The organism is Kribbella pratensis (assembly GCF_004365355.1).
Lineage (GTDB): Bacteria > Actinomycetota > Actinomycetes > Propionibacteriales > Kribbellaceae > Kribbella.
This window is the reverse complement of sequence record NZ_SODP01000001.1, coordinates 928440-985121: the sequence shown is the minus strand read 5'-3', so window position 1 is coordinate 985121 and position 56682 is coordinate 928440. Positions and strand designations below refer to the sequence as shown.

56 protein-coding genes and 1 pseudogene (2 of these 57 running past the window's edge) are annotated in these 56682 nt (G+C 68.0%); 28 read left to right on the top strand and 29 right to left on the bottom strand.

All coding sequences use genetic code 11. The annotated features are described in order from the left end of the window. The 3 genes in view from pknB to EV653_RS04565 are tightly spaced (at most 34 nt apart) and all read left to right on the top strand, a layout consistent with a single transcriptional unit that may run on beyond the window. Positions 1-1707: the 3' portion of a Stk1 family PASTA domain-containing Ser/Thr kinase gene (gene pknB, locus EV653_RS04575; protein ID WP_134098231.1), read on the top strand. Its footprint begins 252 nt before the window's first position; the window shows 1707 of its 1959 coding nt (coding positions 253-1959); its start codon lies beyond the left edge, outside the window; its stop codon occupies positions 1705-1707. Between the two features lie 34 nt (positions 1708-1741). Further along, positions 1742-2632 (top strand): DMT family transporter, encoded by an 891-nt coding sequence (locus tag EV653_RS04570; RefSeq protein ID WP_134098229.1) that lies wholly within the window; start codon positions 1742-1744, stop codon positions 2630-2632. 9 nt (positions 2633-2641) lie between these two features. Then, positions 2642-3844, top strand: coding sequence for a glucoamylase (locus EV653_RS04565; RefSeq protein WP_134098227.1), 1203 nt, complete (start codon positions 2642-2644; stop codon positions 3842-3844). A 19-nt stretch (positions 3845-3863) separates the two neighbouring features. Here the strand turns inward: EV653_RS04565 and EV653_RS04560 are convergent, their stop codons facing one another. Next, positions 3864-4934, bottom strand: a complete 1071-nt coding sequence (locus EV653_RS04560; protein ID WP_134098225.1) for a glycoside hydrolase family 172 protein — start codon at positions 4932-4934, stop codon at positions 3864-3866. A gap of 92 nt (positions 4935-5026) precedes the next feature. Between EV653_RS04560 and EV653_RS04555 the strand changes: the two genes are divergently transcribed. Continuing rightward, positions 5027-5515 (top strand): SRPBCC domain-containing protein, encoded by a 489-nt coding sequence (locus EV653_RS04555; protein WP_134098223.1) that lies wholly within the window; start codon positions 5027-5029, stop codon positions 5513-5515. 96 nt (positions 5516-5611) lie between these two features. On the opposite strand, the gene EV653_RS04550 is transcribed toward EV653_RS04555, so the two are convergent. Further along, the gene (locus EV653_RS04550; RefSeq protein ID WP_134098221.1) at positions 5612-6136 is read right to left on the bottom strand and encodes a hypothetical protein; all 525 of its coding nucleotides are present in this window, start codon (positions 6134-6136) and stop codon (positions 5612-5614) included. Positions 6137-6276: 140 nt separating this feature from the next. Between EV653_RS04550 and EV653_RS04545 the strand changes: the two genes are divergently transcribed. Further along, the gene (locus EV653_RS04545; RefSeq protein ID WP_134098219.1) at positions 6277-9357 is read left to right on the top strand and encodes a DPP IV N-terminal domain-containing protein; all 3081 of its coding nucleotides are present in this window, start codon (positions 6277-6279) and stop codon (positions 9355-9357) included. Here the strand turns inward: EV653_RS04545 and EV653_RS04540 are convergent. Next, positions 9354-10475 (bottom strand): Gfo/Idh/MocA family protein, encoded by a 1122-nt coding sequence (locus EV653_RS04540; RefSeq protein WP_134098218.1) that lies wholly within the window; start codon positions 10473-10475, stop codon positions 9354-9356. The genes EV653_RS04545 and EV653_RS04540 overlap by 4 nt on opposite strands. A gap of 121 nt (positions 10476-10596) precedes the next feature. Here EV653_RS04540 and EV653_RS04535 point away from each other — a divergent pair, with 121 nt between their 5' ends. Then, complete coding sequence (locus EV653_RS04535) at positions 10597-11385, top strand: alpha/beta hydrolase (RefSeq protein ID WP_134098216.1); 789 nt, start codon at positions 10597-10599, stop codon at positions 11383-11385. On the opposite strand, the gene EV653_RS04530 is transcribed toward EV653_RS04535, so the two are convergent. The 5 genes from EV653_RS04530 to EV653_RS04510 form a co-directional block, all read right to left on the bottom strand. Next, complete coding sequence (locus EV653_RS04530; RefSeq protein ID WP_134098214.1) at positions 11382-11624, bottom strand: hypothetical protein; 243 nt, start codon at positions 11622-11624, stop codon at positions 11382-11384. The two genes, EV653_RS04535 and EV653_RS04530, sit on opposite strands and share 4 nt — an antisense overlap. Before the next feature lie 135 nt (positions 11625-11759). Then, the gene (locus tag EV653_RS04525; RefSeq protein WP_202871479.1) at positions 11760-12656 is read right to left on the bottom strand and encodes a phosphotransferase family protein; all 897 of its coding nucleotides are present in this window, start codon (positions 12654-12656) and stop codon (positions 11760-11762) included. A gap of 158 nt (positions 12657-12814) precedes the next feature. After that, positions 12815-13462, bottom strand: coding sequence for a VOC family protein (locus EV653_RS04520; protein WP_134098212.1), 648 nt, complete (start codon positions 13460-13462; stop codon positions 12815-12817). A gap of 18 nt (positions 13463-13480) precedes the next feature. Beyond that, the gene (locus tag EV653_RS04515) at positions 13481-14125 is read right to left on the bottom strand and encodes a hypothetical protein (protein WP_134098210.1); all 645 of its coding nucleotides are present in this window, start codon (positions 14123-14125) and stop codon (positions 13481-13483) included. 69 nt (positions 14126-14194) lie between these two features. After that, positions 14195-15082 carry an aminoglycoside phosphotransferase family protein gene (locus tag EV653_RS04510; RefSeq protein WP_134098208.1) on the bottom strand — a complete coding sequence of 296 codons (888 nt, stop codon included), beginning with the start codon at positions 15080-15082 and terminating at the stop codon, positions 14195-14197. Positions 15083-15287: 205 nt separating this feature from the next. On the opposite strand from EV653_RS04510, the gene EV653_RS04505 reads away from it, so the two are divergent. The 6 genes from EV653_RS04505 to EV653_RS42665 all read left to right on the top strand — a co-directional run bounded on the left by EV653_RS04505 (position 15288) and on the right by EV653_RS42665 (position 19872). Continuing rightward, on the top strand, positions 15288-15680 hold the full coding sequence (locus tag EV653_RS04505) for a hypothetical protein (RefSeq protein WP_134098206.1): 393 nt from the start codon (positions 15288-15290) through the stop codon (positions 15678-15680). A 23-nt stretch (positions 15681-15703) separates the two neighbouring features. Further along, a complete protein-coding gene (locus EV653_RS04500) occupies positions 15704-16315 on the top strand; it encodes an ankyrin repeat domain-containing protein (RefSeq protein WP_134098205.1) in 612 nt (203 codons plus the stop codon). Between the two features lie 88 nt (positions 16316-16403). Beyond that, a complete protein-coding gene (locus EV653_RS40980) occupies positions 16404-16577 on the top strand; it encodes a hypothetical protein (protein ID WP_166679290.1) in 174 nt (57 codons plus the stop codon). A gap of 784 nt (positions 16578-17361) precedes the next feature. After that, entirely contained in the window at positions 17362-17892 is a 531-nt protein-coding gene (locus tag EV653_RS04495) for a hypothetical protein (protein ID WP_134098204.1), read from the top strand. A 151-nt stretch (positions 17893-18043) separates the two neighbouring features. Then, positions 18044-19720 (top strand): hypothetical protein, encoded by a 1677-nt coding sequence (locus EV653_RS04490; RefSeq protein ID WP_134098203.1) that lies wholly within the window; start codon positions 18044-18046, stop codon positions 19718-19720. Continuing rightward, positions 19612-19872 carry a DUF2613 family protein gene (locus EV653_RS42665; protein WP_370357225.1) on the top strand — a complete coding sequence of 87 codons (261 nt, stop codon included), beginning with the start codon at positions 19612-19614 and terminating at the stop codon, positions 19870-19872. The genes EV653_RS04490 and EV653_RS42665 overlap by 109 nt, the downstream gene beginning before the upstream one ends. Here EV653_RS42665 and EV653_RS04485 read toward each other — a convergent pair. After that, positions 19760-20944: a glycosyltransferase family 4 protein gene (locus tag EV653_RS04485; RefSeq protein WP_238159562.1), complete on the bottom strand. Its 1185-nt coding sequence runs from the start codon at positions 20942-20944 to the stop codon at positions 19760-19762. The two genes, EV653_RS42665 and EV653_RS04485, sit on opposite strands and share 113 nt — an antisense overlap. Before the next feature lie 114 nt (positions 20945-21058). Between EV653_RS04485 and EV653_RS04480 the strand changes: the two genes are divergently transcribed. After that, the gene (locus EV653_RS04480) at positions 21059-21805 is read left to right on the top strand and encodes a class I SAM-dependent methyltransferase (protein WP_202871478.1); all 747 of its coding nucleotides are present in this window, start codon (positions 21059-21061) and stop codon (positions 21803-21805) included. After that, a pseudogene (locus EV653_RS42840) lies at positions 21802-24912 on the top strand (alpha-(1->3)-arabinofuranosyltransferase); the annotation flags it as partial. The gene EV653_RS04480 and the pseudogene EV653_RS42840, both read left to right, overlap by 4 nt. Positions 24913-25712: 800 nt before the next feature. On the opposite strand, the gene EV653_RS04470 reads toward EV653_RS42840, so the two are convergent. Continuing rightward, positions 25713-26924, bottom strand: a complete 1212-nt coding sequence (locus EV653_RS04470; protein ID WP_134098202.1) for an acyltransferase family protein — start codon at positions 26922-26924, stop codon at positions 25713-25715. Further along, entirely contained in the window at positions 26921-28681 is a 1761-nt protein-coding gene (locus tag EV653_RS04465) for a hypothetical protein (RefSeq protein ID WP_134098201.1), read from the bottom strand. Before EV653_RS04465 ends, EV653_RS04470 begins: the two co-directional genes overlap by 4 nt. Before the next feature lie 110 nt (positions 28682-28791). Here EV653_RS04465 and EV653_RS04460 point away from each other — a divergent pair, with 110 nt between their 5' ends. Both EV653_RS04460 and EV653_RS04455 read left to right on the top strand, forming a co-directional pair. After that, positions 28792-29865, top strand: coding sequence for a DUF3068 domain-containing protein (locus EV653_RS04460; protein WP_134098200.1), 1074 nt, complete (start codon positions 28792-28794; stop codon positions 29863-29865). A gap of 71 nt (positions 29866-29936) precedes the next feature. Continuing rightward, a complete protein-coding gene (locus tag EV653_RS04455; RefSeq protein ID WP_134098199.1) occupies positions 29937-30539 on the top strand; it encodes a hypothetical protein in 603 nt (200 codons plus the stop codon). Positions 30540-30791: 252 nt separating this feature from the next. Here EV653_RS04455 and EV653_RS04450 read toward each other — a convergent pair whose 3' ends face one another. Then, complete coding sequence (locus EV653_RS04450) at positions 30792-31148, bottom strand: nuclear transport factor 2 family protein (protein WP_134098197.1); 357 nt, start codon at positions 31146-31148, stop codon at positions 30792-30794. Between the two features lie 470 nt (positions 31149-31618). On the opposite strand from EV653_RS04450, the gene EV653_RS04445 reads away from it, so the two are divergent. Further along, positions 31619-31996, top strand: coding sequence for a hypothetical protein (locus EV653_RS04445; protein WP_134098195.1), 378 nt, complete (start codon positions 31619-31621; stop codon positions 31994-31996). 254 nt (positions 31997-32250) lie between these two features. After that, entirely contained in the window at positions 32251-32598 is a 348-nt protein-coding gene (locus EV653_RS42660) for a S1 RNA-binding domain-containing protein (protein ID WP_134103898.1), read from the top strand. Between the two features lie 45 nt (positions 32599-32643). Here the strand turns inward: EV653_RS42660 and EV653_RS04435 are convergent, their stop codons facing one another. From EV653_RS04435 to EV653_RS04425, 3 genes are all read right to left on the bottom strand, one after another. After that, positions 32644-33162: a DUF4265 domain-containing protein gene (locus EV653_RS04435; protein ID WP_134098193.1), complete on the bottom strand. Its 519-nt coding sequence runs from the start codon at positions 33160-33162 to the stop codon at positions 32644-32646. 89 nt (positions 33163-33251) lie between these two features. Next, complete coding sequence (locus EV653_RS04430; RefSeq protein WP_134098191.1) at positions 33252-33443, bottom strand: hypothetical protein; 192 nt, start codon at positions 33441-33443, stop codon at positions 33252-33254. 283 nt (positions 33444-33726) lie between these two features. Beyond that, positions 33727-33990, bottom strand: a complete 264-nt coding sequence (locus EV653_RS04425) for a toxin-antitoxin system YwqK family antitoxin (protein ID WP_134098190.1) — start codon at positions 33988-33990, stop codon at positions 33727-33729. A gap of 399 nt (positions 33991-34389) precedes the next feature. Between EV653_RS04425 and EV653_RS04420 the strand changes: the two genes are divergently transcribed. Together EV653_RS04420 and EV653_RS04415 are read left to right on the top strand one after the other, a co-directional pair. Continuing rightward, on the top strand, positions 34390-34752 hold the full coding sequence (locus EV653_RS04420) for a hypothetical protein (protein WP_134098189.1): 363 nt from the start codon (positions 34390-34392) through the stop codon (positions 34750-34752). A 272-nt stretch (positions 34753-35024) separates the two neighbouring features. Beyond that, positions 35025-35804, top strand: a complete 780-nt coding sequence (locus EV653_RS04415) for a hypothetical protein (RefSeq protein WP_134098187.1) — start codon at positions 35025-35027, stop codon at positions 35802-35804. Positions 35805-36389: 585 nt separating this feature from the next. Here the strand turns inward: EV653_RS04415 and EV653_RS04410 are convergent. The 4 genes from EV653_RS04410 to EV653_RS04395 all read right to left on the bottom strand — a co-directional run bounded on the left by EV653_RS04410 (position 36390) and on the right by EV653_RS04395 (position 39436). Next, positions 36390-37031 (bottom strand): hypothetical protein, encoded by a 642-nt coding sequence (locus tag EV653_RS04410; RefSeq protein ID WP_202871477.1) that lies wholly within the window; start codon positions 37029-37031, stop codon positions 36390-36392. 347 nt (positions 37032-37378) lie between these two features. After that, on the bottom strand, positions 37379-37618 hold the full coding sequence (locus EV653_RS04405) for an OsmC family protein (RefSeq protein ID WP_166679288.1): 240 nt from the start codon (positions 37616-37618) through the stop codon (positions 37379-37381). Positions 37619-37640: 22 nt separating this feature from the next. Beyond that, on the bottom strand, positions 37641-38297 hold the full coding sequence (locus tag EV653_RS04400; RefSeq protein ID WP_134098182.1) for a response regulator: 657 nt from the start codon (positions 38295-38297) through the stop codon (positions 37641-37643). Further along, positions 38294-39436: a sensor histidine kinase gene (locus tag EV653_RS04395; protein WP_134098180.1), complete on the bottom strand. Its 1143-nt coding sequence runs from the start codon at positions 39434-39436 to the stop codon at positions 38294-38296. Before EV653_RS04395 ends, EV653_RS04400 begins: the two co-directional genes overlap by 4 nt. A gap of 129 nt (positions 39437-39565) precedes the next feature. On the opposite strand from EV653_RS04395, the gene EV653_RS04390 reads away from it, so the two are divergent. From EV653_RS04390 to EV653_RS41980, 3 genes are all read left to right on the top strand, one after another. Then, positions 39566-40465 (top strand): ABC transporter ATP-binding protein, encoded by a 900-nt coding sequence (locus EV653_RS04390; protein WP_134098177.1) that lies wholly within the window; start codon positions 39566-39568, stop codon positions 40463-40465. Continuing rightward, positions 40462-41274, top strand: coding sequence for an ABC transporter permease subunit (locus EV653_RS04385; protein ID WP_134098175.1), 813 nt, complete (start codon positions 40462-40464; stop codon positions 41272-41274). Before EV653_RS04390 ends, EV653_RS04385 begins: the two co-directional genes overlap by 4 nt. 122 nt (positions 41275-41396) lie before the next feature. Continuing rightward, on the top strand, positions 41397-42896 hold the full coding sequence (locus EV653_RS41980; protein WP_238159561.1) for a DUF4389 domain-containing protein: 1500 nt from the start codon (positions 41397-41399) through the stop codon (positions 42894-42896). Positions 42897-43113: 217 nt separating this feature from the next. Here the strand turns inward: EV653_RS41980 and EV653_RS04375 are convergent, their stop codons facing one another. The 5 genes from EV653_RS04375 to EV653_RS04355 form a co-directional block, all read right to left on the bottom strand. Beyond that, the gene (locus EV653_RS04375) at positions 43114-44091 is read right to left on the bottom strand and encodes a ribose-phosphate diphosphokinase (RefSeq protein ID WP_134098173.1); all 978 of its coding nucleotides are present in this window, start codon (positions 44089-44091) and stop codon (positions 43114-43116) included. 122 nt (positions 44092-44213) lie between these two features. Beyond that, positions 44214-45236, bottom strand: a complete 1023-nt coding sequence (locus tag EV653_RS04370; protein ID WP_134098170.1) for a threonine aldolase family protein — start codon at positions 45234-45236, stop codon at positions 44214-44216. Then, positions 45233-46606, bottom strand: coding sequence for a class II 3-deoxy-7-phosphoheptulonate synthase (locus EV653_RS04365; RefSeq protein WP_238159560.1), 1374 nt, complete (start codon positions 46604-46606; stop codon positions 45233-45235). The genes EV653_RS04370 and EV653_RS04365 overlap by 4 nt, the downstream gene beginning before the upstream one ends. 43 nt (positions 46607-46649) lie before the next feature. Continuing rightward, the gene (locus EV653_RS04360) at positions 46650-47042 is read right to left on the bottom strand and encodes a DUF2237 family protein (RefSeq protein ID WP_134098168.1); all 393 of its coding nucleotides are present in this window, start codon (positions 47040-47042) and stop codon (positions 46650-46652) included. Between the two features lie 35 nt (positions 47043-47077). Further along, positions 47078-47842, bottom strand: coding sequence for a lysophospholipid acyltransferase family protein (locus tag EV653_RS04355; RefSeq protein WP_134098166.1), 765 nt, complete (start codon positions 47840-47842; stop codon positions 47078-47080). 325 nt (positions 47843-48167) lie between these two features. Between EV653_RS04355 and EV653_RS04350 the strand changes: the two genes are divergently transcribed. From EV653_RS04350 to EV653_RS04330, 5 genes are read left to right on the top strand one after another with little or no spacing between them, the layout of a single operon-like run. After that, positions 48168-48938, top strand: a complete 771-nt coding sequence (locus EV653_RS04350) for an alpha/beta hydrolase (protein ID WP_166679287.1) — start codon at positions 48168-48170, stop codon at positions 48936-48938. Next, on the top strand, positions 48931-49644 hold the full coding sequence (locus tag EV653_RS04345; RefSeq protein ID WP_134098164.1) for a hypothetical protein: 714 nt from the start codon (positions 48931-48933) through the stop codon (positions 49642-49644). Before EV653_RS04350 ends, EV653_RS04345 begins: the two co-directional genes overlap by 8 nt. 50 nt (positions 49645-49694) lie before the next feature. After that, positions 49695-50924, top strand: coding sequence for an ornithine cyclodeaminase (locus tag EV653_RS04340; protein ID WP_134098162.1), 1230 nt, complete (start codon positions 49695-49697; stop codon positions 50922-50924). A gap of 26 nt (positions 50925-50950) precedes the next feature. After that, positions 50951-51373, top strand: a complete 423-nt coding sequence (locus tag EV653_RS04335) for a YybH family protein (RefSeq protein ID WP_134098159.1) — start codon at positions 50951-50953, stop codon at positions 51371-51373. Positions 51374-51390: 17 nt separating this feature from the next. After that, the gene (locus EV653_RS04330; RefSeq protein WP_134098157.1) at positions 51391-52140 is read left to right on the top strand and encodes an enoyl-CoA hydratase-related protein; all 750 of its coding nucleotides are present in this window, start codon (positions 51391-51393) and stop codon (positions 52138-52140) included. Here the strand turns inward: EV653_RS04330 and EV653_RS04325 are convergent. The 5 genes in view from EV653_RS04325 to EV653_RS04305 are tightly spaced (at most 58 nt apart) and all read right to left on the bottom strand, a layout consistent with a single transcriptional unit that may run on beyond the window. Beyond that, a complete protein-coding gene (locus EV653_RS04325; protein ID WP_134098155.1) occupies positions 52137-52841 on the bottom strand; it encodes an endonuclease/exonuclease/phosphatase family protein in 705 nt (234 codons plus the stop codon). The two genes, EV653_RS04330 and EV653_RS04325, sit on opposite strands and share 4 nt — an antisense overlap. Next, positions 52838-53980 (bottom strand): ROK family glucokinase, encoded by a 1143-nt coding sequence (locus EV653_RS04320; protein WP_134098153.1) that lies wholly within the window; start codon positions 53978-53980, stop codon positions 52838-52840. The genes EV653_RS04325 and EV653_RS04320 overlap by 4 nt, the downstream gene beginning before the upstream one ends. 58 nt (positions 53981-54038) lie before the next feature. Beyond that, positions 54039-55010 (bottom strand): ROK family glucokinase, encoded by a 972-nt coding sequence (locus EV653_RS04315; protein WP_134098151.1) that lies wholly within the window; start codon positions 55008-55010, stop codon positions 54039-54041. Next, positions 55001-55381, bottom strand: coding sequence for a hypothetical protein (locus EV653_RS04310; protein ID WP_134098149.1), 381 nt, complete (start codon positions 55379-55381; stop codon positions 55001-55003). The genes EV653_RS04315 and EV653_RS04310 overlap by 10 nt, the downstream gene beginning before the upstream one ends. Next, positions 55378-56682, bottom strand: the 3' portion of a protein-coding gene (locus tag EV653_RS04305) for an ArsA family ATPase (protein WP_134098147.1). It continues 15 nt past the right edge of the window; the window shows 1305 of its 1320 coding nt (coding positions 16-1320); its start codon lies off the right edge, out of view; its stop codon occupies positions 55378-55380. The genes EV653_RS04310 and EV653_RS04305 overlap by 4 nt, the downstream gene beginning before the upstream one ends.

Sequence of the window (56682 nt, the reverse complement as noted above, 5' to 3'; positions counted from 1 at the left end):
GTCTTCGACCAGGGTGACGACAACGGCACGCTGTTCCTGGCGATGGAGTACGTGCCGGGCCGCACGCTACGTGACGTCATCCGCGAGCAGGCGCCGCTGTCCCCAGCCCGCGCGCTCGACCTGCTCACCCCGGTCCTGTCCGCACTGTCGGCCGCTCACGACGCCGGCATCGTGCACCGCGACATCAAGCCCGAGAACGTGCTGATCTCCGACAAGGGCGTTGTGAAGGTCGCCGACTTCGGTCTGGCCCGTGCGGTCAGCGCCAGCGGCAACACCGCCACGCAGGGCCTCCTGATGGGCACAGTGTCGTATCTGGCGCCTGAGCTGGTCACCGACGGCAGTGCGGACGCCCGCTCGGACGTGTACTCCGCCGGCATCCTCCTGTACGAGTTGCTCACCGGCAACAAGCCGCACTCCGGCGACACCCCGATCCAGGTCGCGTACGCCCACGTCCACGCCGACGTACCCGCGCCGTCGCTTGAGGTGCCCACCATTCCGCCGTACGTCGATGCGCTCGTGCAGCGGGCGACTGCGAGGGACCGGGACCTGCGGCCGACAGACGCGCGGGTGTTCAGCCGGCAGGTGCACCGCGTACGCAGTGCGCTCGAGGAAGGGCTGCCGGACGACCCGGAGCTGACCGGTGACCTGACAGTGCCGATCCAGCAGATCCGGCAGGACAGCGGGTACGACGACGGCTACACGCGCGGAGAGGCACTGCTGGAGGTCGAACCGCTCCGCCACGACACCATCGTCGTACCCGTGGACCGTGGTCGTCCGACCGGCGCTCCGGCCAAGCCACCAGCCGCACCCGCTCAGCAGCGGCGCCGGAGTCGCGGCCCGATCGCACTGATCGTCATCCTGGCCGCGGCGATCGCCATCGGCACCGCAGCCTGGTACTACGGCATCCACCGGTACACCACGACGCCCAACCTGGTGAGCATGGTGCCCGCTGTCGCCGAAGCGGAAGCGGCGAAGTCGGGGCTGCATACGAGTCTGGACAATCAGGACTACTCCGAAGACGTGCCCAACGGAGCAGTCATGCGGACCGACCCCGCGGCGGGCGATCGGATCCGCAAGAACGGTGATATCGGTCTCACCGTGTCGAAGGGTCCGGAACGCTATCGGGTGCCACAACTGGTCGGTCTGCAACTGGACGCCGCCCAGCAAGCCCTGTCCCCGATCAAACTGATCACCGGGCAGATCAGCGAGCAGTACAGCGAGACCGTGCCGCAAGGCCGGGTGATGGCGATCAGCCCGCGGTTCAACACGGTCGTGAAGCCGGGCACCGCGGTCAACTTCGCGGTCAGCAAGGGCAAACGGCCGATCACCGTGCCCGACTGGACCGGCAAGTCCTACCACGACGCGAGCAAGGCGCTCCGCAAGCTCGGCTTCACCGTCGGCCGGACCACGCAGTACGACGAGAAGGTCGCCGAGGGCAACGTGATCAGCCAGACGCCCAACAGCGGGACGCTGTTCGCCAAGGACAAGATCACGATGGTGGTCTCGCTCGGCCCGCCGCTGGTCGATGTACCGGACGTCAAGCGGAAGAGCACCGCGGACGCGCAGAAGATCCTCACCGATGCCGGCTTCAAGGTGACGGTGCAGAAGGCTCCGTTCAACCTCGGGTTGAACATCGTCGCCGCGCAGAGTCCGGGCGCCGGCAAGAAGGCGCAACCGGGCAGCACGGTCACCATCACAGTGCTCTAGCGCGTTTTGCCTTCTGCTGAAGGCTTCTGATCTGATGAGCGGCGTGAACCACCCGCGGATCGCCGTCCTCGCCCTGCTCGCGGTCGCAGCGGCGTGGGGGTCGACGTTCTTCCTGACCAAAGATCTGCTCACCAGGATGGACGTCGCCGACTACCTGGCGTTGCGATTCCTGATCGCCTCGGTCGCGCTGGTGCTGATCCATCCCCCGGCGATCTCGAAACTGAGCCGCCTGGACCGCGGCCGGGCCGTTGCCCTCGGCATCACGTACGGCATCGCACAGCTCGTCCAGACCGAGGGCCTGCGGCACACCTCGGCGAGCGTCTCCGGCTTCGTCACCGGCATGTACGTCGTCTTCACCCCGCTGCTGGGCGCGGTCATCCTCCGGCACAAGATCGGTCGCTGGGCCTGGTTCGCCGTGATCCTCGCCACGGTCGGCCTCGGCGTCCTGTCCTTGCGCGGCTTCACGCTGGGCACTGGTGAGCTGCTGACGCTGGCCTCTGCCGGGCTCTATGCGCTGCACATCATCGGGCTGGGTGCGTGGTCGACACCGAAGAACGCGTTCGGCCTGTCGACGCTGCAGATGATCGTCATCACGTGCGTATGCGGGATCGGCGCACTGCCCGGCGGGTTCTCTGTGCCGAGCTCCGGCCGGGACTGGGCCGCGGTGGTCTACATGGCGCTGGTTGCCGGAGCGCTCGCGCTGATTGTGCAGACGTGGGCACAGGCACACCTGACTCCCACGCGGGCCGCGATTGCGATGACAATGGAGCCAGTGTTCGCCTCGACGTTCGCAGTACTGTTCGGGTCCGACAGCCTCACGTGGCGGATGCTGGTCGGTGGAGCGTTGGTGGTGTCCGCGATGTACCTGGTCGAGCTGGCGCCGCGGCGTAAGTTCGAGGCGGAAGTGCAGCACCTGGCTCAATAGGAGGGCACCATGCGCGACGGCGGCCGGCACAGCTGGTTCCCGTACGCCGTCATTGCCCTTCTGCTCGCGATCCTGGCCGCCGGGGCCACCAGCAACCTGATCCGCAACCCGCAACCTCGCCTGGTCGCCGACGGCATCCCCGGCCGTACGGCAACCCACGCCGACTCGGCCCTCGGCAGCGGGCAGTACGGCGACCTGGTCCGGCACGCACTGGCCGATCTGGACGGTCTCACGCTCCCCAACGGCGCGACCTTGGCCGGCTGGAACGGCCCATGGCGGTACGTCTGGCCGCGCGACGCGTCGTTCGTCGCCGTCGCCCGGTGCGCGATCGGTCAGTACGACCAGGCACTCGACGTACTGGCGTTTCTGGATCGCGTGCGACCGTCGACGGGACGGTGGGAAGCGCGGTACACCGAGACCGGCGGGCGGGTCGACGACGGCCGTGCGTCACAGCTCGACGGGTCCGGGTGGGTGCTGTGGGCGACGTGGTTCTGCCGTGCGGGTGACAGGTACTGGGAGATGGTCCGGGAGTCGGCCGACCAGATCGTCACCGAGCTCGCGCCGGACGGATTGCCCGGACCGTCGTCGGACTACTGGGAGCGGCGCGAGAAGAAGTTGACTCTCGGCACGGTCGCCCCGCTGCTGACCGGGCTCCGCTCCGCGGTCCGGATCGCCACCGATCAGCACCACCCGGCTGAGGCGACCCGCTGGCAGGCCGCGCTCGAAACGTTGTCGGCGGCAACCGATCGCGTCTTCGGACCGGACTACCCCCGCACTCCGGCTGCGTCGACCAGCTTCCTGGAACCAGGTGTCGAACCGGTCGGCATCGGCGGCGGGGCGGACGCGATCGTGACGGTGCTCGGTCCCCCGTTCGCACCCGCGCGCGCCGTCGTGTCGACCGCGATCGACCGAGCCCACGCCGTACTCACGCAGCCCAACGGCGGCGTGACGCCGGGTGAGGATTGGCGTACGGACGGGGTGTCGTGGACGCCGCAGACCGCATTGTTCGCGCTGAGCGCGGCGGCACGCGGGGATCGGGCCACGGCGAACACCCTGCTGTCCTGGCTCGATCAGCACCGGACCAGCACCGGCGCGTTGCCGGAAAAGGTGAACCGGGATCTGGAGCCGGCCGGCGAGGCGCCACTCGCGTGGACCGCAGCCCTCGTCGTCCTCGCCGACACAGCTCTCCAGAACCCTTTGCCTACGCCTTGAGCGGTTTCGGGGGCGCCGGCTAGCAGATCTCCATCACGTCGTGAGTCGGGGTGTCCGGTCGCGTCGTACTCGTCTTGCCCGAGTAGAAGAACGCGGTCGAGGAGATGTCGTCCTGGAGCGGCAGATAGCGGCCGCCGGAGCGCCAGCCGAGGGCCTGGACGTCGACGCGCAGCTTCTCCTTGAACCGGATCGGGTCCGGCAGGTGGAAGCGATACATGCCGAAGCGTTGCTGGCTCTGGTACTGCCCGTCCGGGCGGATCACCTGCGGCATACCGAGGTACGGCGTACTGAATTCGGTGTAGCCGCCCAGGTGAGGTACGTCGAAGTTCCACGCGCCGCCGAAGTAGTCCTCGGTACCTGTGCCGCAGATAGTCGGGAACTCGTCGTCACCGTCCAGGTAGAACTTCACCTCGCCCTCACCCCACCACCCGGTGCTGTTGACACCCCAGGCCAGGTAGGTGCCGACGTAGTGCCCTGGCCCCTCCACGCCGTCCAGCAGAGTGTGGACCGTCTTCGACTCGAGCGGATTGCTCCGCCGCCACTGCGCGTGCAGGTATGCCGATTTGTCGGGCACTGCGCCGAGCCAGTAGTCCACCTGGAAGTACACGACCACCTTCTCGTCGTGCGTGTTCTCCAGCGTGAACGTGGCGTGCTCCTTGAACGGCATCTCCCAGTAGCAGTTGAAACCGCCGTTCGGGTTCACCGCGACGGGCAGCGAGCTGACCTGCGCGAACTTGCCCCAGCCGGAGCAGAAGAAGTCGCCGACCGGAGTCTCGATCGCCGGCGCGGTGTCGCCGTCCCAGAACCCGCGCAGCACCAGCCGGCGCCAGTGGTCGACGTGCGTGGTCAGCCAGATGTGGGTGACACAGCCGGAGCCGGCGATATCCGCCAGCGTCGCGGTCTCCCCCGGCCCGATCTCGATCGACGGCGAGACCTTCCACCCCTGACCGAGATCCCGGGCCGCATACGCCCCGGTCCCCTCGGTCCGCCGCCCGCCCTGACCGGGCTCACCGGTCGGGTTCTCCGCACTGATGGACCGCGACTCGACATCGGCGAGCGCACTGATACCGGTGAGATTCCCAAGAGTCATGCCCGCGACCCTAGCGGTCATCAGGCCGAGGAGAAATCGATTGCCCACGCCATGGACGCACAGATATATGCCTGATGGGTTATATTCAGGGTATGGACAGTCGGCGTGGGACGGTGTTCGGGACCGAGGACGGGCGGGTGGCGATCAGGTTCGTGCGGTTGTTGCCGCATCCGCCCGAGAAGGTGTGGCGGGCGATCACGGATCCTGGTCAGTTGTCCGCCTGGTTCCCGGCTGTCGTGGAGCTGGACGTGCCGGCCGGCGCTGCGCTGTTGTTCGGCGTGACCGATGAGCAGCGTCGGCGGTACGGGATGAGCGAAGGCTCGAGCGGCCGGATGCTGCGGAACGAGCCGCCGTCGGTGCTCGAGTACGAGTGGGCCGGTGAGATCCTCACCTGGGAGATCACCGGTACGACGGACGGCAGCCGCTTGGTCTTCACGAATGTGCTGTCCGATCCCACCGCCGCCGGTCCGGCCGCGGCCGGCTGGGAAGCCGGCTTGGAGGTAGTCGAGGCTCAGCTCGGCGGCCGGCCGATTACCTGGAACCCTCTGGATCGCGCTGAGGAACTGGCCTCGCGCACTTAACGACAGGACGTATACGTGTACTACACCGTCGACTCCCGCCTGGGAGTCGTCGATGGTAGGCAGCATGGGCCACTACCTCCTGTCGTTCGGTACACCTCAGCAGGGGCGGACCTTGGCGGTGAGGCCGGTGAATGAGACGCAGGCCCAGGGGCGGCCTTGGTCGCGCTTGGCGCGGACGATGACCGGGAAGGCGTCCGCACCGTGGACCTGGGGGCTCTTCGCGGTGGCGAAGGAGCCGATGGCGCCGCCGCGCGCCTCGGCCGCGGTCTTCACGTTCGCGACCGTGACGCTGCTGCTGGATGCCTTCTCGGCCGCGTTCTTGGCGTCGGTCGCGACCTGCAACGCGAACTTGATCTCCGGCGGTTTCGACCAGGTCGTCTGCGACACCGGGATGATCAGCCCGAACATCGCCAGCCCGATCGCCGTGATGATCTGCCGCAGCCGCCGGGTCTGATCGGTCAGCAGCAGTGCCGCGCAGCAGATCGCGAGGAAGACCGTGAGCCCGCGCAGGATCCAGTGCCGGTCGAGCCGGCTGTCCACCGCGAGCCCGGCCCCGACAGCGATCACCAGGCAGAGCACGGCCGCACCGAGCGCCTGGGCCCGTGGAGACAGAGATGGCATGGCGCAGACGATAGACGTTCACCGTTCGTCGCACGCTAGCGGCCGTTGGGCGCGAGGCGCGCCGGTCAGGATCGTGCCGCGCTGACGGTCCTGGCAGATTCGGTGAGGTCCCACCGCCCCCTAGGGATTGGATCCGGATCATGACCGAGAACCCTGGATCGTGGAGCATCTCGCGGCGTCGCGCGCTGCAGCTCAGCGGAGGAGTCGCCGCAGTCGGCGCCGTGCAACTGCCGAACCTGCCCGCTCGAGCCGCCGGGAATCAGGCAGTACTCCGGGAAGGCACCAACATCATGGTGTCGGTGTCGCCGGACGGGAAGTGGCTGGCGTTCGACCTCGTGACGGCGATCTGGGTGACGCCGGCCGCGGGCGGAGCCTCGCGCCGGCTCACCGATGACCTGCAGGACGCGACCCGGCCGCGCTGGTCGCCGGACGGGAAGTCCATCGTGTTCCAGTCCTATCGGGACGGGAACTTCCACCTGTGGACGATCCGGCCGGACGGCAGCGGACTCCGGCAGTTGACGAGCGGACGGTACGATGACCGCGAGCCGCACGTCACGCCTGACGGCCGGTCGATCGTGTTCTCGTCGGACCGCGGTGGCAGCTACGGGATTCATCGCCTGGATCTCGCGACCGGCGCGATCACCCCACTCACCGACGAGGCCAGCGAGGAAGCCGAGCCGGCGGTGTCCCCGGATGGTACGAAGGTTGCCTTCACCGTCGATGCCAGCTCGATCGTGCAGCTCGACCTCGGGACAGGCGCCCGTACGACGCTTGTCGCCGCACAGACGGGAATCAGTGTGTTCGGGCCGTCGTACTCACCGGACGGGAAGCTCGCCTACGTGCGGCTGACTGGTCCGACGTGCGATCTTGTTGTGGATGGCAAGCAAGTGACGACCGGCAAAGATGTGTTCGCGCTGCCGCCGTCCTGGACGTCCGCGGGCCTCTTCTACACCGCGGACGGCACGGTCCATCGCTACCAGGGTGGCGTCGTACCGTTCGAGGCGACTGTTCCGGTGACGTCGAAGCGGCCACGGCCGAAGGCGCCCGATCTCGAGTCTTCCGGACAGCACGCGGTCCGTGGGATTGCGAGTCCGACCGTGTCGCCGGACGGCAACTGGATCGCGTTCCGCGCGTTGAACGCGCTCTGGTTGATGGAGTCTGGTGAGGCGCCGCGCAAACTGGTTGCTGACGGCTACTTCAACTCGGATCCGGACTTCTCACCCGATGGCAAGAAGTTGCTGTACGCAAGCGATCGCGACGGTACTGCGGATCTCTGGCTGCACGACATCGCTTCTGGCGTGGACACCAAACTGTCGGGCCTGCCGGGCGCCCAGACCGCCCCACGCTTCTCTCCCGACGGACAACGGATCGCCTACCAGGACCAGGACGGGATCGCCTGGGTGCTCTCCATCGCGTCCGGTGAGGTCCGCCAGGTCACGCCGACGCTCTTCCAACCCGGCCGGGTCAGCTGGTCGCGCGACGGTCGCACCCTCGTCCTGGCTGCGGTGAAGCCGTTCTCCAAGCGATTCCGCGAGGGCACGAGCCAGCTTCTGTACGTCGATGTCCAGACCGCCGCACTCGAGTACGTCGAACCGATGCCGTTCCGCTCGCTCGCCACCCGCGGTGACGACGGCCCGGTCTTCTCCCCGGACGGCAAGCACCTCGCCTTCGTCGTCGAGAGCCTGCTGTACGTCGTACCGGTCGACGCCCGCGGCCGGTTCACCGGCTCGCCACGTGCGATCACGAGCGAGGTCACGGACTCGCCGGTCTGGCAGGACGCTCACACGCTGCTCTACCTGTCGAACGGGAAGTTGCGCAGGACAACGATCGACGGCGGCCGGCCGGAGACGATCCGGATCGATCTGTCCTACCGCCGGGCGACGATCAACCAGCACGTCACGATCCACGCCGGAGCGCTCTGGGACGGCCGGTCGACCTCGCTGCGGCGCGACGTCGACGTCGTGCTGGACGGGTCGCGGATCGCCGCCGTACGTCCGCATCACGGCCGTGCCGACGTCGACGCGTCGAAGCTCACCGTGATGCCGGGACTCGTTGATGCGCACAACCATTGGCATCTGCGCGGGCGAGCGTGGGGTGCGCGGCAAGGGAACCTGTGGCTCGCCTATGGCATCACGTCGACGCGGTCGCCGGGCGATCCGGCGTACCAGATGCAGGAGACGCGCGAGGCACTCGTGAGTGGGGCGTTGCGCGGGCCGCGGTACTTCGCGACGGGCGAGGCGATCGACGGGTCGCGGGTGTACTACAACTTCATGCGGCCGACGTTGTCCCTGCGGCAGCTCGGTCTGGAGCTCGATCGGGTCGAGGGGCTCGCGTACGACTTGGTGAAGACGTATGTGCGCTTGCCGATCGAGTACCAGCGGCGGGCGATCGCGCTCGTGCACCGGCTCGGGCTGCAGTTGTCGTCGCACTACCTCTACCCGGCCGAGCACCTCGGGATGGACGGGATGGAGCACACCGGGGCGACCAACCGGCTCGGGTACTCGCACACGGTCAGTCGGCTCGGGCGCGCGTACGCCGATGTGGTCACGCTGTTCACGCGGGCCGGGCTGTCCGTGACGCCGACGCTGTTCAACTCGACGATGGCGCATGTCGACGATTCGTCGCTGCTGACGGATCGGCGTACGACGACGTTGTATCCGTCGTGGGAGTACGCCGCGTTGATGGCCGAGGTGAACACTGCCCGTGGACCTGCCGGCGTCACGACTCGCGAGCTGCTGCGCGGGAACGTCGACATGGTGCTGCGGATCCATCGCGGCGGCGGGCTGGTGATCTCCGGGACCGATACGCCGTTGGACAACATGGCGGTCTCGCTGCACGCCAATCTGCGATCCATGGTGGCCGGCGGGTTCACGCCGTACGAAGCTCTGACCACGGCGACGCGCAATCCAGCGCGCTGGCTTTGCCTGGAGGACAAACTCGGCGTTGTGAAACCCGGAGCCCAGGCCGATCTGTCGTTCGTGGTCGGGGATCCGCTCGCGGACATCCGCGCGGCCGCCGCCGTCTCGCAGGTCGTTGTCGCGGGCAACCTCTACACGGTCGACGAGTTGCTGGCGCCTTACCAGGCCGGCAACCGGAATGAGCCTGCGGTCCGGGTGATCGACGCCCCGCAGCCACTCACCCGGGAGCAGGCGCATGCCCACGACGACACCTACTGGTGGCACGAGCCCGAGTGGCTCCATCGCGCCTGTTGTGAGGGTTAGAACGTGGTCGTGAGTTCCTGGGTCTGCCCGGTGGCGGCGGCGCGGTAGGCGGACTCGATGATGTCGATGACGTGGCGGGCGTGTTCGGCGGTGACAATGGAGGGCGTGCCGTCGCGGACCCAGTCGACGAGCTGCATGACGTCCTCGTAAACGTGCTGCTCCTCGATATCGCGGTGGGCGCCGGTGACGTGCGGGAGGAGCGCCTGGTTGCCCGGCCCCCGCGGCGCGAGCTCGGCGGGGTCGCGGTTGGGGAAGTCGAACGGTTCCCCATTCAGCAGCAGGCCGTCGATCGTTCCTTCCGTGCCGTAGTACGCGCCGCCGAAACCGCCGCGGATCGGTCCCGCGGCGGTGCCGGTGGCGACGCAGTACACGTTGTCGCCGAAGTCGATCAGCACGATGGTGTTGTCGTCGGCATCGGTCTGTACGTCGACGCCTCCGCTGCTGCGCACGGGGATCCGTACGCCGGACATCGCCGTCACGCGCTTCGCCGTACCGAGGATGCCGGTGACGGTGTGCAGCGCGTAGACGGTCATGTCGTACATCGGGCCGCCGCCGGGTTTGCGGAAGTACCACGAGGGGTCGATGTTGCTCAGTACGTCGTTGCCGCCGCGGACGGACTCGTTCTCGTGGTACGTGCCGAACGACGCCCCACAGCTCACCCACGACAACGTGCCGATCGCGCCCTCGGCGATGAGCTCACGCGTCCGGATGTGGTGCGGACGCAGCATCTCCCCCGGCGAAGCAACGATCCGCAGGTCGTTGGCGGCCGCCAGCTCGATCAACTCGGTAGCCTCGGCAACGGTCAGCGTCATGGTTTTGTTGAAGTGCACATGCTTGCCGGCCTGCAGCGCGAGCTTCCCCTGCTCGTAGTGCAACCCGATCGGCGAAGCAATCGTCACCGCGTCCACATCACCCCGAGCCAACAGCTCCTCGTACTCCGTGAACCCTTGCCCCACTCCGAACTTCTCCGCGGCAGCCTCCGCCCGTCCTGGTACGGGATCGCACACGGCCGCGAGCGTCACCCGCCCCGCCAGATCGGGCTGGGACAAATGCGGCAGGATCCCCCGCACCGAGATGCTGCCCGCCCCGACCACACCCATCCGCACCGAGTCCGCCATACGAGTAATCCTATGAACGAATGCCGCGCTGTGCGCTCAGCCGGTGAGTCCGGCAGCAATCACTCGGCCGCCGGAGCGGCTTGAGCGACCTGCACACTCCGGTCGGATAGGTTTCGGCGACATGAGCGATGTCGAGCATGTTGTTCTCATCCATGGGACCTGGGGTCGCGGGAGTCACTTCCATGAGGCCCGCGCCGCGTTCGAAGAGCGTGGGTTTGTGGTTCATACGCCGACACTGCGTCATCACGAACTGTCCCTCGAGGACGGCGCGGCGCAGATCGCGGGGCTGAGCCTGACGGACTACGCCGACGACCTGGTCGAGGTGTGTGAGTCGCTCGACTCGCCGCCGTTGATTCTCGGGCATTCGTTGGGTGGGTTGCTGGCGCAACTCGTCGCGGCGCGGACCGAGCACGCCGGTCTGATCGGCGTCTGCCCAGCTCCGGCGGCCGGGATCTTCGCTATCTACCCGTCGATGAGCCGCCTGTTCCTGAGCCATTACCTCCAGGCACGCCCGTGGACCAAGCCGCTCCGTCCGACCTGGGAGAAGTTCCACGTCGGCGGCCGGATCACGCAGACGGAGGAGGACTCCCGCGCGCTCTTCGCCGACCTCGTCTGCGAATCGGGCCGCGCGTACTGCGAGATGGCCTTTCCTCAGCTCGACCGTCGCAAGGCGTCCCGCGTCGACTACTCCACGATCGACGGCCCGGTCCTGATCTTCGGCGGCGCCCAGGACCGCACCGTCGTACCAGCGGTCTGCCGCGCGACCGCCGCGAAGTACCGGAACGCCACCTACCAGGAACTCCTCGACGCCGACCACATGATCCTGTTCGGCGACATCCTCCACACCACGATGAGCCACATCGACAACTGGCTCATGACCAACAAGTTGACCCCCTCGAGCCCCAGCTAGAGCGGGTCGGAGACGGCGAGTGGCGGGCCCATGAACTCGACCCAGTTGGCTCGCCCGATTGCGGCGAGCTCTTCGGGGTCCACCGGGTGTGACATCTCGGCGGCCTGCTCGAAGAACCGCTCGAGACCTGACGGACTGGTGATGATCAGCAACAGTCCCACCGTGTCGCCGACGTTCTGGAACGCGTGCGGCATCCCGCGGGGACCGAAGGCCATGCCGCCGGTCGTCGCTCGCAGCATCTGGTCGCCGGCCTTGAACCGGAAGGCCCGTCGATGACGTACCAGACCTCGTCCTCCCGCAGGTGAGTATGAGCCGCCGGACCGTCGCACGCCGGGACTTCGACCTCCACTCATCGGTGGCTGTCGACAAGGATTTCAGCGATTGATGCTGATGCCCAGCGCCGCGAATCGGTCCCTGAGATCATCGACCCACTCCTGCGGGGTGCGGTGATCCGGCAGCGGTACGCCCTCCTCGCTCCGCCACAACGCGTCCGCGAGCGCCGTACGGAGATGCCACGCCATTGCCCGCTCGACCGACAACTCTCGCCCGGTGATCTGCGCGTAGTGGCGGATGGTGGCCGTCAGCAACTCGACGCCCGGACCAGTTCCGGGAAACGTCCGCAGGTCGTACTCCGGAACAGCGAGACCCGCCGTCTCGAAATCCACGACCACACGGAGCTTCCCGCCGTCCCACACCTGATTCCCACCGTGCAGATCCCCATGCACCAGCACCTGCGGACCCGGCGTCCGCAGCACGTCATCCGCCCAGTCGCACCAGCTGATGACATCGGCGCGCTGATCCGGACGAGTCCATCTGGGGAACTGCTCCCGCAGTACGTCGGTCGTGGCCGGCTGCAACGACGCGGCCGGATAGTCGTGCCCTGCTTGGTTGTGCAACTCGCCGAGAAACTCAGCGAGCTGGCGTCCGACCTGGTCCCGGTCCAGTGAGTCCACGACGTCGAACAACGCCTCACCCGGCACCAGCCTTGTCACCAGCAACACCGGATCGGTGCTGCTAGCAACTACTTCCGGCAGAAACGGAACCGCCGGCCTCAGCGCTGCCAGCACTGCGATCTCATGCGCCAGCCTCAACGCCGCAGGCTGCGACCACGCAAACTTCACGACGTACCGCCCGCCCACAACTGCACTGGCCGACCACCACAGCGGGTCGTCCCCCACCGATTCCCGAACCACCACCGAGTGCCCGCCAAGCCCAACCTTTCCCAACGCCTCCGCAACCGCCTCCGCCGACCCGTCCTCCAGCCATCTCACTCCACCGAGACTATCCACCAAGCCATACTGACTTCACCGCGTTTGGAGGTGCGCTGATGACTGAGCCGCAGCACGACGCTCGACGGCCTGGGTTGAAGGTCCAGCGCACGATTTCCTACTGGCACCTGCAGGCCCGACTGACAGGAACTCTCCCGCCTCTAGCCGAGGCCGGGGGCGCCGTCCGGCCAGGCGGCTATGCAGACCTTGTTTCCGGCGCGGTCGGCGAGGATCCAGGCGCCGGGAGCGGTGGAATCGTCGACGATCCGGCCACCGGCAGCGAGGGCCGCGGCCAAACGGTTCTCGGCCTCTTCGCGGGCAACTGACACGTCGACATGCATCGCGTGCCGGAGCGACTTGTTCGGGTCCAGGTCCTGCATCCAGACGGTCGATCCGTGGCCCAGCGGGTCGACCGCGTTGTCGTAGTCCAACTCGGCGTACCCAAGCACCGCCCGCCAGAACCCGACGTCGATGGCATCCGGCTGAGCCGCCACGGCAAACGAAACCTCCTGCGCCAGGCTCCGATCAGCCTCCGCGCCGTGCGCTCGAGCTACCGCCGAAACCGCCCGAGCCACCTCGACATGCGCCTCTTCCAACCGAAAGACACCACGCATCAACCGCACAGTGAGCTGGCGATCGGTCAAGGTCAGGATCACGTCCGCCCCGGCAACCTGAGCCACCGCCTCAGCCAACCGCGCCGCCTCAACCAGCGACGCCACCGGGAAGACCGCCACCGCCCCTCCGTGCAGCACCACCCAGTCGCCCCCGCCCTCCGCAGCCAGAAACCGCTGCCATCCCTGCTCGCTCAAAGCCAACTCCCAACGTCTTCACGGCGTAACGGTGATCTCCAACGGTCCCGACAACACGAACCTCTCCTCGGTCTGCAACAAGACAACCAGCTTCCACTCCCCCGGCGGAACCGCATATCCCAACTCAAGAACCACCGAGGCCGTACCAATCAAGACAGACACGGGCCGGCTCTGCTGAGGCTCGATCGGGAGTCCGCGGCGTCCCGCATTGCGCGGTCCTGCATACCGACCGACGACGTTGCCTGCGCGATCGGTCACCGTCGAAAGCAGGTCTCGCGAGGTCATCAACATCTGCGTGTGATCGGCGCGATTCGTCACCTTCAACTCCTCGTGCGCGTACCGTCCGGACCGAACCGACAGCGGACGCACGGCCTCGACGTCGAGCCCAGCAGCGTCGGCAGGGACTCCCGGCAGCTGGAGCGCGGACTTACTCGCGACCAACTCTCCGCCCGGAAAGGTCATCGCCCCAACCTGCAGATCCACCACATCGCCGTACTTCGCCTTCAGCGTGCCCGCAATCTCGGTCGCCCAGGCCGCCAGCACGATCCGGAACCGCCGCTCGGACCGCCGTTCGGTGTGGGGATTCGGCCACACCACGAGCGCGCCCGGCGACTCCTCACCCAACCGCAGCAGGTCCCCCCGCAGACTCTCCCAGCCCGCCATACCTCGACGATACCGAGACCGGCGGCCGCCCAGTACGCACTGCGCATCCTCAAGGCGCCTGTGCGGTCGTTACGACGTAAGGCGGTCGGCTTCGGCCAGCAGCAGATTGCCGAAGGGCTGGAAGCCGATGCTGCAGGCGTAGACGCCGCTGAAGACTCGGTGGATGGTTCCCCATTCCCAGATGGCGGTGGCATCCACGCCCGTACCAGAAGCCAGTTGGTCGGTCCGCGCTCGGAGGTCATCGCCGAGGCCCGGATTCGAGCGCACGATGGTGCCGAGGTCGCAGGCTGGCTCGGCCCGCAGCCCGGCTGGATCGATCAGCTTGTAGCTGCCGTCACTGGCTTGCAGGGCGTTCATCTCGTGGATATCACCGTGGACCAGAACCGCGGACCGGTCGTCGTGGGCAACCCGACGACGATGCATGCACTCCAGCGCATCCGCCACAGTGGCCGGCGAACATGGTCGCCCCGCCTGTTCCCATAGCGTTGGAAGCCGATCGGCGTACTGCTCAGCCAACTTCGCGCCGGTTGGAAGGTCAATCTCGGGATCGATCGGACGCCAGAGGCGAAGCGCCACTTCGCACAGCAAGGTGAGGCGGGTTGCAGGGTCGGCGACAATGTCATACATGGGAGCTCCAAGGCGCTCCAGCAGAAGCGCTTGCCGACCCAGGTCTTCGCGCAACAGCCTGGCGCATCCGTCTCCGTTCGCCAGGCGCATCACGGTGGCCTCGTGACCGACGTCGCGACCTGGCACACCGATCTTGAGGACCGCCGGAGATCCGTCGGCAAGCGTCACCTCGACGACCAGCGCCGCGTGACCACCCGCGAGGCTGGACCCGATGATCAGAGACCACTCCTGAGCCAGCGAGTCGACCACGGCCGGCAGCTCGTCGAGCCAGGATTCGTTCCCGTCGGCAATGACCGTCTTGCGGACCTGGTCGGGAATGTCGAGGCTCATGCCGCCAGCCTAGTTAGCGAAAGCCGCTCCGAATCAGGAGAGGTTGCAATTCATGGGCCCGAGGCAATCTCTGTGAATGAATCGTGGCACTGCGCGGGTTCTGGTGTCACACTGACCTCATCCCGGGGGGACGGGGCGGGAGCGGCGGACGGCTGGCCCGATGCCGTCGCGGATGGCGTGATCGCCATCGGAGCAAGGGGGCGACATGGACAAGGTGCTGAAGGCGTTGGGAGCCTATTCGGCGGTGGTCGGCATTGTGGCGCTGGTGACTGGGAAGGACAGCTGGAGCGGCAAGTTCAGCGAGATCTTGTGGCTTCTGCTGAGCATGTACATCGCTCTGGTTCCGACCGCGCTGATTGTGGCGGGCATCAGCAACCTGCCGAAAAATGTGCTGGACGTGGACAAATGGAGTGATGCTCAGGCGATCTTCGCAGCGGGCGCAGTCAACTTGGGCCTCGCCTTCGTGATCCGGTACGCCGTCCTGGACCCGGGCACCAGGACGCCGAGCACGGGCTCGGCGGTCGCAGGGGCGGTCCTTCTTGCCGTTCCTTTCGTGCTGATGACGTTCAGGAGTTTGGGCGCACCGGCGAAGGCGTAGTCGCTAGCGCGGTAACCTGCTTCATGGCTGACATCAAAGACCTCCCCAGCCTGCTGACAGCCATCGCAACAGGCGACCGACGGGCCGTGACGGCAGCGCTCGACGCCGTACCGTCGCTGGTCACGGCACGCTTGGCGCGCCCCGACGAGTTCTTCATCGACCGGTGCCATGCCCAGCTGTACGAAGGCGACACCGCGCTGCACGCCGCGGCATTCGCGTACGACGTCGAGCTCGCTCGTGAACTGATCGCGCGCGGTGCCGACATCGGCGCTCGAAACCGACGCGGCTCAGAACCCTTGCACGCCGCAGTCATCGGCGTACCGGGCTCAACGAACTGGAACCCAACAGCTCAGCGAGCTGTGATCGAGTTGCTGATCGCAGCAGGTGCCAACCCGAACGCGACCGCCGCCGGCGGCGTCACTCCCCTGCATCGTGCAGTCCGCAACCGCTGCTCAGCCGCCGTGGATCAACTCCTCCGCGCAGGCGCCGACCCACGCCTGCCCAACGATCACGGCTCGACCCCTTCGGACCTCGCCCACCTCACAACCGGGCGCGGCGGAACCGGCTCGGCGGAAGCAAAAGCCGAACAGCAGACCATCGTTGCCCTCCTCGACAAAGCCACGACCGGGCGCTGAACCCTCTTCGTCGCCAGGGTCAGTCTGTCTGCGATAGCAGATGGGTACTTGAAGGCTACTTCCGCCCGATCCTTCGAAGGAGCACTCAATGTTCGCGATCATCGCCGCCGTCATCTTCGGGTTGGCCCTCATTCTCGACTGGGCCAACGCCAGCGTCAGTGACGCCTTCACCCCGCAGACCTTGCTGATGGCCGGCCTCCTGTGCATCGCACTCCACCTCGCCGGCATCGGCGCAACCCGCCGCTGGGGCCGCCGCCGCTGACCGACACAGTCCACAGCCTCCTGTTGAGCGGGATCGTGGCATCGGGGTTTGGCTCGAAGGTCACGGTTGAGTGCCAACAGGAGGCGAGGTCGCCCGGACCCGGGCGTGTGCGTTTGTAATGGCGAGGTGAGTTGGTCAGCGCCCCCGGATCCACGCGTGTTGCATGGCTTCTCCGACGCGCCCTCCCACAAGATCTTCATTACGGTGGGGTGGTGCGCGTCGGGCGTGTTCGCAGTCCTCGGATTTCTTGGCGTGATGATGCTGGGAGTCCCCTCCGACCCCTGCACCCCGGACGCGACCGGGTGTGGCCCCGAACCCACAACTTTCGCCGCAGTCGGCGCGGCACTTCTGGCCTTGGCCGTGGCCGCGGCCGGGTGGTCAGTCTTCTGGCACCTCCGGGATAAGCGCTATCGCTTCCATCCTCCGCCGAACTGGCCGCCCACTCCCCCGGGTTGGCAACCGCTCCCAGGCTGGAGCCCACCACCCACATTCCCAAAGGCCCCCCAGGGCTGGAACTTCTGGCGCTGAACCATGGATCTCCTTCACGAATTCCCACGTGTTCCTGAAAGCCTGCCCCTGCTACGGGTGCAAGACAGTCATCAGCGGCTGGCTTCGTCATCGGCGCCGCCTTGGCTGACACCCTTGCGCCGGTCGTCGCCGAGCTGGCCGGACAGGAGGCGGCGTACATCGCGCAGGCCGACTAGGCGACGGCGCCGTACCTGCCGCTGCCGAGCATGGTTCCCTGAAGGGGGTGGTTGGTATGCGTTATGAGGAAGGTCCGGCGATGGCTTCACCAGATCTGCCGGTCGTCCGGCAGTGGGTCGAACGCAATCCGGACGCGGACGCCAGGCTCACGGAGACCGTCGAGCATGGCGGTGATCGGGTGGTCCTGATCATCAGCATCCCGGTGCAAGAGGAGATGCTCCGGGCGCGGCGTGAGATCCCACCGCTCGTGCAGTACGCCGACTTGTTGCGCTTCAGGCGCTGGAAGCCGACGGAGCAGGAAACCGAATGGACCCTGCAATGGGTGCTGGGTCTCATGCGCAGGCAGGAAGACCTCCGCCTGCCGACCAAGGTCACCTCAACGGGCCCACACCCGGTGTCCGGACTAATCATGATCTCGCTCGACCGCATCGACCCCACCTACGCAGCCGAGCTCGAAGCCCGCGGCAACGGCCTGGTCTTCGTCGTCCCGGACCCGGAGAACCCCGTCCCGCTGTCCGTTGCGCACGGCTGGTGGCCCCCAGACCGAGTCCCGCATGCAGCAAGTCCGACCTGGGTCACGGTGGAGAAGCCACGCGCCGACCTCCCGTGATGAAAGCGTCGAACAGCTCGCGCAGGAAGACCGCTGGGATTCGAATGATGTAAATTCCTCTGTCACGCCTCGCAGTGCTGAGCCCTGTCGATGGTGGTCGATGCTCGGATCGTGCGGCGCCGAGGAAACGGGGGCCTTGTTGTCCGAGTACATGAGGCGCATCGCGCCGGCGATCTGGCCCGTGCTGCTCACGGCAGTGATCACAGGTCCACTGCTGGCGCCGGGTTTTGTCGTCAGTTACGACATGGTGTTTGTGCCGGATCTCTCGGTGCGGCTGGATCTATTCGGAGTTTCAGCGGCGATGCCGCGGGCGGTGCCGTCGGATGTCGTCGTGGCCGTGCTGGACGAGCTCGGTGGCGGGCAGTTGCTCAACAAGGCCGTCCTGGTCGCGATCCCCTTGCTGGCCGGGCTCGGGATGACCGTGCTGTGGCGGGAGCTCCGGCTTGGTGGCTGGCCGGCTGGAGCCGCGGCGACGACGCTGTACGTCTGGAATCCCTTTGTGGCCGAGCGTCTCCGGCTCGGCGCGTGGGCGCTACTTCTCGGGTACGCCGCTCTGCCTTGGCTGGTCCGGGGTGCGATCAGGTTGCGTGAGGGGCGGGGGTGGGCCGGATTCGTCCTTGCTTCGGCGCTGTGTGCCCTGACGGCGTCGGGTGGTGTGGTGGGTCTGCTGGTGAGCGGTGTGGTGTTGCGCTGGCGACCAGGGGCTTACAGTCGATGGCCGTTGGGAGTGGCCTTGCTGCTCAACGCACCCTGGCTGGTGGCCGGCATCACGCACTCCGGCCTTGCGACCGACGGCGCCTCGGTGTCCGCCTTCGCAGCTCGGGACGAGGGCTACGGAGGGACGCTCCCGACGCTGCTCACGCTGGGCGGGGTGTGGAACGCGGACGTCGTTCCGGCCGGCCGGGGCGAACCGCTCACGGTCGTGCTCGTGTTCGCGATGCTGCTGATGTCGCTGGCCGGCGTTTGGCTGTGGTGGCGCAGAGACCATTTCGCCGGTGCGTTGGTGGTACCTGCGATTGTGGCGCTGCTCATCGCTCTGGCCGGAGTCGTCGTACCGGGTCTGTTCGCACAGGTGGTCCAGCACGTCCCGGGTGCCGGGCTGTTTCGCGATGGTCAGCGCTACCTGGCGCCGCTGGTGTTGCTCGAGGCAATCGGCTTCGGTGTCGCTACCGCGTGGCTGCAAGATCACGTCAGACCCAAGGTAGTGGTCGGCCTCACCACGGCGCTGCTGCCGGTTGCTGCATTGCCTGCCCTGGCCGGTGGCGCGGGCCTCCACGTGTCGCACTACCCGGACGACTGGCGCCAGGCGAAGCAGGCAGTGGCCGGTCGCTTCATTCCCTGGCCCTTCGAGGCCTACCGCGCCCCCTCCTGGAACGGCTACCGTCCGGTGCTCGACCCGATGCCGCGGTACTTCGGTGCGCAGCCGTCGATCGTTCCGGACGAGCTGATCGTCGGCGGCCGCCGGCTCGGTGGCGAGGACCCACAGGCAGCAGACATCGCGAGCGCCCTCCGGAGCGGGACCGACCCGGCACCGGTCCTGTTGCGGAACGGCGTGGGCTGGATCGTCGTCGACCGCGCGGCCGGCGGCCCGGCGCCGGACACACTCATCCGGGGGCTCACGAAAAGGTTCGAAGGCCCGACGGTCGCGGTCTACCAGGTCGCCGGTACGCCGATCCCGCAGCAGCCACCGGTCTGGCGGACGGTGAGCGTCCTGCTGGCGTGGGGGGTCGCCGTACTGACCTTGCTCCTGGCCCTGGTGTCGGTGGGACGGCGTTGTTACTCTTCGGTTCACTTGATCGGGAGGGGACGCTTTTCATGGGATCGCTGATCGGTGCGGCTATCGCCGTGCTCGCCGGACTCGCAGTGGCTACGACGACCGTTGTCGGGGTGGTTCAGTCGGTGAAGGACGACCCCGCGCCGCCGCCTGGTCAGACCCAGGGGCAGGCCGACGTCCCGATCGTGAACTACGGCTCGAAGTAGGCCTCAGCAGTCCGTCGAACGCCCGAGCGGCCGCGGGCCAGGTGAACCGGCCCGCTCCCGCCAGGGCCCCGGCCGACAGCCGCTGCCGCCGTACGGCGTCCGCCAGCAACGAGGTGACAGCCGCGGCGAACTCGGCAGGGCTGTCGACCAGCACACCGGAAACCCCGTCGTGTACGGACTCGGTCGGCCCACCAGCACTGCGGTAGGCAACGGTCGGTACTCCGTGCCCGGCCGCCTCACCGACGACGAGACCCCAGCCCTCCTTCAGGCTCGGCAAGGCGAGCACCCAGGCCTCGTCGTACGCCGCGTGCTTGTCGGCCTCGCTGACGTGCCCGCGGAACTCGACAGCCTCGGTCAGCCCGCACGTCTCGACGTACGCCCGCAGCGAGTCCTCCCACCATCCGGAGCCGACGACGATCAGCCGTGCCTCTGGCAATGTCTGGCGGGCCACCGCGATCGCGTCCACCGCGTGCTCGAGCTGCTTGTGTGGAACGATCCTGCCGACGCACACCACCGTCGGCACGGCGGCTTGCGCGCGCTGCCGCGCCGGTGCCGGGTCGGTTCCGTTATGTACCACGGTGATGTTGTCGATGCCGAGGCCGGCAAGCTCGTCGCGAGAAGCCGAAGACACTGTCACGTAAGGACAATCGGCGTACAACGTTGGTGCGACCCTCGACTCCAGCCACCAGCCGAGCCGGCCCCGCCAGCCCGGGTAGACGACTTGCCACTGCTCGCGGTGGACGTGGTGGACGAGGACGACGACGGCTCGCCGCACCAACCGGGTGAAGAACGGCAGCCCGTTCTGGACGTCGACAACGCGGTCCGGCCGGTGCAGCCAGGTGTACAGCAGGCCGTGCAGGTACACGGTCACCTTGGTGCCGCGATACACAAACTGAACCTCGCCACGGCGGGCTTCTCGCGGACTTCCTGGGTACGCCGCGCACAGCACGGTCACTGTCCAGCCCAGCATCGCAAGCCCACGGGCTACCTCCTCGACGTAGCGTTCCGAGCCACCGCCTTCCGGATTCGTCGTGTCACGCCAGTTCAGCAACAGCACGCTCTGCGGACGCACCTGATCAGCCCCACCCTCTGGTCACCTCCCCCGAGGTATGGGCGCGGACGTTACCAAGTAGTAACGATCTCCACCAGACCTCAGAAGTTCCGTTAATGTCCGTCTGTGCAGGGGATGACGAACGCAACAGTGCGCCGGGGGTGGCGGGCCGATCTGGGCCGGTCGATGCGGCTGTTCCGCGCCTTCGGCGTCGAGCAGACGGACCCGGATCGCTTCTATGAAACGCTTGCTGAAGACTCCGTCGGTCAGCTGAGCGAGTATGTCGGGCTGGACGGAGCGCTGATGCTCGACGTCGGCGGAGGTCCTGGGTACTTCGGCGACGCGTTCCGCCGAGCCGGTGCGACGTACTTCGCCGTCGACTCGGACCTGGGTGAGCTCAGTGGGCGTGGAGCTCCCGCGCCGAGAACTGTGCTCGGCAGTGGGATGGCCCTGCCCGTGGCAAACGAATCGGTCGACGTCTGCTTCTCGTCAAACGTGCTGGAGCATGTCCCGGACCCTTGGCTGATGGCCGGCGAGATGGTCCGGGTCACGCGGCCAGGCGGAACGGTCTTCCTGTCCTACACCGGTTGGTGGGGACCGCATGGTGGTCACGAGACCGCGCCCTGGCACTACCTGGGCGGTCACCGCGCGGCCGTCCGCTACCAGCGACGTACGGGTCGTCCGCCGAAGAACAGGTTCGGTGAGTCGCTCTTCCCGATCACCGTCGCCAGCGGGTTGCGCTGGGCGCGCACGCGTCCGGACGTGGACCTGATAGCGGCTGCGCCGCGGTACCACCCGCGCTGGGCGTACGGCGTACTCGCTGTGCCCGGACTGCGCGAGGTCGTCACCTGGAACCTCGTGCTGGTGCTAAGGCGCCGATGAAGGTCATCTGGCGGGCTCGAGTCATCGTGGGTTGCCTGGCGCTGGTCGCGCTGTGCTTCCACCAGGCGCCCGGCAAGATCGTGCCGGACACCAAGCTCGACCTCACCGCGGGACCGGGCGCCTTCCTCGGGCGAGCTCTGCACCTGTGGGACCCGCAAGGCGCCTTCGGCCAGCTGCAGAACCAGGCGTATGGCTACCTGCTGCCGATGGGGCCGTTCCACTGGCTGCTCGACACCGTGTCCGTGCCTGGCTGGATCACACAGCGCCTGTGGTGGTCGGTAGTCCTCTGCGTCGCCTTCGTCGGTGTCTGGAAGCTCTGCAACGCCTTACAGTACGGCGTTCCGTGGACTCGCTTCGCCGCCGCACTGCTGTACGCCGTGAGCCCCCGCATGCTCGGCGAGCTTTCGATCACCTCGATCGAGGTATGGCCGATGGCGATGGCACCGTGGGTCCTCCTGCCGCTCGTCACGCCGACGGGGCGCTCCACCTGGTGGCGGGTCAGCTGGTCTGCCGTAGCGTTCGCGCTTGTCGGTGGAGTCAACGCTGTGGCGACTGGCGCGACACTGGTTCTTCCTGCGCTTTGGCTGATCACGAGGCGCGGCACAATCAAGGTCACCGCGGCCTGGCTCGGCTGCGTCGCTGCTGTCTCGCTCTGGTGGCTCGTGCCGCTGGTACTGCTCGGCCGGTACAGCCCACCATTCCTCGACTGGATCGAAGACGCTGCCGTGACGACCGGTATGGCGAGCGTGTTCGAGTCGTTCCGCGGTACGTCGCAGTGGCTGAACTTCCTGTCCGGCGGTGGCGGACCGAGCTGGCCGGCCGGCTGGCTGTACGTCACGCAGCCGACGCTGATCCTGGTCAGTGCAGCGATCGCTCTGGTCGGTCTGCTCGGGCTAGGAATGAGCTCGCTGCGCCACCGCGGCTTTCTCCAACTGTCCTTCGTCGTAGGGCTCCTGCTGCTGACGCTGGGACACGCGGGTGCGGCCGGCTCGCCGCTGGCACCGCAGTTGCACGACCTGCTCGACGGACCGCTCGCAGCACTTCGCAACACGCACAAGTTCGAGCTGGTCGTGCGATTGCCGCTGGCGCTGGCTGCGGCGCACGCCCTGCAAAGACTCACCCAACTGGCGACTGCGCGCGGGCTCTACCGCCGCGTCGTACCCGTGCTCGTCGCCTGTCTGATCGTCTCGGCGGCAACACCGGCCCTTCTCGGCCAGTTGCCCAGACACGAGGGGTACGTCGCTGTCCCGGCCTACTGGCGTGACGCGGCAGCCTGGCTCGACCGGCAGCCCGGACCGGGTTCGGTACTCGTCGTGCCGGCCTCGTCGTTCGCGGACTTCACCTGGGGCTCGACCAAGGACGAACCGTTCCAGGCGTTGCTGAAGCGACCGATGGCGGTGCGCGACGCAGTACCGCTCGGGTCCGCGGGAGCGACGCGGTGGCTCGACGAGATCGAACGACACCTCGGCTCCGGGGTGGGCGACGCGACCCTGCGCCAGGCGCTGACCCGAGCCGGCGTCCGGTACGTCGTGATCCGCAACGACCTGCGGTACGACGCGCAGGCGACACCGCTGCTCGCCGTCCATGAGAGCCTCGCCGACGCAGGCATCGACCGCGTCGCGCAGTTCGGGCCGGTCACCGGCAGCACGATCGAGCAGCCGGACGCGACGCTCGACGGCCACACGCGGCTGCCGTACCCGAGCGTCGAGATCTATGACGCGGGCGAGACGAGCTCCGGCGTACTGCTGCCGCGGTCCCGGCTGGTCGAGGTCCAAGGGGCGCCCGAAGACGTGCCGGCCGCGTTGACGGCGCTGGGTGGCGACCGCAGCGCGGTCACATCGCCCGATGCCGCGGGGAAACTCAGCGATCTGCCGTTGATCCAGACCGATGGCGTGCAGCGCCGGGAGGTGTCGTTCGGCCGGCCCGCCAACAACTACTCCCCCGTTCTGACGGCGTCCGATCCCGGCACGCAGGGCCGGCGAGCCCTCGGGTACGCCGTCGACGGAAAGGAGACGACTCGGGCCTGGAACGGCGACCTCGTCGACGTCCGCGCGTCCTCGTCGGCCGCAGACGCCGCTGCGTCCTTGCACACCGGCGCCGGCAACGGGTCGTTCGCGGCCGTGGACGGCGATCCGTCGACGCGGTGGATCTCGGGGCGGTTCGGTCGCGCCAGCGGCGAGTGGCTCGAGCTCACGTTCGCCGCCCCGCGCCCGATAGACGGCCTGAGCGTGCAGTTCTCGTTGGTCGCGCCAACGACTGAACCGGTGCGGACGCTGCGGGTGGAGACCGACGCGGGAGCACTGACATCGGTGGTGGCGGGAACGGGCGACCCACAGCACCTACCAGCGCCGCCGGGCCTGACGCAGCGGCTCCGTCTCAGCATCGCGACCACCGACGGCAAGGACCCGAACGGGGTGTCGATCGCCGAGGTGACCCTGCCCGGTATGACGGCCGCGAACAGGCTTGTCGTACCGGCGCCTGACCGACAGCCGAGCGCGCTGGTGTTCACGAACCAGCAGATCGGGCGGTCGGCCTGCCTGCACGTCGGTACGCGGCCGCTGTGCAGCGAGAGCCAGGCCGCGGACTCGGAGGAGCCTACCGGGCTGCAGCGGAGCGTCGAGGTACCGCACAGCGCGACGTACCAGCTGTTCGGTACTGGGTTGCCGAAGGACGGCGACGGGCTGGAGCGGCTGCTGGTCGTGCCGGGATCGATCACGGCCACCGCGTCCTCCCGGGCTGTGGCAGCACCCGAGGGCCGGCCGGGCGCGGCTGTCGACCGTGATCTCGGGACCGGCTGGGTAGCTGCTCCGGACGACACCGCACCGCGGCTCGCGCTGCGGCTGCCCGCACGGAGAAGCGTGACCGCCCTGCAGTTCCTGACCGATCCGTACCTGACGGCATCCCGGCCGACAGAGGTGGAGCTCTCCTTCGACGGCGGGCCGCCGACACACGCCGCGGTCGATCCGGAAGGGTACGTACGGTTCGCGGCGCGGACAGCTCGGGCCGTCGAGGTGAAGTTCACCCGCGCCAAGCCGTTGCTGGACTTCGACTCCGCCACGGGTATCGCGCGCACCGCTCCGGTCGGCGTTGCCGAGGTGCGACTCGTCGGAGCGGACGACCTGCGCAAGGCACTCGACCCGAACGGCCGGTCCGGCGCTGTCTGCGGCTACGGACCCCGGGTCCGGGTCGACGGGGTACCGGTGGACACACAGGTCAAGGCCACGGTGCGGGACCTGTTGCAGCGCAGGCCTGTGCCGTTCACGGCCTGCGGGAAGGACTCCGGCGTACTGCTCCGGGCCGGACGCCGCACCGTGGACTTCCTGGCCGGCGGTGGATTCGTTCCGGTCCGGGCGAAGCTGACCGTCCGGGCGCTGACGTCAGGCTATGCGCCGCCCGAGCGGAGCGTCGACGTCGTGCGCTCGAGTCCGGCCGAGCTGAGCACCGAAGTACCCGCAAGGGACGAGCAGTCGGTGCTGGCGGTCGCGCAGAACTACAACGCGGGGTGGGAGGCGTACGACGAGAGCGGGCACAAGCTCACGCCGATTCGGGTCGGCGGTTGGCAGCAGGGCTGGATCCTTCCGGCGAGCGCCGAGCAGGTCGTGACCGCACGCTTCGGACCGGACCGTGGCTACCGGACCGGTCTGCTCGTGGGTCTGCTGGCCTGCCTGCTTGTGCTGGGCATCGGACTGCTGTCGCGGCGGGCAGGACCTGAGCCTTCCAGCGGAAGACGCCGTCCACGGGCTTGGGTCGTTGTCGGCATCGGACTGGTCGCCGGCATGTTCATGTCAGGGTGGGTAGGCGTCGCTGCGGTCGCTGCTGCGGCCGTCTGCTCCCAGGTGGTACCGCGACGCATCGCCTTCGGGTTGGTGGCGACTGCGGTAGGCGCGGGGACACTGGTGGCCGCGGCTCAGCCCTGGCCGGGCGGACACGCCGGAGTGACCTCGGTCGTGGTCCAGGCGTCGGTGCTGTTCGGCTGTGCGTCGGCGCTGCTCGCGGGCGAGACGTCGTACGACCTGTCCCGCCTACCCAGGCGCATGATGGGTCGCTCGATCCCGTAGTAGCTGGACGCGGCAACCAGAGCGGAGATCACCAGTGTGGGCAGGAAGAGCAGGACGAAGTGCCCGCTGAACAAGGTGTAACCAGTGACCCGCTCGACCAGGCCGAGCACGATCAGGTGGTAGACGAACACTCCGTAGGAGATGTCACCGGCGACATGTCCCGCCCGGCCGCCCAGAACCCGAGCGGATCGTGGTGTCGGCGTCAGCGCAGGGAAGAGGGCGCAGGCTGCGACGGCTGTGTAGAGCAGCGTCTTCATGAACGCCTGTCCGGCAGACGGCGCCGTCAGGTTGTACGGGCCGGCCAGAGGAGTGGTCGCGATCATCAGCAGGGCTACGGCCGCGGTCCACACTGTGCCAGGCACTTTGGCCAGAGTCATCAGCATCGGGGTGGCGAGAACGCCGTATTGATGCGCCACCTGCCAGAGGGCGAATCCCATGCCGACCGCGAACCAGCCGACGTACCCGGGCAACCACAAGCCGGCCCGCGGATGTTCGGTCGCCGTTATCCACGCCATCCAGACAGGACCGACGAGCACTGGCACCACGAGTGCGGAGAGACGCGCTGCGACACCACGCCGGCTCGGGCGGCTGCGGCCGGTCAGTAGCCTCGCCAGCAACGGCAGCAGCAGGTAGAACGCGACCTCGGTCGACAGACTCCACAGCTGGGTCAGACCGTCCGCAGGAGGTCCGTCGAGGTAGATCTGCGTCAGCGTTGCGTGCCGGAGATAGATGACCCACGTGACGTCGGCATTGTGCGGCAGGAGCAGCGCAGCAAGCAGGACAGCGATCCACAGCGCGGGCAGGATCCGCAGCGCGCGGTTCCGCAGGTACGGCGTCGTCCTGGGTCGCGGAGTGCCTTCGAACCAGGCGGCAAAATGCGGACGACAGAGTAGGAACCCGGAGATCGCGAAGAAGATCGCGACACCGACGTCCAGCCTGGCCAGCAGTCCGGCGAACGGGCCGTTCAGCGACGCGCCGGTGTGGAACCCGACGTGGGTGGTCAGGACGGCGAGCGCCCCGATCGCACGTAGCCCGTCCAGCGCCGGGAATCGGACTTTCATCGGGGCAGTCCGATCTCGAGGTTCGCAACGCACAGGTTGGTCGCGGGATCGGTGGAACGCAGTCGCAGCTGGGTGGCGCGGATCCGCTCCGACGGACCGAAGTACATCGTGCCCACCCCGCCCGGCCAGTTCTTGGCCGGCAGCGCCGCGACCCGGCCCGCGTCGTCGACCAACTCGACGGACACCTGGTTCTCGCGGTTCGAGAAGTAGGCGGCCCGGACGAACCACTCGGCGGTCGCCACCTCGTCCCGCGTCGGGACCAGCGGGATGACCAACGGTCCGTTCCCGTGCAGCAACAGGCTGCAGAATTTGTTCGGCTGCGCAGTCGGCTTGTCCCTGGACCAGACGACGAACTGGGCCGGCCGGATGTGACCGCTGTCGTCGACGAGCAGCGGTTCACTGCCCGGTTCCTGTAGCTGGAAGCGCCGTCCGGCCATCCGCAGTACCGGCGACAGCCGTCGGTCGGACATGAGCGCGCTGCCCATCGGTGGCGGCAACGTCGTGTCCCAGAGGTTCACGTTCGGCCCGGTGCGATCCAGCTCAGCATCGACGGTCGCGAAGTACGCCTTGGCCGGGTTTTTACCCCACTCATCGGCGAACCCGGCGTCGGACACCACCACTCCGGCGAGGGCTCCGGTCAGCACCACGGCCGGAACCACGATCCGTAGGTTCTGGGCGGTCAGTACGACGGCCAGCGTCAGCGGGATCGAGAGATCGGACCAATAGTGGTAGTGCACGGTGAAGACGGATCCGAAGACGCCGAACCGGCCGTACGACAGGAGCGCGACCGTCGCGAGGACGTAGCCGAGCACCGCGCCCCAGAGCAGCAGCGCGCGGCGGTCTCGCCGCCATGCGACGGCCAGCAGCACAGCGGTGACCAGTCCCCCCAGCACGACTGCTGCGATCGGCGGGTCGGCGAGGCTGAACACCTGCCCGGTATCGGCCCATCGCCAGGGACCGCCGACGACCGCGGTCAACGGCACCTCGAAGCTCTGCGCGACCAGTCGGCCAAGGTCCGCCGGCGATGGCACGCGACCGGCCGATGGGTTGCCGCTGGTCAGGTAGAGGACTCCGAATCCCAAGACGGCGAGGCCGAGCGCGGCGGCGTACGGCAAGGTACGGCGCAGCCAGTTGCGGAACGGCTCGTCGCGCAGATAGAGGGCAAGGGCAACGGCTGTGCAGAGGATCAGGCCGGACTTCTCCCAGCAGGCCAGCGAGATCAGCAGCGACAGCGGGCCGTAGGCAACGGCCCGGCGGCGGTGCCCGCCGTACCAGTCGATCGTTGCATGAAGCAACAGAAGGCCGAAGACGTGGGCGGACAGGTTGTTCACGCCGCTCGACAGCGACAGGAACGACGGCATGCTGACCGGCACCAGCGCGTAGATCGCCGTACCGATGGCCACCCACCAGGTCAGGCCGAGGATCCGGAGCAGCAGCATGCCCATCAGCACGGTCGCGATCGCCTGCATCGCCATCCGCCAGCCGATCGTGACGTCGTGGTTGAGCGGCGCGATCGCCGCGAAGGCCGCGTAGACGAGCCGCAGGCCGGGGGCGATGTGGTCGTTGAGCGGGGTCAGCAGCTCCTTCGGCGCGAATCCGCGGTCGCCCTGGACCAGGAACTCGAGGTCGTCGGTCAACCAGGAGCCGCGGCGTGCGAGCAGGCCGAGCCCGACCGCCTGCAGCACCGCGACAGCGACCAGCACACCGCGGAGAACCGATGTCTCCGGCGTCGCCGGCCGCCCTGAGATCCCCCTCATGGGCCGCGACTATATGCCAGTCCGGGCCGTTTCGAACTCGTCGTACTCGGCGTCTGGTCAAGGCCGCTACCCGCTGGTAGCGTCCCGCGCACAGACCGGGAGGGGATGCAGTGGGGACTCGTAGTCGTGCGGCGCTGGTGGGGCTTGGAGTGTTCTTCATCGGCGTTGCGGCGCTGGCCAGGTTCTACGCATACCCGACGTTGGCGGTCGCGCCCCCAGGGCAGGTCGCGCACACCGTGTCGACCGGGGCGGACGCCACAATCTTCAGCGCCGCGGACCTGAAGCAGAAGGACCACGTCGATCTCGAGGCGCGCCGCACCGTCCGCGGCGATGTCGTCGCGGCCGACAAGATCAGCAAGGCGCTGAACCGCAAGGTGGTCGTCTTCGACACCGCGGTGGTGACCGACGACTCGAAGAACTACCAGTTCCCCGACGATGCCTCCAAGACGGCCGAGATGCCGTTGAGTTTTGTCCAGGAGCGGGTCGTGCTGGACGCGAAGACCGGTGAGGCGGTGCGCTGGAACCCGACCGGCAACGACAACAGCGGCGAGTACATCACCACCACGCTGGACAAGGCAGACCGGCTCAAGCCGAACCGGAACAGCGCGCTTTTCCAGGGCCATGAGGGTTTGGTGCTGAAGTTCCCGTTCGGTACGGAGAAGAAGAGCTACACCTTCTGGGACACGACGCTGCGCAAGGCCTTTCCGATCGACTACAAGCGGGTTGAGCACTTGGACGGGCTCAAGGTGTACGTCTTCGAGCAGGTGATCCCGAAGCAGAACATCCCGGTGGCGAAGGCGCTCATGGTCCCGGGCGCGCTCGTCGACGACCCCAGCAAACCGTCCGTCGCGGTGCAGCGTACCTACCAGAACACGCGGACCCTGTGGATCGAGCCTGTGACCGGAGCCATCATCAAGGGCCAGGAGCAGCAGCTCGCGACCATCGCGTACAAGGGCGAGGACAAACTCACCGCCACCAAGGTCACCATCGCCTACGACGACGCCACCGTGCACAAGAACGTCAAGGGCGTCAAGGAAAACAACATTGCCGAAGGTGGCTACCAGGCGAAGGCAGCGCAGCTCCAGGCGATCTCTCTCTGGATCCCTCTCGTATCCCTCATCCTCGGCCTCCTACTCCTGAGCTTCGTCATCGTGCGCCAAGTCCGCGGATCAGATTCACGCTGAGCCGGCCGAGGATCTGCCGCATGAGAGTGCGTTTCGTCTGACAGGGCCTCCGGTTCGGGCACTATGACCTGGTGACAGTCGACGACCCCGACGCACGGGCCACCTTTGACCGGAAGGTGCAGGCGCTTGAAGGGCTTCGCATCCACGCGGTGGACTATTGGGACATTCACAACTACGGTCCGGATCCCGCTCGGTGGGATTACGGAGACTGGCACCACGCCGTCATGGGTCTACAGCTTTCCACGGACTCCGGCCCCGTGACTCTCACCTGGACCAGCACCTTCTACCCCTACGGTGTGGAAGTTTTCCCCGAACCCATCGAACGCCACCTTCTCCTGGGAGAGTACGGCCCGGAACGCATCGGCCCCGACGGCGAATCTCGTTGGACAGGCTTCCTGAACACACCAGTACTGCGTACGACGACATCGTGGGAGCGGCTCGAACTCGGCCCAGCCATCCGGTCAACCGGCGAGATCGTCGACGCCGCGCATGTAGTCGACGTTCCTACTTCACTGCGTCTGGACTTCAGCACCGGCCCCGTCTGGTTCGTGGCCGGGATCCCGCGATATCCGTCAATGGAGCAGGTCGCCATTCCGGGCGACGAGATCATCATCGTCTTCTCGGCCACAAAGATGCGCGCCATGGGCTACACCGACCCAACATTCGTTGCCTGAACGCGGCAAACGAGCCCACCCGCGGAGTTCCCGACCCGGATGATCATCGGCGGGGCATAGATGTGATGGTCAGCCGCGACGCAGTGAACTCGATGTGGAACGCGTAGGTCGTCAGCCTGAAAGTCTCCCCGGTCGTCGTACTCGAAGTCTTCAACCTGGCCGTACGCCTCGCCCGGCGGCTCGTCCCCGCCGTACGTCGCACCGTCGTGTTCCCACTCCCGGGTGCGTAGTTGCTGGCCGTCGCGCGGGTGGCTATTGGGAAGGAGCCATGAACGACGCGATTTCGCCATAGGCGCGCATCGCGGCGATCCGATCACCGGCAAGGTCATAGGCTACGCAGTAGGGAATCCGGGGTCTGCCGTCCTTTCCGGCGCAGGTTCCCTCGAGGTAGGCCGTGCCGTCTGCGAGGACAAGTTGGCGGGTCTTCAGATCGGACATGCGGGCGTGCAGGCCGTTTATGGCCTCTTCGACCGCTGGGGCGCCGCGTATGTCGGCGCCGTTCTGGATCGTGGTCCATGTGACATCGTCCGTGAGGAACTGTCTGAAGTGACCCGTCCCGAGTGCCTCGAAGTAAGCGTGCATGAGGCGACTGGTGTCATCGGTCGACATTTGGGTCTCCGTGGCTCGCTGCAAGCTGAGTCGTCACGCTTCAGTGTGCGCGCGGTCCTGCTCTTCCGTCATCGCCTCGATACCGATCCATTGCAGCGCTGTTTCGGCCGATCAGGACGTCCCGCAGACATCGCGAGCGCTAGGGTGCCGGATCGCCGGCGCCGCCTCGACCGCATGCCCTACTGGAGCGGGCGCCGCCTTCTGGCGTTCTCAACCTCTCCACCCCGGTTCGAGAGGGACGGAGATCTTGGCGTCACCATGCCTAACGGTGATCTCGATCGCATCCACCAATTGGCGGACCTGCGGCTGCGAGAGCCCATGTCGGATGTCGTACTCCGGACGCGAGACGGCCTCGTAGCCCGCGGAGATCGCAAAGCAAAGCCGTTGAGCCACCTCACGCGTCATGCGGACGACCACAGCGTCATCGCGTCGGTTCCGACGTCGCGACGACCCCATGGCAGACTCCCTACGTGAGTTACGAACTCGTCTTCTGGCAGCAAAGCGCTTCCCAGACTCTGGACCCGGAATCGATCTATCAGGAACTGATGGACGAGAGAGGATCGGTGCCGGGTCTCAACGACATACCGGTGGATGCTTTCCTAGACGCACTGGTGGCTTCATTTCCCGGGGCTTCGCGGGAGGCCAACGGTGCCAGTGAGTGGCTCACGTGGGTCAGCCCGACTCAACGAGCGGGACTCGAAGTCACGTGGTCTCGGCACCACCTTCGAGCGGACTGTCGCGGCATGTCTGGCGACAACATGAACCGCATCGTGAATGTAGCGATCGGGCTCGGCTGTCCGCTGTATGACCCGCAGGTGGGTGAGCGCTTCGCGTTCGACGGACACTGATCCGCATGACCTCGGCACTCGCTCATCGGCATGTCCGCACTATCGTCCGCGGCGTTTGCGGAGGAACGCAGGGACAACGATGGGCCCGAGAGCACGTCGCGCCGCGTGGGGTCCGGAGTGCCTGACACGCAACCACGTGCTTTATCGGTCCGTAGTTCCGACAACAGGAGAATCGTAGTGCTGGATCACCCTCACGTCGGCCACTGAGCGCACTGTCGGCTCCATGACCGGACGTTTCCGCGGGATGTGGCACCATCGGGGATCTGAACGGCCTGAGTGATGAATGGGCTGCCTTTGAGTCCCGATCCACACCGTCTGACGAAGAGTGGGCCGACGCGGTTCGTCGCTACCGGCCAGGGTGCGTCGTTGACGGGACGGTGATCAGTCATCACCGGTTCGGCTTCTTCGTTGACCTTGGTGAGCGGATCATCGGGTTGGTCGAGATCCCAATGCTTCTTGACGATGCGCACCAGCCAGTGTCACCGGACGACTATCCACCCGTTGCCTCGCAGGTCCGCGCCGTCGTGATCGGCGCGACCGACCACAACCGACAGATCCGCCTGAGCATGCGTCCGTCAGACTTTGACCGCGCCAATCGCTGACGGCCCGCACATCGACAGTTCCGAGCTTTCACTGTCGGCAACAGATCAGTGTGTTCGCTGTCGTCCAGTCTCATACGTGAATCGCCCGTCCCGCTCGCCGGCATAAAGTTCGTCCGCGACTGCCTGGCCCAACGCCCGATCGCAGGAGAGACCGAGCAGGTGACCGCTGTAGCCCTCGATCAGGCAACCCATCTCAGCGAATTCGACCGCAACCTGACTCAGCGCAGCCTCGTCCGCATCCTCCTGCCAGATCCGAAACGTGTAGTTGCCCCCGTCGACCACGATGGCTGTAGCGACTAGCGCACCCTCACCGGATGCGATGACTGCCACCTCGTCGCCGAAGTTGAGGTCGTAGGCGAACAAGGGCACCGCGCAGATCTCTGCTGTCTCGCGGCCCGGGCTACGACGCGCACGAAGGCCCTCCCAGATCCGCGGAGCGTCCGGCTCAGTCGGTATCGCGAACCATACGGTCGCGTCGGACTCCTGAACCGCAGGGATCGGGACCAGCGCTCCATCCAGGGCGTGACAGGTCACCCCGGGATGCTCTCGGTACTGATCAGGCATGGCGGAAGCCTAATGGCCCAGGCCATTTGCTCATCCGCTCATGGCCGTGAACGACCGCGCAGACAGCGGCATGAGAGTGCGTTTCGACCTCAGCCCTCGCACACGAGATAGCGACCCTCGTGGCGCTTCAGGAACTCCCGGAGTGAGTCGATCGGCGTCGCGGGCAGGGTCGATTCAGGCGCCGACGCGAACGCCGCCAGGAGCCGGTCGATCAGTTCTCTCGTGATCGCTGGGGCGTTGTAGTTCGGCGTAGTCCCGAGGAGAAACAGCACGTCGAACACGGCGCCCGCTCGTCCGGGGCTGGGATAGTCACCGGCGTTGGTGCAGCCGAGCCACATCGATGCCCATGAGGAAGGTACTCGAGAACCCGGTTCTCCTTGACGTTCCAGAACGCTCGGATCTCGTTGTGGGCGGGCGGGTCATCGATCACACCCAGCCAGATGTCGCAGACGAACTCCACGCAGAGCAGCCTTCCATCCTGCACGGTCATCGGCAGTTCCGACTTTTGACTCTCCGCGGCACATGAGTGCGTTCGAGCTTCGCGCCCGGATTGAGGCGGTGGCCTCACTCGTCAGACGGCGGAGCGTTCACCCTCGTGTCGTGGTCCCACCACTGCTCTGAGATCACAGCACCGTTCTCGTCGTAGGTACGACTCACGCCGTGGCGAACGTTGGTACGCCAGAAGTCCTCGGCTCGGAGCCGTCCTGAGGCATCCCAGTCCCGGGCCGGTCCATGCTGTAGACCGTCGACATATGAGAGTTCGCTTCGGGTGCCGTCCTCCATGACGTCGAAGGCGATGCCCGTGAACGGTTGACCCCGATAGTGCATGACCAAGTCTGGCCCAAACTCCAGTTCACTGTCGGGCACCCGCAACGCACTGCCTTCCTGGCCCTCGTTCACGCGAGCACAATGCCACGTCCCTCTCCGCGTAGTGCTCACGGGGGATGAGCGCGCACGGACAGCGGCATGTCATTGCGTTGTGGCGGCTATTGTCTTCGGGTGACCGAGACCTTGGTGCGAGCCTTTCCATCGCGCCTGCACTCCGCCGCATCGGAGGTCATCGGGTCGCTACCGGCAAGCGCCCACGAACCAGTTGGGGATATCGCGACAAGCAACAGACGCGCCTGCGCGGACCTCCGTCTCGCGAGCGAACCGGTATCGATCCCCTCCAGGATCTACAACCCGAGGCCCGAGCAGTCGCTTCTCCGCCAGCTCGATGACGAGCGCATGCTCGTCTTGTCCTGCATCTACTCCCGGCATCACGATGGATTCGTCCGTCAAGAGTTCGCGTCCCGGATCCTCGCGTCGGATGACGCCTGCGTCATCCCGTTCGTTGTCCAGCTCCTCGGCGAGTACGTCGTCGAGATTTGTGCCGACGTCGAGCGCTTCGTCCTTGAGAGTCTGCCGACTCGCCCGAACATGCCCGAGGGTTTCGCGACCTTCCTCGCCGACAATCCGTGCTACACGGCGCTCACAAAACAGCGTGCGACCAGCTACTGGTCTTGCTACTACCGCCGCCAGTACCCATCCCGCCAGACCTACCCGGGCCTTGTCGCGTTGGATGCACTGCGCACGCCGGCTGACCTCTGAGCACCGCAACGCCACGCGAATGGAACCAACGCCCTGAATTCGGCATGAGCGGATTGCGGCAGATCAGGACGTTGACAACCGTGCCGCCGACACGACGCGGCTGCATCGCACGATGCTGGCGGTCTTCGGTGTCGGCGCGACCTCCACGAGCCCGGGCAAGCGTCTCAGGCCGGGCGCCCAGAGACTGAGCAAGACATCGGTGGTCGGGGACCCGATCTCGGCCCCCTCCGGCTACGGTTTGACCATACGCGAAGCGACCTCCGGAGGGCCTGATGGCCGACTCCCCACGAAACGCCCATGTGCCGGTGCGACGGGAGTACGTCGATGAGCTCCGTTGGACCTTCTCGCACCGCCGATCCTGGCTGATCGCCTTCACCGCCAACCTGATCCTTGCCGCGGCCTTTGTCGGCTACGAGCGCTACAGCCCGCGGACTGGCGGCCTCAAACTTGCCGGAGCGGCAGCAGAACTAGCGGCATGGGTGCTGGCGAGCACACTCACCACCAACCAGCTCGGCGACGACGCAGCCAACGTGTTGTCGCGCATCGATCACGGCGATCACATCGTGCACATCCTGCTGTCGAAGGACTTGGTTCTCGCCTCGCTTCTGCTGCCCATCACCCTCGCCGTCTCCGTCGCCGCGCAACTCGACATCACCCGCATGAACCGGCTGGCGCCATCCCTTACCGAAGACCTGCTTGACGTGTTCGTGGTGTTGCTGTGGCTCGGCATCGGCGCACTGACCTCCGTGCTCATGCCCTACCGAAACATCCCGCTGCGAGCCCGGTGGCGCGCCCGCCGCACCTGGCCACGCTGGCTCGCATGCCAGGCGTTGCCCTACGTCCTGTTCTTCACCGTGATCCCCCTGCTGACCTGGCCCGCGTACGAGGCCGCCGGCCATCTTTTCGGCGGACGCCGCACCAACCTGGCCGAGTATTCGACCACATTCGTGTTCTGGGGCGCGACGGTCTGGGTGGGCGGCCTCGCGCTGGCGACGCTCTACGTCCGCCGCGCCCCCGACCGATTCCTCACTGACCTCAGGCGCCCGTCATAAACACCCGCCCGCGTCCGCAACTGCCGCAAGCGATTCGAACCCATCCGGTCTCGGCATGTTGGTTCGCGCTGTCAGCGGCAGATCCGGTTGCCGCAGCGCACGCTATCTGCGGCGAGCGGACGTGTGTCGTGGGCGGTTGCCGGCCCGCTCAGGCGACTACGGCTGGATGAGGCCCTCCTGCAAACCTTGGGATGATGGCGCCCAGCTCTCCAGGCGACAGCAGCCCTTGGCCCAGAGGGCCCGAGCGGTTCACGCTCATCGGAGGGAGAGCCCGCAAAGCATCGCTGACCCGCGCTGACGCCTGGCCGAGCTGCCACTGGATCTCGGCTTCTACTGCTGCGGGTTTGTCTGGGGATGCCACGCCGGCGGCCTTGGCCGCGTACGCGGCGGCACCCAGCGCAGAAACCCAGGGATCGAGCGGTACCGCCTCCGGGGCAACCGCGAGGCCATCGCGACAACCTGCTGTGGAGCATCGACCTGGTCCTAACCGGTCCAGCGAAGAGTGGGCACGGTTCCTCCGCGAATGTTGCGACAGCAGCATTCGCAATGCCTTGTGCCAACTTCGGAGACGTTTTCGACAAAGCGTCATTCTTCCTCGGAGGTCATTGCGCCATCAGCACGGTCAGCTGTTCGAGCGCGCACCAGCCGCACGCCGGTGGCAAGTACCCATACGATCCAAGCGAAGTAGCCGGGTACTCCCACGAACAGGAATGCCGAGCCGTCCGCGACCGCGAGACTGGCCGCCCCGGCCGCGAGCAGCAGGCCTCCCCCGGCCACGCCGAACAGCAACTGCCACCGGGGCGTCAGCCTTTTCGCGTGTGTCGCTAGTGCAGCGCCGATCAATGTAGTGCTGAGTGCCGGCAGCGATAGCGCGAACGCTGCCGCGTGCATGCGCCAGGCGAGCTCGAACGCTGGGGTCGGCTCGGTGAGCTTGCCTGCGGCCAGTACGACACCGTCCCACAAAACGGCGTAAGTCATCACGACCGCGGAGTAACAGGCGCCCGCGGCCATCGCGAGGCGCGACCAGTCCGCGCCCGCGTGACCCCCGCGGCGCCCGGTGAGCCCGTGGAGACCGGCCAGGAACCCGAGCAGCAGCGGCACGTTCAGCGCTTCCATGCCGACCGCGATCGCGACCGCAACCGGGTGCCCCTCATGGAAGGCCAGCACCTCCTTGATAGGGGCGCTGTAGGCCGGCGCTCCCGCCAGGACAACCAAGTTCTCGATCACCAGCGACGCTGCCAACGTGATTGCCGTAGCGCCGACCACCCGCTCTCGGAGCGCTCGGGCCGGGCTGGATCCCGTCGTTGCCGCTTCCGCGCTCACGGGCCCGCGGGGGGACTCCAGTGCAGTGGGGGCGTTCCGCGGTGATCTCATCTCAGACTCCTTCGTTGCGGTCGGATGACCAATGACTCCACGGTTGCTGACTTCGACGACTGGCGGATCGGCTTAGAGGTCGTGCGCGTTCGGCCGAAGGAACGATCCATCTCTCGTCCTTTGGGGCGGCCAGCCCGCGGTCCTGCCCGACTGTGGCAGCCAGTGAAGGCCGCTACATGCGTCCTGTGAGCTGCCGGCCTTCAGGAAGCGATCTCCAGCGCGAACGGGATGTTTCCCTTGGTCGCGATGGAGTACGGGCAGACGCCCTTGGCCGCCTGTGCCAGTCGATGAGCCGTTGTGGCCTCGATGCCGGGCAGGGTGACGATGAGCCGGACCTTCAGGGCGTATGCAGCGCCTCGTGGCCCCATGGCGACCTGGGCTGTGACGGAGGACTCCGCCAGGCAGATCCCTTCCTGTCGAGCGATCAGTCTCAGAACCACGTCCGCGACGATTGGGACCCCTTCAGTCCCCCACTCGGCCGGTGTCGTAGGCCCACATCGCGATCTCGACCCTGTTGCGGGCGCCGATCTTGGTCAGCAGGCTCGCGACGTGGGTCTTGGCGGTCGTCAGGCCGATGAAGAGGTCGGCGGCGATCTCGGCGTTCGTGCGGCCACGGGCGACCAGCGCCAGCACCTCCTCCTCGCGGTCGGTGAGCGGCTCGATCGGTTGGGTACGCCGTTTCGACGGTCCCCTGGCGGCCAGGGTGGACAGCAGCCGCCGGGTGATGTTCGGCGCGATCAGGGCATCGCCGGCGGCGGCGGCATGCACGGCCTGGACGAGCAGCTCCGGCCCGGCGTCCTTGAGTAGGAAGCCTCGGGCGCCGGCCCGGAGCGCGCCGTGAACATACTCGTCGAGGTCGAAGGTGGTGATCACCACCACCGCGATTGGGTCCGGGACGCCCCGCCCTGCGAGGAGCTCGGTCACCTCGATGCCGTCGAGCCCGGGCATCCGGATGTCGACCAGGCACACGTCGGGGCGGAGCCGATGCGCCAGCTCGACCGTGGCGTGGCCGTCGGCGGCCTGGCCGACGACCTCGATGTCGGGCTGCGCTTCAAGGATCATGGAGAGGCCGGTTCGGACCAGGTCCTGGTCGTCGGCCACCAGTACGCGTACCGTCATCTGCCCACCTCCGTCGGCAGCTCGGCGTCGACCGCCCACCCGCCCTCGGGCGCTGGTCCGGCACGCAGGGTGCCGCCGAGCAGCTGCGCGCGCTCGGTCATCCCCAGCAGCCCGAAGCCGCGGCCCGCTGGCCGGGCCGGGTCGATCTGTCCGTCGTCGGTCACGCGTAGCCGCAGCCTTCCTGCCCCCTCGACGACCCGGATCTCCACACGCGAGGCGTTTCGCGCGTGCCGCAGCGCGTTGGTCAGCGCCTCTTGCGCCAGCCGGTACACGGCTGCATCGACCTGGGGCTGAAGTCCGGCCACATCACCAGCCAACTCCACCTCGACGACCGGGACCGGGTCGCGGCGGGCGAGGGACACCAGGTCGGCGACGCCGGGCTGGGGGGTGTACTCCGCCGGCGCTCCCTCGCGCAGCACCCGGACCATCGCCCGCATCTCCGCGAGCGTCTGCGATGCTTCCCCTTCGATGGCCGCCAGCGCCTCGAGCGGCGCTTCGGGTCGCTGCCCGGCCAGCGCCCGGCCCGCCTGCGCCTGCACCGCGATCGCCGAGACGTGATGGGCGACCATGTCGTGCAGCTCGCGCGCGAGTCCTATCCGTTCCTGGCTGCGAATCTGCTCCAGCGCCCGTCGCCAACTCTCGGCGCGGTAGCGGAACGCCGCTCCGCCCGCTGCTGACGCTGCCAGGATGCCGAACCCGCCGATGAAGTCGGACGGGCCGGTGTAGTCGGCGACCGTACCGATTACCGCAGCGATCAGCACGAACATCAGCCCGATCACGATCTCGCGCCCTGAGCCCCAGCGGACCAGCGCGTAGACGAGCACCAGGATGTAGATCATTGCGTTGAGCCCCAGGTGCGAGGGGCCGCCCGCCAGGGTCGCCAGTCCCAACGCCATCGCGGTGCCGAAGCCCACCATGACGCAGGCCAAGGGCTGGGTACGCCGCCAGAGCAGCACGGGCGCGAGTCCGACTGCCACGATCGTCGCGAACGGTCGCCAGGCGACGTGGTCCCGGAGGACTCCCTCGAGCAGCGCCGTTATCATCAACACCCCCACCAGCGCCCAGTCGCGCCGCCCCCGTTCGGGAGCGGCGGCTGCGCGGGGCTCGGCCCACAGCGAGCGCAGGGCGTTGGTGATCACCCGTCCAGCCTAGACAGCCGAGGCCCCGGGGACCGACCGAAAGAACGAGACGCTGCTCCTCCCGACGGCCGAGAAAGGTCCGGCCTGGACGCGGATGTGCGCACGCCGCGACGCGGCGAGGGTGGTCACATGATCACTGTTGAGTCACTGACCCGGAGGTACGCCGGCTTCACCGCCGTCGACAACGTCTCTTTCACCGCCCTGCCGGGTCGCGTCACCGGCTTCCTCGGCCCGAACGGCGCCGGCAAGTCCACCACGATGCGCGTGATGGTCGGTCTGACCGTCCCGACGTCCGGCACCGCGACCATCAACGGAGAACGGTTCGCCGACCTCCCCAACCCCGGCCTGGAGGTGGGCGTCCTGCTGGACGCCTCTGCCCAGCACGCAGGTCGCACCGGACGCGAGATCCTTACGATCGCCGCTGACACCATGGGTCTGCCCCGTCGCCGCGTCGACGAGATGCTCGAGCTCGTCAGCCTGACATCTTCGGAGGCCAAGCGCCGAGTGCGCAACTACTCCCTTGGCATGCGTCAGCGACTGGGCATCGGCACCGCACTGCTCGGGGACCCCCGGGTGCTGATCCTCGACGAACCAGCGAACGGGCTCGACCCCGCCGGGATCCGGTGGATGCGCGACCTGCTGACGGGCTTTGCCAGCCAGGGCGGCACCGTCCTGTTGTCCTCACACCTGCTCCACGAGATCGAGGTCATCGCCGACGACCTGGTCGTGATCGGCAAGGGAAAGATCGTCGCGTCCGGCAGCAAGGAAGAGCTGCTGGCCGCAGCGGGGACGCTCGTCCGGTCGCCGTCACCGCGCGACCTCGCGCACGCCCTCGAACGGGCCGGGATCCCCAGCACGCTCGCAGGGGACGGCTGGGTCCGCACGGATGCCGACCCGGCTCGGGTCGGGGCGGTGGCACTGACAGCTGGCATCGCCCTCACCGAGCTCCGGTCCGCCGAGGGCACCGGGCTCGAAGACATGTTCCTGTCGCTCACTGCCGACACCCAACGCGAAGGAGTTGCGGCATGACCGCCACGATCGTCCCTCCCGACACCATCGAGGCCGAGCCGGCCCGACGGACCGCCCAGCCCATCCGGACCACCCGACTCGTCAAGGTCGAGCTGCGCAAGATGTTCAACACCCGCTCGGGATTCTGGATGCTCATCAGCATCGGCGTCCTGTCGCCCATCTCGGCCGGGTCGCTCCTCGTCCTCGGCCTCAACAGCGACGTCACCTACCAGAACTTCGTGAGGGCCAGCGGGTTCCCGATGTCGGTGATCTTGCCGATCATCGCGATCCTGGCCGTCACAGGTGAGTGGAGCCAGCGAAGTGGGCTCACGACCTTCACGCTGGTGCCGAGCCGCGGCCGCATGATCGGCGCCAAGGCGATCGCGACCCTCCTGGTGGGCCTCGGCGCCGTCTCCGTCGCCTTCGCGGTCGGCGCCCTCGGCAACGTGGCCGGGTCCGCGCTCGCAGGCGTCGACACCGCGTGGGACGTTTCGTTGTCCATGGCACTCCAGATGATGCTCTACAACCTGGTTGGCATGGCCTTCGGCTTCGCCCTCGGTGTCGTGCTGCGCAACTCCGCGGCCGCGATCGTGGGCTACTTCGTCGCTTCACTGGTCATGCCGGGCATCCTCGCGCTCCTGGCTCAGGTGCGTTCGTGGTTCGAGGACCTGCAGCCGTGGATCGACTGGCACTACACGCAGGTGGCGCTCCTCAATGGCGCCACGAACACTGTCAAAGAGTGGGCGATGCTCGGCTCGACCACGATGATCTGGATCGTCCTTCCCCTCGTCATCGGACTGCTGTCCCTGCGCCGCTCCGAGGTCAAGTAGTCGCACCACGGGCGGCGGTATCCGGAACCCCACTGTGGGTTCCGGATACCGCCGCTTCGGGGTGCGTCGGCTTAGCGCCCCCGTCATGACGTCGCCTGGCGGCGAGAAAGGAGACCACAACCATGACCACCTACACCCCGCCACCTGAGCCAGGCCGCACCGCCTCCCGCAGGAACCGCCCCGTCCCCCTCGTCATCGGCATCCTGCTCGCCCTCATGGGCCTCCCGCTGCTGCTCGGAGGCCTCGGCCTCGGCTGGGCCGTGGCCACCCAGCGCGACGACGACGGGTTCTTCAGCACCCCGACCGAGCAACTCAGCACCCAGACGGTGGCCCTCTCCAGCGAGGTCGTGAACCTCGGCAAGGCCGGCCCCAACGACTGGTGGGCCGACCATCACCCCGCCACCGTGCGGCTGAGCGCCCGGTCCGAGGGCGCAAGGGCCGTCTTCATCGGGATCGCACCGAGCGCCGACGTTGCGCGGTATCTGGGCAGCGCGTCGTACGACGAGATCAGCGACCTGCGCTCCGACCCGTTCGAGTACTCGCTGACCCGGCGCGGCATCGGCGGTGACCTGAGCACGCCACCCACGGACCGGCGGTTCTGGACCGCACAGGCCAGCGGCCCCGGCACCCAGGCGCTGACCTGGGACGTCAAGCCCGGCACCTATACCGCCGTGGTCATGAACCTCGACGGCTCCCCGGGGGTCGACGTCGACCTGTCCGCGGGCGGGCGCCTCGGCTGGCTCACACCTCTGGCATGGAGCCGCGGCCTGCTCGGCGGCGCCCTGATACTCGGCAGCGCTCTGCTCGTCGTGTACGGCGCCAGGCCACCGGGACCGCGGGTCCCCGGCCAGGCCTCGCCTGGTCAGCCTCCGGAAGGCGCCCGGCCCGACACGCCGGTGACTCTGGTCGGCGCGCAGGACCCGCAGCTGAACCGTGGGCTCTGGCTGGTCAAGTGGTTCCTGGCGATCCCGCACTTCGTGGTGCTCGCGCGGCTGTGGCTGGTCTTCGCGGTGCTCACCGTGGTGGTGTTCTTCGCGATCCTGGTCACCGGCCGCTACCCGCGTGGCTTGTTCGACCTCAACGTCGGCATCCTGCGGTGGACCTGGCGGGTGCAGTTCTACGCGACGGCTGCGACCGGCACCGACCGCTACCCGCCGTTCACCCTCGACCACACCGACTACCCGGCCGACCTCGACATCACCTACCCCGAGCGGCTCTCGCGCGGGTTGGTGCTGGTCAAGTCCTGGCTGCTGGCGCTACCGCACCTGATCGTGGTGGGCGTGCTCGTGGGCACGTGGCAGTTCGGTGACGCGCACGGCATCCAGTTCGCCGTCGGCGGACTGATCGGCGCGCTGACGTTGGCTGCCGGACTGCTACTGCTGTTCACCGGCCGCTATCCGGCGTCGTTGTTCGACCTCCTGGTCGGCCTGAACCGGTGGGTCTACCGCGTGACCGCCTACATCGCCTTGATGACCGGCACCTACCCACCATTCCGGCTGGACCAGGGACCGGCGGAGCCTCATGGCGTCGCGGCCACGCCGAGCACACCCGACGCGCCGTCGACGACCGGTTTCGAATCGCCGGTCGAGGAGCGTCACCCACGCCGCGAGGTGAAGGCGTGACCGATGCTTGCCGTCACCGCGCTCGCGGTGGGTACCCGGCGGAGCGGTGCGGCGTCGACGGAGTTACCGCGGTTCTTGGTGGGGCCGGCCCGCAGATTCCGGCGGTAGCCGGAAAGGATGCATCGGCGATGAGCCGGGGGGCGGGCGGAGCGGGTGCGTTGAGGAGCGGGGCGGCGGAGGAAGCGGTTGCGGAGGACGCGCGGGTGATTGCCCTGTTTTAGAAGGGGAGTTTGGGTTGGGGTGGGGCGTGGGTGGGGTCTACGCCGTCGAAGAGGCTGCTGACTGATTCGCCGTCGTGGATTCGTTTGATGGCTTCGGCGAAGAGGCCGGCTACTGAGGTGACCTGGAGTTCGGGGAAGCCGTCGGGGCGGGGGACGGTGTCGGTGCTGATGACCTCGGTGATGGAGGGGTGGGAGCGGAGGCGCTCGACGGCGGGGCCGGCGAACAGGCCGTGTGTGCAGGCTACGGCGGCCGACGTACAGCCTCGGTCCTTCAGGCGGTCGAGGAGTTCGATGATGGAGCCGCCGGTGGCGATCTCGTCGTCGAGGATGATCGCGCGTTTGCCGGCGACGTCGCCGACGATCGCGTCGATCACGACCCGGTCGTCGGCCAGGCGCTGCTTGCTGCCGGCAGCGACCGGGGTGCCCAGCAACCGGGCGAACTGGGTCGCGGTTTTTGCGTTGCCCAGGTCGGGGCTGACGACGACGGTGTCGCTCAGGTCGCGGCCGCGGAAGTGGTCGGCGAGTACGCCGATGGCGGTCAGGTGATCGACCGGTACGGAGAAGAATCCGTGCACCTGCGGCGCATGCAGGGCCATCGTCAGGACTCGATGGGCGCCGGCCGTGGTCAGCATGTCCGCGACGAGGCGGCCGCCGATCGAGATGCGGGACGAGTCCTTCTTGTCGGAGCGTGCGTACGCGTAGTGCGGGATGACCGCGGTGATCTGCTGGGCCGACGCACCGCGAGCGGCGTCGATCATCAGCAGGAGTTCCATCAGGTGCTCCTGGGTCGGCGGCACCAGGGGTTGCACGATGTACACGTCGCGTTGCCGACAGTTCGCCTGGAGTTGAACCTGCAGGCAGTCGTTGCTGAAACGGTGGATCTCGACCGGTGAAAGCGGTACGCCGAGATCAGTACAGATCTGCTCCGCCAACTCCGTGTGGGCACTTCCGCTGAACACGACGATCTCTCGCACGGCTCTCCCCGAACGCTGCGACCCCGACGCAGGCAGCCTACCTGGCGCAGCCGCCCCGGGAACGCCGAGGGCATCGGGCAGCGACAGCATCGAGCGGAAAGCTCAACACTTCGCCGACCGATTCAGCTGACCAGACGGGCGAGGACCGTCGCGGCCGTGCGGCAGTCCTCGGCCGAGGCATCGAGGTGCGTCACGATCCGGAGCTGGGTGGCGCCGACACCGCCGACCAGTACGCCGGCCTCCTCCGCGGCCGCTACGACCTCAGCGACCGTGCGACCGGTAGCAGCTAGATCGGCGACCACGATGTTCGTCTCGACCTGATCCGGCTTGACCGAGCCCGGTGCGGCGTCGGCGAGTACCTCCGCGATCGCGCGAGCGTTCGCGTGGTCCGAAGCCAGCCGCTCGACGTTGTGCTCAACGGCGTACAACCCCGCCGCGGCGAGCACACCCGCCTGCCGCCAACCGCCACCGAGGCGCTTGCGCCAGACCCGCGCCTCGCGGATCAGCTCAGTGGAGCCGACCAGCACCGAGCCGACGGGGGCGCCCAGGCCCTTCGACAGGCACACGCTGGCAGCCGCAGCCCGCGAAGCATAGGCCGCCATCGGTACGCCGGAAGCCACGGAGGCGTTCCACAGCCGGGCGCCGTCCAGGTGCAGCGGGATGTCGCGAGCGTCGAGCTCGTCGGCGAGCGCGTCGTACCCGTGCTGGATCGCGCCGCCGCCGAAGTTGTGCGTGTTCTCGACCGAGACCGCGGACGTCCGGACGAAGTACGGACCGAGGTCGGCCGCGATCAGTGCGCGGATCTGCTCCAGGTCGATCTGACCGGCGGGCGCCGTCCAGGTCCGGGACGTCACCCCGCTCACGGCCGCGTGCGACCCGAGCTCGGCCCGAACGATGTGCGCGCTCGACTCGCAGAGCACCTCGCCACCCGGCGGCACCAACGCCCGTACGCCGAGCATGTTCGCGAGCGAGCCCGTCACCGTGAACAGCCCGGCCTCGTGCCCGAGGAGCCCCGCGACGTGCTCCTCCAACGCGTTGACGGTCGGGTCCTCGCCGTACACATCGTCGCCGACAGGCGCGGCCGTCATCGCGGCGAGCATCGAAGCGGACGGCCGCGTGACGGTGTCCGAACGAAGATCGATCATGCCTGCGCGCCCCGCAGCCGCTCAGCGACCAGGAAGGCGAGCTCGAGCGACTGGTGCCGGTTCAGCCTCGGGTCGCAGGCCGTCTCGTACCGGTTCACGAGATCCTCCGCGACCAGCTCCTCACCGCCGCCGAGGCACTCGGTCACGTCGTCGCCGGTGAGCTCCATGTGTACGCCGCCCGGCCACGTCCCGACCTGCTCGTGCGCGTCGAAGAAGCCCTGCACCTCGTCCATCACGTCGTCGAAGTTGCGGGTCTTGTACCCGTTCGGCGTCTCGTACGTGTTGCCGTGCATCGGGTCGCACACCCACGCGATCGGCGAACCGTGGTCACGGACCGCCTCCAGCAACGGCGGCAACGCGGAACGGATCTTGCCCGCGCCCATCCGCGTGATGAACGTGAGCCGCCCCTCGATCCCCTTCGGGTTCAGCTTGTCGATCAGAGCCCGGATGTACTCCGGAGTCGTGGTCGGGCCGATCTTGACGCCGAGCGGGTTCGACAGCGAGGCGAGGAACTCGACGTGCGCGCCGTCCAGCTGACGGGTCCGCTCCCCCACCCAGAGCAGGTGGCCGGACACGTCATACGGCTGCTCGGTCCGCGAGTCGATCCGCGTCAGGGCGTGTTCGTACTCGAGGATGAGCGCCTCGTGCGAGGCGTAGAAGTCGACCGTCCGGAACTCGTCCGACGTCGCTCCGCAGGCCCGCATGAACGCGAGCGCCCGCTCGATCTCCGACGCCAGCTGCTCGTAGCGGCGGCCGACCGGCGACGACTTCACGAAGTCCGTGTTCCAGGCGTGCACCTGGTGCAGGTCGGCGTACCCACCCGTCGTGAATGCGCGGGTCAGGTTCAGCGTCGCGGCGGCCGCGTTGTAGACGCCGCGCAGCCGGTTCGGGTCCGGGATCCGCGACTCGGGCGTGAAGTCGAAGCCGTTGACGGCGTCACCGCGGTACGACGGGAGCGTGACGCCGTCGCGCGTCTCCTCGCCGGAGCTCCGCGGTTTCGCGTACTGCCCGGCGATCCGGCCGATCTTGACCACGGGCACGCTCGCGGCGTACTGCAGGACGACCGACATCTGCAGGAGCACCCGGAGCTTGGCCCGGATGTTCTCCGCGGTCACGCCTGCGAACGTCTCCGCGCAGTCGCCACCCTGCAGGATGAAGGCCTCGCCGCGCGCGACTGCGCCGATCTTCGTGGTCAGGTCGTCGCACTCACCGGCGAACACCAGCGGCGGCAGCGTCCGGAGCTCGGCGATGACCTGGTCCAGCACGGCCCCGTCCGGCCACTCCGGCTGCTGCAGCGGCTTCAGCCCCCGCAGGTCGTCCAGACTCGGAACCCCCGGCACTTCCCCAGCCGTCAACGTCGCAAATTGCATGGGGCCAACTCTAGGCCAGGGCCTGGAACCGAAGGTGACCATCTCAGGTCAGCGAGCCTGGATCGGAAGGTACGTCGACGGCATGCTCGCGGAGGACGGTGAGCGGAACCGTGTCGAGCGTGCGGGCGTGGGTGGAGGCGAGTACGACGGGAGACGCGGCGCCCGCGTGGTACGCCTGGAGCCAGCGGGCGGCGACCACACACCAGCGGTCGCCCGGCTCGAGGCCGGGGAAGTTGTATTCGGGGCGGGGTGTGATCAGGTCGTTCCCGACCGAGGACTGGTGGGCGAGGAAGTCCGCGGTCATCACCGCGCAGACGGTGTGACTGCCGAGGTCTTCGGGGCCGCTCGTGCAGCAGCCGTCGCGGTAGAAGCCCGTGACCGGGTCGGTCCCGCACTCCTCCAACGGTCCGCCGAGCACGTTCAGGTCGCTGTCCATGGCGACATCCTCGCCCGGACCGGCCCCGAAGCGGGTCAGCTCGCCTTGGTGTCGCCGAGTCGCAGGTGCTCGTCGACCGATTCGCCGGCCTTGATCAGCTCCTTGGCCTTGTCGGCGTACATGTCGACGTACTCCTGGCCGGACAGCTCCATCAGCGCGTACATGATCTCGTCGGTGACCGAGCGCAGCACGAAGCGGTCGCGCTCCATGCCCTCGTACCGGGAGAAGTCGAGCGGCTTGCCGAATGCGACACCCGGACGGACCAGGCGCGGCAGCAACCGGCCCTTCTCGCGGTAGAAGAAGTTCGGCCGGATCTTGCCCGGCGGCTGCAGCTTCTCGGTGTCGATCATCGCGACCGGGATCACCGGGACGCCGGCCACGATCGCCATCCGCGCGACGCCGGTCTTGCCCTTGTACAGCCGGCCGTCAGGCGAGCGGGTGCCCTCGGGGTAGATGCCGAACAGACCGCCCTCCTCGAGGATGCGCAATCCGGTGTTCAGCGCGGCCAGCGAGGCGCGCCCGCCGGACCGGTCGATCGGGATCTGACCCACCGACCGGAAGAACGTGGCGACCAGCTTGCCTTTCAGGCCTGGACCGGTGAAGTACTCCGATTTGGCCGGGAAGACGATCTGCCGCGGCACCGACACCGGCAGGAAGATCGAGTCGCAGAACGCCAGGTGGTTACTGACCAGCAGCGCGGGTCCGGTGGTCGGCACGTGCTCGACGCCGGTCACCTTCGGCCGGAAGAGCAGCTTGACCAGTGGTGCGACCAGGAACCGTCTCAGGAACAGGTACAGCATCCGCCTCGACCTCCGTCACTCGCCCGACACACCGACTCGCATCACCCGACAACGCTCACCGAACCCATCGTCGGCCGTACCCTCTTCCGGCACCAGTGCCCGCCGGTGGCGGCCAGGCAACATTCTCGGCGCACAGACCGTCCCGGTGCGGACACTACGTTCCAGCTTCCCCCTCAGGCAATGTCACCGCCAGGAATGTGGGTGTTGCTCACCGTGTTGTCACCTGGATGCAGACTGGACGCAGCCCAGATGCGACGATTGGGTGGCGCTCCGGCCGGTCTCCGGTCCGGGCGTCTGTGAGGAACGGAACGGCGAGGAGTCGAGCGTGCCAGTGCAAGCCCACGCGGAGGAGTTTCGCAGGCCCGGAAGCGGGGCGAACGCGGCCGTCGGAGTCCTGCTCAGCCACGGGTTCACCGGCTCACCGAAGTCGATGCTCCCCTTCGCCGAGCACCTCGCTACCGAGGGGTACGGCGTCGCCGTGCCGCGGCTGCCCGGTCACGGGACCAGCTGGCAGGAGATGAACAAGACCGGCTGGCCGGACTGGTACGCCGTACTCGACAACGAGCTGGAGCGCCTGCGTAAGGAGCACGACCACGTCTTCCTGGTCGGACTGTCGATGGGCGGCTGCCTCGTCCTGCGGCTGGCCGAGCAGCACGGGACGGACGTTTCCGGTCTGATCCTGATCAACCCGTCGGTGCGCACCGACGATAAGCGGCTGGCGCTCCTGCCGGTGCTGTCCAGGCTGGTGCCGGCATTCCCCGGCATCTCGAACGACATCAAGAAACCGGACGTCGACGAGGGCGCGTACGACCGGATGCCGCTGCGCGCGCTGCGTTCGCTGTCGCAACTGTGGAAGCTCACCCGCAATGATTTGGCCGAAGTCACGCAGCCGGTGCTGTTGTTCCGCAGTACTGTCGATCATGTGGTGGAGCCGAGCTCGGGGCGGACGGTGCTGTCGTCGATCTCGTCCCGCGACGTGACCGAGACCCTGCTCGAGAACAGCTATCACGTGGCAACTCTGGACAACGATGCACCGCGGATCTTCGCGGACTCATCAGCCTTCATCAAGCGGCTGAGTGGTAACAGCGATGCGTGACAACGGACTGACTGCGGCGTCGTACACGTCGCTCGGGGGGATCGACCCGTTGGTCGCCGAGCCGGTGCTGGACGCGCTCGCCGCAGCCGGGATCGCGGCGTACTGCGAGAACCAGAGCGAGGCCCGGACGCCGGAGGAGGCCGAGGAACCGGTCCGCATTCCGGTCGGGTACGACGAGATCTTCGTCGACGCCGCGGCAGTGGACGAGGCCCGCCCGGTGATCGACCGCAGTACCGAGGACGCGGAGTGGGAGTCGCTGGTCCAGCAGTTCAGCCAGCCGTCCGCGCCGGGGCACGACGGCGGCGAGGACCCGGTGCCGCGGTGGCCGGCGAGCGAAGACGTCGACGACAAGTACGAGCCTCTGATCGACGTACCGACCGGGCTCACCGTCGAGGAAACGCCTGCCGCGAACGACCACGACGACGAGGACACCAAGCCGAAGCGCAAGGACGACGACCCGCACGACCACTTCGTCCCGCCGGAGCCGCCCCGCGGCCCGCGGCTGGACTGGATCACCCGGCTTGCCTGGCTCGGGCTGCTCGGCGGTCCGCTGCTGCTGATCGCGGCCGCCGTCCTCGACTTCGGCACCGGCCGGATCACCACGCTTGCGGTCGCCGGCTTCATCGGCGGCTTCCTGACGCTGGTCTTCCGGATGAAGGACCGCCTTCCACCTGGTGACGGGGGCGACGACGGGGCGGTCGTCTGAGCTAGCATGCGGATCGTCGGACAATCCGACGAATCGCGAGGAGGGCACCCGTGCAGGTCACCGAGACCGTCGAGATCACCGGCCACCTGATGGACTCCGGGTTGCTGTCCCGCGTCCTCGACGACATCCGCGGGTACGGCGGTGAGTACACGCTGGACAAGTTCGACCTCGGCTATGACAAGGACGACCCGTCCACGGTCCGGATGACGGTCGGCGCGGACGACGAAGAGTCGCTGCAGCGGCTGCTGATGCGGATCCAGACCAAGGGCGCGAACCTGGTCGACCCCGGTACGCCGGACATCACCGAGGTGACCACCGACGGCGTGTTCCCCGACGGGTTCTACTCCACGACGAACCTCCCCACGAGCGTGCGGCTCGACGGCCATTGGGTCGCGGTGCAGAACCCGGAGATGGACTGCGGTCTGCTCGTCGAGGGTGATGCGGTCAGGACGATCCCGATGTCGGACGTGCGTGCCGGGATGAAGATCATCACCAGCGCGCAGGGCGTGCGGGTCACTCCCCCGATCGTGACGAGCACCGAGGACGGGTTCGGCTTCATGGAGTCGGACGTGTCCTCGGAGAAGCCGCAGCGGGTCCTCGTCAAGCAGGTCGCGGACGGTATGCGCGAGGCAAAGGCCAACGGGCAGAAGGTGCTGTGGGTCGGCGGCCCCGGCATCGTGCACACCGGCGCCGCGCCGGCGATGGTCGCGATCGTCGAGGCCGGGTACGTCGACGTGCTGTTCGCCGGCAACGCACTCGCGACACACGACATCGAGTCCTCGCTGTACGGGACGTCGCTCGGCGTCGACCTCGCGCGCGGGCGGGGCGTCGAGCACGGGCACGAGCACCACATCCGCGCGATCAACACGATCCGCAAGGCGGGTTCGATCAAGGCCGCGGTCGAGCAGGGCGTCCTCACCTCGGGCGTGATGCACGCGCTGGTGAAGACGGGCGGGAAGTTCGTGCTGGTCGGGTCGGTGCGCGACGACGGGCCGCTGCCGGACGTCTACACCGACGTCCTCGAGGGGCAGCGCGCGATGCGCGCCGAGCTGGACGGCGTCGGGTACTGCCTGATGGCGGCGACCATGCTGCACTCGGTTGCCACCGGCAACATCTTGCCCGCGTCGATCCCGCTGACCTGCGTGGACATCAACCCGGCGACAGTGACCAAGCTCGCCGACCGCGGTTCGTCGCAGGCGCGCGGCATCGTCACGGACGTCGGCCTGTTCATCGAGCACCTGGCCCGCGAGCTGTCCCCGGAGTACGCCGACAGCAAGTGACCCCGTGCTCGGGTGAGACTGGCTGGGTGATCGAAGACTTCGAATCGTTCCTGCGCCGGTTCGAGGAGGCCAACACCGCCTTCGTCAACGGGGACGCGTCGTTGTGGATGCCGCTGGTGTCGCACAGCGAGCAGAGCTCGATCTTCGGCGGCTTCGGCGGCCACGAGGTCGGCTGGTCCCAGATCGGGCCGCGGTACGAGTGGGCGTCGTCACAGTTCCGCGACACCGGCGCGAAGGTCGAGTTCGAGTACCTCGAGAAGCACGTCGGCGCGGACACGGCGTACACGGTCGCGATCGAGCGGTGCACGGTGCACCACATCACCCAGCCCGTGCCGGTTCCGCACGTCCTCCGGGCCACGATGGTGTTCCGCGCCGAGAACGATGAGTGGAAAATCACCCACCGCCACGCCGACCCCCTCAACCCGAAGGCCTCCCCCTCCGGCCCGTGACGGTGTTGGATGGCGCCATGACCGAACTCGTGCACCTGGACGTGGCTGACGGCGTTGCGACGATCACGCTGGATTCGCCGCAGAACAAGAACGCGCTGTCGCAGCAGTTGACGGGCGAGTTGCTCGAGCAGCTCGAGGCGGCGGGGGCGGACGACCTGGTGCGGGCGATCGTGATCCGGTCGGCGTTGGACGTGTTCTGTTCAGGGGCCGATATGTCCGAGGCGACGACCGTGGGTATGGGCGTCGGGGCGCAGCGGATGGTCGACGTACAGCGGGCGATCGTCGCGAACCCGAAGCCGGTGATCGCGCGGGTGGCAGGCGCGGTGCGCGCGGGTGGCGTCGGGATCGTCGCGGCGTCCGACATCAGCGTCGCCGGGGAGAGCGCGACCTTCGCGCTGACCGAGGTGCGGCTGGGGCTTGCGGCGGCGACGATTTCGCTGACTGTTCTTCCCCGGCTGACGGACCGGGCGGCGGGGTACACGTTCCTGACCGGCAGCGGTTTCGACGCGCTCGAGGCGGCGCGGTTCGGGCTGCTGACGCTGACGGTGCCGGACGACGACCTGGACGCGGCGGTCGGCGCGGTGCTGGAGGCGGTGCTGAAGGGCGTGCCCCAGGGTTTGCAGGAGACGAAGAAGCTGCTCAACCGCGAGCTCCTCGCCGACATCGATGCCCGCGGCAAAGACCTCGCCGAGCTCTCGGCCAGCCTCTTCGGCTCGTCTGCCGCCCAGCAAGCCATGCTCGACTTCCTCAACCGGCGCAAGAGCTAGGGCCGGAGCTCCACCAGGAGCGGCAAGTGGTCGGATGCTGCGGCCAGGTCCTCACGGGTGGCGGGGATGTGGCGGAGGCGGCCGTTGAGTTCGGGTGAGAGCTCGGCGGCGTCGATGCGTTTGTGGGGCGTGGCCGAGTTGAAGGTGGGGCCGGCGTTCAGGTCGAGGAGGCCTTCTTCGGCGAGGTGTTTCCACACCGGGCCGTCGGGTTCTTCGTTGATGTCGCCGGCGAGGAGGTACGGGGTACCGAAGGACTGGCACAAAGCCAGGACCTGAGCGATCTCGTGGACTCGGCCGCGAGGATGCAGGCCGAGGTGGCAGACGACGACCGCGAGGCGGGTCGAGCCCAGGACGAGTACGCCGCCGACCGCGCCGCCGGGCAGCTGGGTGGCGATGAGGTTCAGGCGGCGGCGGACGAACGGGCGCCAGATCCGGCGGCCGCGGATGCCGGTCAGCTCGATGCCGTCGGCAACCAGGATCGCGTTGCGGGCCGACGCCGCGACGTACCGCAGGCCGAACGTCGCGGCCATCGCGCGTCGCTTGCGCCGGGTGCCGAACCAGGTCGGGGCCTCCTGCACCAGCATCACGTCCGGCGCGCACGCCTTCACCACCCGGGCGAGCGCCGTACGGTCGTCGCCCCAGCGGTGCACGTTGTACGACAGCACTCGCAGCACCGCCTCTGCAGGCGGCCTGTCGCTCATGCCTCGTTGTCGCCGTTCATGTCAGCCGGGTGCAGCTCGGTCTCGGTGGCCGCGGCGCGCATTCCGGTACGCCGGCCGGCCGACTTGCGGGCGGCCCGCTCCAAGCGGGTCGAGCGTCCGCGTGCGGCGGCCGTCTTCGCGGTGACCGCGGTCGTCTTGACCCGGACCCGCCGCAACCAGGTCGCCTCTTCGCGAGCGAGATCGGCCGCACCGACGAGACCGGCCTCCGGGCCGAGCACCGCGCGGACGATCCTGGCCTCCGGGCGGAAGCCGCGGCCGGTCAGCGTCCGCTTGAACGCCTCGCGGGCCGGCGCCAGCAGTAGCTCGCCGGCGTCGGACACGCCGCCACCGATCACGAACGTGCCGGGGTCCAGCGCGGCGGCCAGGTTGGCCAGACCGATGCCGAGCCAGCGGCCGACGTCCTCGAGCAACTCGACCGCGACCGGGTCGCCGTCCTTGGCCAGCTCGGTCACCATCGGGCCGTTGATCTTGCCCGGGTCGCCGCCGGCCGCCCGCAGCAGGTTGTGCGCGACGGGCGAGCCGGACCTCGCCAGCTCGCGGGCCTCGCGGGTGAGCGCGTTACCGGACGCGTACTGCTCCCAGCACCCGCGGTTGCCGCACTCGCAGCGGTGGCCGCCGGGGACGACCTGCATATGGCCGAACTCCCCGGCGATGCCGAACTTCCCGCGCTGCAGGGAGCCGTCGTTGAGGATCGCGCCGCCGATGCCGGTGCCGAGCGTGACGCAGACCAGGTGGCTCTCGCCCTGCCCGCCGCCGAAGCGCCACTCGGACCAGGCGGCCGCGTTGGCGTCGTTCTCCACCACGACCGGAAGGCCGAGTCGGCGCTCGACCGCGTCCCGCAGCGGCTCGTGCCGCCAGGCGAGGTGCGGCGCGAACAACACCGAGGACCGGGTCACGTCGACGAACCCGGCCGCACCGATCCCGACCGCGATCACGTCGTGCCGCGACTCCAGGTCGTGCACGATCTCGGCGATCGCGTTCTCGGTCTCCTTCGGGTCCGTGGTCGGCGTGTCCCGCCGTACCCGGTCCAGGATGTTGGCCTCCGGGTCGACCACCCCGGCGGCGACCTTGGTCCCGCCGATATCGATCCCGATCGTCAAAGCCTGCGTCAGAGCCAAGGTTCGACCTTCCTCGCGGTACCCCCGACCCCCGCCGGTCCGCTTCCAGTATCCCAGATCACCGAGCAGCAGCCTGGACAGGAGCCGGACGGCGGGCCAGGTCGGCCGCGCCGATGAGGCCGGCGTCGTTGCCCAGTTGGGCCAGGGTGAAGGAGGGATGGGGGCGGTTCGACTTGGCCGGGAGGACCTTCTCGAAGGCGACCTCGGCGGACTTCATCAGCAGGTCCCGCGCCGCGCTCACGCCGCCGCCGATCACGATCAGCGTCGGGTCGAACATCGTCGCGAGGCTCGCCAGACCCTCGCCGAGCCAGCGGCCGAGGTCCTCGAGCAGCTCCACCGCGCACGGGTCGCCTGCCATCGCCGCCTCGGTGATCATCGGCCCGGTCAGCTCCGCCGGGTCGGTGATCCCGCACACGCTCAGCATCTGCGCCGCCGCGATCGACCCCGACTCGGCCTGGGCCCGCCCCTCACGCACCAGCGCCCGCCCGGACGCGTACTGCTCCAGGCATCCGCGCGACCCGCACCCGCACCGATGCCCACCGGGAACGACGCGCATGTGGCCGAGCTCGGCCGCGACGCCGTGAGCGCCCCGGAGCATCTCGCCATCGCTCACCACAGCGCCCCCGATACCGGTGCCGACCGTGATGCAGAGCATGTGCTCGACGTCCTTCGCCGCGCCGAACGCGAACTCGCCCCAGGCCGCGGCGTTCGCGTCGTTCTCGACGACCACCGGGATCTTCAGCGTCTCCGAGACCCGCGCGCCGAGCGGCTCGTCCCGCCAGGCCAGGTTCGGCGCGAACAAAACGGTCGACCGGTCCGACGACACGAACCCGGCGGCGCCGATCCCGACCGCCTCGATCTCGTGCCCGGCGATCAGCTCGGCGGCCGCGTCGCAGATCGCCGCCTCGGTCCCGTCGACGGAGTCCGCCGGGGTCTCGCGATGCGTGCGGGCCCCGATCGCGCCGTACTCGTCGACCACGCCGGCCGCGATCTTCGTACCGCCGACATCGATGCCGATCGTCAATCCCATGGTTCGGGGTCCTCGCTCACGTCGATCCGGTCCACCTTGGGCGGGGCCGGTTCCTCCTCGGGATGCGCGGAGGTCTTCGGCCGCGACGCTGCGTCCTCCCGCGCCTGCCGGGCCGCGTCCGCGGCGGCCTCCAGCAGAGATCTCAACGAGCCCAGCACGTGGGCGGCCGCCGACGACAGCTGCTCGATCGTCTCCGGGCTGGTGTTCCGCACCCGGTGGATCAGCTGACACACCGGACACCACACGCAGTCCGGCCCGAGCTTGTGCTCGTGTTTGTCTTCCTCGACCGGATGAGCGCCGGCGGCGTCCTGCAGTACGGCGAACAGCTTGGCCGCCTCCTCCGCGACCGAGCCGACCGGCTCCTTGCTCACAGGTTCTCTCCGATCGCCGCCGTACGGCGGGCCAGCTGCTCGTGGTACTCCGCTGTCAGCCCCTGGGCGAGCTCCTGCGCCGACTCCAATGGACCCGATCCGCTGGGCACCTCGGACGGGGCGACGGGGCGCGCACTCTCCCGCGGCGCGAACCGCACCTGCAGCCGTCCCTCGTCGAGCCGGGCACCAGCGACCACTCCACGCGCCAGCGCCGCCGGCAACGGCAGGACCCGACGGTACGACCCCACGGTGATGATCAGCTCGTCACCGTGCCGCGCCAGCTCCAGCTCGCTGGCCGATGCCAAGGGCAACGGCATCGTCAGCGTGTACGTGCGTCCGTCGGTGTCGATATGCCGATCCACCCACAAGGACGTCTCGTCGGTGGCACGGGCGAACGGGTCGTCCCCGCCGTACATCTCCACCGCGAACGCGGCCAGCTCCTCGACGCCCACCGGCTCACAGACCCGGTACGGCGACTCCCAGATCGGCAGCGGCCGGAACGAGTCGGCGACCTCCTCCAGGATCCCCCGCTGCGCAGCGACCCACTGCCGCCGCCAGGTGTCCGCGCCTGCAGCCGGGAAGACCCGGTTGGCCACGACACCGTCCACGCGGTACCCATACAGCGAAAGCCTCGTCAGTGACCGCCGCGCCTCGGCGACCACGACCGCCTCCGGCGTCAGCACGAGCCGCACCGAGGCGTCCGGGCCGGCCAGCAGCGTGCGGATGTCCGACAGGTCGCTCTGCAACCGGCGCAACGCGTCGAAGACGTTGTCGTCCGGGACCGGCAGGCCCGACCCGCGGCTCAGGAACGGCCGGAACGTCCGCATCATCTTGCGCTCGGCGTTGAAGATCCGGTCCATGTACCAGTTCAGGGCCTCGGGCAACGCGAGCAGCCGCAGCGTCTCCGCGGTCGGCGCACAGTCCACCACGATCACGTCCCAGCGGCCGGACCGGACGTGGTCGCGCACCTCGAGCAACGCGAGCACCTCCTCGGCGCCCGGCAGCACGGTCAGCTCCTCGGCCTCGATCGGGTCGACGCCGACCATGTGCAGCACCGACCGCAGATAGGCCTGGATGTCACCCCAGGACCGCTCGAACTTGCGCTGCGCGTCGATCTGCTGGACGAACAGCAGATCGTCGATCTCCGTCGGCTCCGGACCGACCTCGGAGTCGAACGCGTCCGACAGCGAGTGCGCGGCATCCGTCGACAGCACCAGCGTCCGCAGCCCGCGCAGTGCGGCGAGCGTGGCGGTCCCCGCGGCGGACGTCGTCTTGCCTACGCCGCCCTTACCCGTATACAG

Bases quoted from the DNA above. Each gene is read 5' to 3' on its own strand.
- EV653_RS04570 (WP_134098229.1), top strand. From the start codon at position 1,742: ATGAGCGGCGTGAACCACCCGCGGATCGCCGTCCTCGCCCTGCTCGCG.
- EV653_RS04565 (WP_134098227.1), top strand. From the start codon at position 2,642: ATGCGCGACGGCGGCCGGCACAGCTGGTTCCCGTACGCCGTCATTGCC.
- EV653_RS04560 (WP_134098225.1), bottom strand. From the start codon at position 4,934: ATGACTCTTGGGAATCTCACCGGTATCAGTGCGCTCGCCGATGTCGAG.
- EV653_RS04555 (WP_134098223.1), top strand. From the start codon at position 5,027: ATGGACAGTCGGCGTGGGACGGTGTTCGGGACCGAGGACGGGCGGGTG.
- EV653_RS04550 (WP_134098221.1), bottom strand. From the start codon at position 6,136: ATGCCATCTCTGTCTCCACGGGCCCAGGCGCTCGGTGCGGCCGTGCTC.
- EV653_RS04545 (WP_134098219.1), top strand. From the start codon at position 6,277: ATGACCGAGAACCCTGGATCGTGGAGCATCTCGCGGCGTCGCGCGCTG.
- EV653_RS04540 (WP_134098218.1), bottom strand. From the start codon at position 10,475: ATGGCGGACTCGGTGCGGATGGGTGTGGTCGGGGCGGGCAGCATCTCG.
- EV653_RS04535 (WP_134098216.1), top strand. From the start codon at position 10,597: ATGAGCGATGTCGAGCATGTTGTTCTCATCCATGGGACCTGGGGTCGC.
- EV653_RS04530 (WP_134098214.1), bottom strand. From the start codon at position 11,624: ATGCTGCGAGCGACGACCGGCGGCATGGCCTTCGGTCCCCGCGGGATG.
- EV653_RS04515 (WP_134098210.1), bottom strand. From the start codon at position 14,125: ATGGCGGGCTGGGAGAGTCTGCGGGGGGACCTGCTGCGGTTGGGTGAG.
- EV653_RS04510 (WP_134098208.1), bottom strand. From the start codon at position 15,082: ATGAGCCTCGACATTCCCGACCAGGTCCGCAAGACGGTCATTGCCGAC.
- EV653_RS04505 (WP_134098206.1), top strand. From the start codon at position 15,288: ATGGACAAGGTGCTGAAGGCGTTGGGAGCCTATTCGGCGGTGGTCGGC.
- EV653_RS04500 (WP_134098205.1), top strand. From the start codon at position 15,704: ATGGCTGACATCAAAGACCTCCCCAGCCTGCTGACAGCCATCGCAACA.
- EV653_RS40980 (WP_166679290.1), top strand. From the start codon at position 16,404: ATGTTCGCGATCATCGCCGCCGTCATCTTCGGGTTGGCCCTCATTCTC.
- EV653_RS04495 (WP_134098204.1), top strand. From the start codon at position 17,362: ATGGCTTCACCAGATCTGCCGGTCGTCCGGCAGTGGGTCGAACGCAAT.
- EV653_RS04490 (WP_134098203.1), top strand. From the start codon at position 18,044: ATGAGGCGCATCGCGCCGGCGATCTGGCCCGTGCTGCTCACGGCAGTG.
- EV653_RS04480 (WP_202871478.1), top strand. From the start codon at position 21,059: ATGACGAACGCAACAGTGCGCCGGGGGTGGCGGGCCGATCTGGGCCGG.
- EV653_RS04470 (WP_134098202.1), bottom strand. From the start codon at position 26,924: ATGAAAGTCCGATTCCCGGCGCTGGACGGGCTACGTGCGATCGGGGCG.
- EV653_RS04465 (WP_134098201.1), bottom strand. From the start codon at position 28,681: ATGAGGGGGATCTCAGGGCGGCCGGCGACGCCGGAGACATCGGTTCTC.
- EV653_RS04450 (WP_134098197.1), bottom strand. From the start codon at position 31,148: ATGTCGACCGATGACACCAGTCGCCTCATGCACGCTTACTTCGAGGCA.
- EV653_RS04435 (WP_134098193.1), bottom strand. From the start codon at position 33,162: ATGCCTGATCAGTACCGAGAGCATCCCGGGGTGACCTGTCACGCCCTG.
- EV653_RS04425 (WP_134098190.1), bottom strand. From the start codon at position 33,990: ATGCACTATCGGGGTCAACCGTTCACGGGCATCGCCTTCGACGTCATG.
- EV653_RS04420 (WP_134098189.1), top strand. From the start codon at position 34,390: ATGCTCGTCTTGTCCTGCATCTACTCCCGGCATCACGATGGATTCGTC.
- EV653_RS04415 (WP_134098187.1), top strand. From the start codon at position 35,025: ATGGCCGACTCCCCACGAAACGCCCATGTGCCGGTGCGACGGGAGTAC.
- EV653_RS04400 (WP_134098182.1), bottom strand. From the start codon at position 38,297: ATGACGGTACGCGTACTGGTGGCCGACGACCAGGACCTGGTCCGAACC.
- EV653_RS04390 (WP_134098177.1), top strand. From the start codon at position 39,566: ATGATCACTGTTGAGTCACTGACCCGGAGGTACGCCGGCTTCACCGCC.
- EV653_RS04385 (WP_134098175.1), top strand. From the start codon at position 40,462: ATGACCGCCACGATCGTCCCTCCCGACACCATCGAGGCCGAGCCGGCC.
- EV653_RS41980 (WP_238159561.1), top strand. From the start codon at position 41,397: ATGACCACCTACACCCCGCCACCTGAGCCAGGCCGCACCGCCTCCCGC.
- EV653_RS04370 (WP_134098170.1), bottom strand. From the start codon at position 45,236: ATGATCGATCTTCGTTCGGACACCGTCACGCGGCCGTCCGCTTCGATG.
- EV653_RS04365 (WP_238159560.1), bottom strand. From the start codon at position 46,606: ATGCAATTTGCGACGTTGACGGCTGGGGAAGTGCCGGGGGTTCCGAGT.
- EV653_RS04360 (WP_134098168.1), bottom strand. From the start codon at position 47,042: ATGGACAGCGACCTGAACGTGCTCGGCGGACCGTTGGAGGAGTGCGGG.
- EV653_RS04355 (WP_134098166.1), bottom strand. From the start codon at position 47,842: ATGCTGTACCTGTTCCTGAGACGGTTCCTGGTCGCACCACTGGTCAAG.
- EV653_RS04345 (WP_134098164.1), top strand. From the start codon at position 48,931: ATGCGTGACAACGGACTGACTGCGGCGTCGTACACGTCGCTCGGGGGG.
- EV653_RS04330 (WP_134098157.1), top strand. From the start codon at position 51,391: ATGACCGAACTCGTGCACCTGGACGTGGCTGACGGCGTTGCGACGATC.
- EV653_RS04325 (WP_134098155.1), bottom strand. From the start codon at position 52,841: ATGAGCGACAGGCCGCCTGCAGAGGCGGTGCTGCGAGTGCTGTCGTAC.
- EV653_RS04315 (WP_134098151.1), bottom strand. From the start codon at position 55,010: ATGGGATTGACGATCGGCATCGATGTCGGCGGTACGAAGATCGCGGCC.